Annotated in this window: 46 protein-coding genes, 1 tRNA gene and 1 pseudogene (1 of these 48 running past the window's edge); 21 read left to right on the forward strand and 27 right to left on the reverse strand. The window is 59.3% G+C overall.

Features of this window, described 5'->3' with window-relative positions:
- The first annotated feature begins 133 nt into the window (after positions 1 to 133).
- Positions 134 to 1195 (forward strand): tetratricopeptide repeat protein, encoded by a 1062-nt coding sequence (locus ACVWY9_RS01475; protein ID WP_457387303.1) that lies wholly within the window; start codon positions 134 to 136, stop codon positions 1193 to 1195.
- Here ACVWY9_RS01475 and ACVWY9_RS01480 read toward each other — a convergent pair.
- The gene (locus ACVWY9_RS01480; protein WP_457387304.1) at positions 1192 to 2001 is read right to left on the reverse strand and encodes a response regulator transcription factor; all 810 of its coding nucleotides are present in this window, start codon (positions 1999 to 2001) and stop codon (positions 1192 to 1194) included. The two genes, ACVWY9_RS01475 and ACVWY9_RS01480, sit on opposite strands and share 4 nt — an antisense overlap.
- Positions 2002 to 2303: 302 nt before the next feature.
- On the opposite strand from ACVWY9_RS01480, the gene fni reads away from it, so the two are divergent.
- Positions 2304 to 3362, forward strand: a complete 1059-nt coding sequence (gene fni, locus ACVWY9_RS01485; RefSeq protein ID WP_457387305.1) for a type 2 isopentenyl-diphosphate Delta-isomerase — start codon at positions 2304 to 2306, stop codon at positions 3360 to 3362.
- A 275-nt stretch (positions 3363 to 3637) separates the two neighbouring features.
- Here the strand turns inward: fni and ACVWY9_RS01490 are convergent, their stop codons facing one another.
- The 4 genes from ACVWY9_RS01490 to ACVWY9_RS01505 form a co-directional block, all read right to left on the reverse strand.
- A complete protein-coding gene (locus ACVWY9_RS01490) occupies positions 3638 to 5236 on the reverse strand; it encodes a DUF6930 domain-containing protein (RefSeq protein WP_457387306.1) in 1599 nt (532 codons plus the stop codon).
- Positions 5237 to 5425: 189 nt separating this feature from the next.
- Positions 5426 to 5498, reverse strand: a tRNA-Thr gene (locus ACVWY9_RS01495).
- An 83-nt stretch (positions 5499 to 5581) separates the two neighbouring features.
- A complete protein-coding gene (locus ACVWY9_RS01500) occupies positions 5582 to 6394 on the reverse strand; it encodes a TPM domain-containing protein (protein WP_457387307.1) in 813 nt (270 codons plus the stop codon).
- A gap of 143 nt (positions 6395 to 6537) precedes the next feature.
- Entirely contained in the window at positions 6538 to 7641 is a 1104-nt protein-coding gene (locus ACVWY9_RS01505) for an FAD-binding oxidoreductase (protein ID WP_457387308.1), read from the reverse strand.
- A gap of 536 nt (positions 7642 to 8177) precedes the next feature.
- Here ACVWY9_RS01505 and ACVWY9_RS01510 point away from each other — a divergent pair.
- The 3 genes from ACVWY9_RS01510 (at position 8178) to ACVWY9_RS01520 (ending at position 11708) form a co-directional block, all read left to right on the forward strand.
- Entirely contained in the window at positions 8178 to 9194 is a 1017-nt protein-coding gene (locus ACVWY9_RS01510; protein WP_457387309.1) for a cytochrome c oxidase subunit II, read from the forward strand.
- A 77-nt stretch (positions 9195 to 9271) separates the two neighbouring features.
- Complete coding sequence (gene ctaD / locus ACVWY9_RS01515) at positions 9272 to 10978, forward strand: cytochrome c oxidase subunit I (protein WP_457387310.1); 1707 nt, start codon at positions 9272 to 9274, stop codon at positions 10976 to 10978.
- Positions 10979 to 11096: 118 nt separating this feature from the next.
- Positions 11097 to 11708, forward strand: a complete 612-nt coding sequence (locus ACVWY9_RS01520; protein WP_414328868.1) for a cytochrome c oxidase subunit 3 — start codon at positions 11097 to 11099, stop codon at positions 11706 to 11708.
- 64 nt (positions 11709 to 11772) lie between these two features.
- Here the strand turns inward: ACVWY9_RS01520 and holA are convergent, their stop codons facing one another.
- Positions 11773 to 12840, reverse strand: a complete 1068-nt coding sequence (gene holA, locus ACVWY9_RS01525; RefSeq protein ID WP_457387311.1) for a DNA polymerase III subunit delta — start codon at positions 12838 to 12840, stop codon at positions 11773 to 11775.
- Positions 12841 to 13783: 943 nt separating this feature from the next.
- Here holA and ACVWY9_RS01530 point away from each other — a divergent pair.
- From ACVWY9_RS01530 to ispD, 4 genes are all read left to right on the forward strand, one after another.
- Complete coding sequence (locus tag ACVWY9_RS01530) at positions 13784 to 15199, forward strand: IctB family putative bicarbonate transporter (RefSeq protein WP_457387312.1); 1416 nt, start codon at positions 13784 to 13786, stop codon at positions 15197 to 15199.
- A 150-nt stretch (positions 15200 to 15349) separates the two neighbouring features.
- The gene (locus ACVWY9_RS01535; RefSeq protein WP_011430352.1) at positions 15350 to 15688 is read left to right on the forward strand and encodes a P-II family nitrogen regulator; all 339 of its coding nucleotides are present in this window, start codon (positions 15350 to 15352) and stop codon (positions 15686 to 15688) included.
- 154 nt (positions 15689 to 15842) lie between these two features.
- A complete protein-coding gene (locus ACVWY9_RS01540) occupies positions 15843 to 17249 on the forward strand; it encodes an ammonium transporter (RefSeq protein WP_457387313.1) in 1407 nt (468 codons plus the stop codon).
- Positions 17250 to 17398: 149 nt separating this feature from the next.
- On the forward strand, positions 17399 to 18106 hold the full coding sequence (gene ispD, locus ACVWY9_RS01545; RefSeq protein ID WP_457387407.1) for a 2-C-methyl-D-erythritol 4-phosphate cytidylyltransferase: 708 nt from the start codon (positions 17399 to 17401) through the stop codon (positions 18104 to 18106).
- Between the two features lie 40 nt (positions 18107 to 18146).
- Here ispD and ACVWY9_RS01550 read toward each other — a convergent pair whose 3' ends face one another.
- A complete protein-coding gene (locus ACVWY9_RS01550) occupies positions 18147 to 18506 on the reverse strand; it encodes a DUF559 domain-containing protein (protein ID WP_457387314.1) in 360 nt (119 codons plus the stop codon).
- 91 nt (positions 18507 to 18597) lie between these two features.
- On the opposite strand from ACVWY9_RS01550, the gene ACVWY9_RS01555 reads away from it, so the two are divergent.
- From ACVWY9_RS01555 to ACVWY9_RS01585, 7 genes are all read left to right on the forward strand, one after another.
- Positions 18598 to 19791 carry an RNA-guided endonuclease InsQ/TnpB family protein gene (locus ACVWY9_RS01555; protein WP_457387408.1) on the forward strand — a complete coding sequence of 398 codons (1194 nt, stop codon included), beginning with the start codon at positions 18598 to 18600 and terminating at the stop codon, positions 19789 to 19791.
- 307 nt (positions 19792 to 20098) lie between these two features.
- Entirely contained in the window at positions 20099 to 20899 is an 801-nt protein-coding gene (cobM, locus tag ACVWY9_RS01560; protein WP_457387315.1) for a precorrin-4 C(11)-methyltransferase, read from the forward strand.
- A 188-nt stretch (positions 20900 to 21087) separates the two neighbouring features.
- The gene (locus tag ACVWY9_RS01565; RefSeq protein ID WP_457387316.1) at positions 21088 to 23184 is read left to right on the forward strand and encodes a tetratricopeptide repeat protein; all 2097 of its coding nucleotides are present in this window, start codon (positions 21088 to 21090) and stop codon (positions 23182 to 23184) included.
- 38 nt (positions 23185 to 23222) lie between these two features.
- A complete protein-coding gene (locus ACVWY9_RS01570) occupies positions 23223 to 24050 on the forward strand; it encodes a sulfurtransferase (protein WP_457387317.1) in 828 nt (275 codons plus the stop codon).
- Positions 24047 to 25225, forward strand: a complete 1179-nt coding sequence (locus tag ACVWY9_RS01575; RefSeq protein ID WP_457387318.1) for an NAD(P)/FAD-dependent oxidoreductase — start codon at positions 24047 to 24049, stop codon at positions 25223 to 25225. The genes ACVWY9_RS01570 and ACVWY9_RS01575 overlap by 4 nt, the downstream gene beginning before the upstream one ends.
- 167 nt (positions 25226 to 25392) lie before the next feature.
- The gene (sufU, locus tag ACVWY9_RS01580; RefSeq protein ID WP_011434254.1) at positions 25393 to 25875 is read left to right on the forward strand and encodes a Fe-S cluster assembly sulfur transfer protein SufU; all 483 of its coding nucleotides are present in this window, start codon (positions 25393 to 25395) and stop codon (positions 25873 to 25875) included.
- A gap of 135 nt (positions 25876 to 26010) precedes the next feature.
- Positions 26011 to 27348 (forward strand): RNA-guided endonuclease InsQ/TnpB family protein, encoded by a 1338-nt coding sequence (locus ACVWY9_RS01585; protein ID WP_457387319.1) that lies wholly within the window; start codon positions 26011 to 26013, stop codon positions 27346 to 27348.
- A 132-nt stretch (positions 27349 to 27480) separates the two neighbouring features.
- Here ACVWY9_RS01585 and ACVWY9_RS01590 read toward each other — a convergent pair whose 3' ends face one another.
- The 3 genes from ACVWY9_RS01590 to ACVWY9_RS01600 are packed head-to-tail and all read right to left on the reverse strand — an operon-like array spanning position 27481 to position 30800.
- Positions 27481 to 27813 (reverse strand): BolA family protein, encoded by a 333-nt coding sequence (locus ACVWY9_RS01590; RefSeq protein ID WP_414344795.1) that lies wholly within the window; start codon positions 27811 to 27813, stop codon positions 27481 to 27483.
- A gap of 43 nt (positions 27814 to 27856) precedes the next feature.
- A complete protein-coding gene (locus ACVWY9_RS01595) occupies positions 27857 to 28837 on the reverse strand; it encodes a DNA adenine methylase (RefSeq protein WP_457387320.1) in 981 nt (326 codons plus the stop codon).
- Between the two features lie 7 nt (positions 28838 to 28844).
- Positions 28845 to 30800: a peptidase M3 gene (locus ACVWY9_RS01600; protein WP_457387321.1), complete on the reverse strand. Its 1956-nt coding sequence runs from the start codon at positions 30798 to 30800 to the stop codon at positions 28845 to 28847.
- Between the two features lie 469 nt (positions 30801 to 31269).
- On the opposite strand from ACVWY9_RS01600, the gene ACVWY9_RS01605 reads away from it, so the two are divergent.
- On the forward strand, positions 31270 to 32820 hold the full coding sequence (locus ACVWY9_RS01605) for a YifB family Mg chelatase-like AAA ATPase (protein WP_011434260.1): 1551 nt from the start codon (positions 31270 to 31272) through the stop codon (positions 32818 to 32820).
- Positions 32821 to 32907: 87 nt separating this feature from the next.
- Here the strand turns inward: ACVWY9_RS01605 and recF are convergent, their stop codons facing one another.
- The 4 genes from recF to rppA all read right to left on the reverse strand — a co-directional run bounded on the left by recF (position 32908) and on the right by rppA (position 37139).
- Positions 32908 to 34050 (reverse strand): DNA replication/repair protein RecF, encoded by a 1143-nt coding sequence (gene recF / locus ACVWY9_RS01610; RefSeq protein WP_457387409.1) that lies wholly within the window; start codon positions 34048 to 34050, stop codon positions 32908 to 32910.
- 168 nt (positions 34051 to 34218) lie between these two features.
- Entirely contained in the window at positions 34219 to 34911 is a 693-nt protein-coding gene (locus ACVWY9_RS01615) for a DNA-binding protein (RefSeq protein ID WP_457387322.1), read from the reverse strand.
- Between the two features lie 49 nt (positions 34912 to 34960).
- The gene (locus ACVWY9_RS01620) at positions 34961 to 36421 is read right to left on the reverse strand and encodes a sensor histidine kinase (protein ID WP_414343060.1); all 1461 of its coding nucleotides are present in this window, start codon (positions 36419 to 36421) and stop codon (positions 34961 to 34963) included.
- 28 nt (positions 36422 to 36449) lie between these two features.
- Positions 36450 to 37139 carry a two-component system response regulator RppA gene (gene rppA, locus ACVWY9_RS01625; protein WP_414355523.1) on the reverse strand — a complete coding sequence of 230 codons (690 nt, stop codon included), beginning with the start codon at positions 37137 to 37139 and terminating at the stop codon, positions 36450 to 36452.
- Between the two features lie 92 nt (positions 37140 to 37231).
- Here rppA and ACVWY9_RS01630 point away from each other — a divergent pair, with 92 nt between their 5' ends.
- Entirely contained in the window at positions 37232 to 37615 is a 384-nt protein-coding gene (locus ACVWY9_RS01630; RefSeq protein ID WP_011434266.1) for a hypothetical protein, read from the forward strand.
- Positions 37616 to 37634: 19 nt separating this feature from the next.
- Here the strand turns inward: ACVWY9_RS01630 and ACVWY9_RS01635 are convergent, their stop codons facing one another.
- The 6 genes and pseudogenes from ACVWY9_RS01635 to ACVWY9_RS01660 form a co-directional block, all read right to left on the reverse strand.
- Entirely contained in the window at positions 37635 to 38522 is an 888-nt protein-coding gene (locus ACVWY9_RS01635; RefSeq protein WP_011434267.1) for an ABC transporter substrate-binding protein, read from the reverse strand.
- Between the two features lie 49 nt (positions 38523 to 38571).
- Positions 38572 to 38755: pseudogene (locus ACVWY9_RS01640) on the reverse strand (hypothetical protein); the annotation flags it as partial.
- Positions 38756 to 38833: 78 nt separating this feature from the next.
- Positions 38834 to 40153: an energy transducer TonB gene (locus ACVWY9_RS01645; RefSeq protein ID WP_414408478.1), complete on the reverse strand. Its 1320-nt coding sequence runs from the start codon at positions 40151 to 40153 to the stop codon at positions 38834 to 38836.
- Positions 40154 to 40199: 46 nt separating this feature from the next.
- Complete coding sequence (locus ACVWY9_RS01650; protein ID WP_457387323.1) at positions 40200 to 42629, reverse strand: TonB-dependent hemoglobin/transferrin/lactoferrin family receptor; 2430 nt, start codon at positions 42627 to 42629, stop codon at positions 40200 to 40202.
- Between the two features lie 65 nt (positions 42630 to 42694).
- Complete coding sequence (locus ACVWY9_RS01655; protein WP_011434270.1) at positions 42695 to 43528, reverse strand: ABC transporter ATP-binding protein; 834 nt, start codon at positions 43526 to 43528, stop codon at positions 42695 to 42697.
- On the reverse strand, positions 43525 to 44568 hold the full coding sequence (locus ACVWY9_RS01660; protein ID WP_011434271.1) for a FecCD family ABC transporter permease: 1044 nt from the start codon (positions 44566 to 44568) through the stop codon (positions 43525 to 43527). Before ACVWY9_RS01660 ends, ACVWY9_RS01655 begins: the two co-directional genes overlap by 4 nt.
- A gap of 466 nt (positions 44569 to 45034) precedes the next feature.
- Here ACVWY9_RS01660 and mutS point away from each other — a divergent pair, with 466 nt between their 5' ends.
- Positions 45035 to 47710, forward strand: coding sequence for a DNA mismatch repair protein MutS (mutS, locus tag ACVWY9_RS01665; RefSeq protein ID WP_457387324.1), 2676 nt, complete (start codon positions 45035 to 45037; stop codon positions 47708 to 47710).
- A 12-nt stretch (positions 47711 to 47722) separates the two neighbouring features.
- Here the strand turns inward: mutS and ACVWY9_RS01670 are convergent, their stop codons facing one another.
- Positions 47723 to 48262, reverse strand: coding sequence for a cofactor assembly of complex C subunit B (locus ACVWY9_RS01670; protein WP_457387325.1), 540 nt, complete (start codon positions 48260 to 48262; stop codon positions 47723 to 47725).
- 614 nt (positions 48263 to 48876) lie between these two features.
- Here ACVWY9_RS01670 and sigC point away from each other — a divergent pair.
- Positions 48877 to 49977 carry an RNA polymerase sigma factor SigC gene (gene sigC, locus ACVWY9_RS01675; protein ID WP_414332157.1) on the forward strand — a complete coding sequence of 367 codons (1101 nt, stop codon included), beginning with the start codon at positions 48877 to 48879 and terminating at the stop codon, positions 49975 to 49977.
- Here sigC and murJ read toward each other — a convergent pair.
- From murJ to ACVWY9_RS01705, 6 genes are all read right to left on the reverse strand, one after another.
- Positions 49974 to 51620, reverse strand: coding sequence for a murein biosynthesis integral membrane protein MurJ (gene murJ, locus ACVWY9_RS01680; RefSeq protein ID WP_457387326.1), 1647 nt, complete (start codon positions 51618 to 51620; stop codon positions 49974 to 49976). The genes sigC and murJ overlap by 4 nt on opposite strands.
- Positions 51621 to 51683: 63 nt before the next feature.
- Entirely contained in the window at positions 51684 to 52901 is a 1218-nt protein-coding gene (locus ACVWY9_RS01685) for an RNA-guided endonuclease InsQ/TnpB family protein (RefSeq protein WP_457387410.1), read from the reverse strand.
- Between the two features lie 586 nt (positions 52902 to 53487).
- A complete protein-coding gene (locus ACVWY9_RS01690) occupies positions 53488 to 54318 on the reverse strand; it encodes a HEAT repeat domain-containing protein (RefSeq protein ID WP_457387327.1) in 831 nt (276 codons plus the stop codon).
- A gap of 33 nt (positions 54319 to 54351) precedes the next feature.
- Positions 54352 to 55209 carry a phycobilisome rod-core linker polypeptide gene (locus ACVWY9_RS01695; RefSeq protein WP_011434279.1) on the reverse strand — a complete coding sequence of 286 codons (858 nt, stop codon included), beginning with the start codon at positions 55207 to 55209 and terminating at the stop codon, positions 54352 to 54354.
- Positions 55210 to 55678: 469 nt separating this feature from the next.
- The gene (locus ACVWY9_RS01700) at positions 55679 to 56161 is read right to left on the reverse strand and encodes a globin family protein (protein ID WP_011434281.1); all 483 of its coding nucleotides are present in this window, start codon (positions 56159 to 56161) and stop codon (positions 55679 to 55681) included.
- Between the two features lie 193 nt (positions 56162 to 56354).
- The gene (locus ACVWY9_RS01705) at positions 56355 to 56873 is read right to left on the reverse strand and encodes a globin family protein (RefSeq protein WP_011434282.1); all 519 of its coding nucleotides are present in this window, start codon (positions 56871 to 56873) and stop codon (positions 56355 to 56357) included.
- A 692-nt stretch (positions 56874 to 57565) separates the two neighbouring features.
- On the opposite strand from ACVWY9_RS01705, the gene ACVWY9_RS01710 reads away from it, so the two are divergent.
- Positions 57566 to 57671 carry the 5' portion of a CpcT/CpeT family chromophore lyase gene (locus ACVWY9_RS01710; protein ID WP_457387328.1) on the forward strand. The gene runs 506 nt beyond the window's last position, so 106 of the gene's 612 nt are visible here — the first part of the coding sequence; its start codon is at positions 57566 to 57568; its stop codon lies off the right edge, out of view.

The following is a 57671-nucleotide window of genomic DNA, read 5'->3' on the forward strand; positions in this document are numbered from 1 at the left end:
AGAGAATCGACAAGTGCGGGGAGTCCATGTATCCCGACGCTGATGCTTTGCATACAGCGCGGGACTTATAGCTCCCCGCGCCCCTCCTTTGTTAAAAAAACAGGATACGCTCGTAACAGCGGTGCAGAGCAGTATGTTCAGAGCCCACGACTCTGCCGGTTTGCGCCTTTTGATTGCGGTTGCCCTGTTGCTGGGGAGCATGGCCAGCTGGCGGCAGGATCGTCTTTTGGCAGTGATGGGCCTGGTGGGTGCAGCCGCCATCTCTGCCTTTACCCGTCCGGCCATCTTGGCCTACAACCGTGGTCGAGAACGGTGGCTGAACCGGGATTTGCTGGGGGCTATTGAACAGCTCAGCTTGGCTCTGCAACGGGATCCCTGCCTGGCCAACGCCTACATTTTGCGGGGAGAAGCCTACTTTGCCCTCGGCCAAGTTCCCCAGGCCCTGGAGGATTTCGGCCAGGCGATCCGGTTGGCCCCGCGGCGACCAGAACCCTATTTTTACCGCGGGCTGATTCGTCAATCTCAGGGGGATCTCCAGGGAGCAACGGCGGAGTTTGCTGAGCTGGCGCGCCTACACCCCAATGTCCCCCACCACCTCAGCTTGGCCAACCTGCTCATGCAACAGGGATCCCTGCCTTTGGCCCTAGCTCATCTGGATGAAGCCATTCGCTTGGATCCCACCTCAGCACTTGCCTATTCCCAGCGAGCCCGTTTGCACAGCTACCTGGGCGAATGGGAGGCGGCTTTGGCCGATTGGTCACAGGCTATTGACTGGGATCCCAGCCCGGCCCATTACTACCAGCGGGGTGTGGCTTATGCCTGTGGTGATCACTTTGACGAGGCCATTGCCGACCTCAGCCGCAGCTTAGAAAGAGAACCCCAGCAGCCCAACGTTCTCTACATCAGGGGCAACCTTCTCTATGCGCTGGGGGAGATCAAAGCTGCTTTGGACGACTACGAGCGGGCCTTTCGCCTGGAAGCGGATATGAACCGGATTGACCTCTCCGACGAGTATGGCTTGTACGGACGAGGGCTGGCCTACTGGAATATGGGGGATAAAGCGACAGCTTTTTCGGATTTGCAAGCAGCTCTGCAGGTCAGCCGCCAACATCACAACCTGGCTCTGGAGCAGCGGGTGCGCCGGTCTCTGCTGCAACTGAGCGATCCCGACTGGGATCCTGCGCAATCTGCCTAGCGGGATTTGATTGATTGATTTGCAGGTGCCTCCCCTGACGCTGCAACTCCACGACGCTGCCGCTGAGGCCCAGATCCCGAAACGCCTGCAGCGGCTGACAGAGTTTTCTGTTCCTGAGGCAGCGGGGGGTTGAGACCGAAGCAGTAGCCGACATTGCGCACTGTGTGGATCAAGCTGGGCTGGCGCGGATCCCGTTCCAGCTTTTTGCGCAACGAGAGGATATGGGTATCGACGGTGCGAGGGTTATCGGTGGAATCCGGCCATGCTCGCTCTAGTAGCTCTAGACGAGAGACGGGATCCCCGTCCGCCTGCACCAGCACCATCAGCAGGCTAAACTCCTGAGGCGTGAGGTCGATCCCTTCCCCAGCCAAGGCGACGCGCCGTTGCACCAGGTCAATTTTGAGATCCCCATACTGCAGAAAGGTGGGAGGAATATGACGCTGTCGCCGCCGAGCCAAGGCTAGAAGGTGGGCATCCAGCAGTTGCATACTAAAGGGCTTGGTGAGGTAATCGTCCGCTCCTGCTTCTAGGCCGGCGATAATGTCCGCTTCGGATCCCCGGTGGGAGAGTAGCAAAATCAGCAGATCGTACTGGCGATGGGCCCACCGGCACAATTGCAGCCCGCCGCGGTTGGACAGCTCCGCATCCAAAATCAGCAGGTGAATGGGCTGGTGTTGCAGCAGAGTCTTTGCTTGGCGAAGGGTCTCTGCTTCCCAAACTTGGTGTCCGGCCTGTTGCAAATGCCAACACAGCAAGCTGCGCAGATGAGGGTTGCCTTCTGCCAGCAAGATGTGCAAGGGTTGCATGGCTGTTCGGTTGGGATCCCGCCCACATCATAGTGCTCCGCACCGCTGACGCGACAGTGCTCCGCACCGCTACCGCGACAGTGCTATGCCTACGGCACCCTAACGGGAACCGCACCGCTACCGCGACAGTGCTATGCCTACGGCACCCTAACGGGAACCGCACTGCTGTCCCAGTAGATAGCGAGTCACCTTGGACTCCGTCCCGCTAGCGCGAACGGGCAATGCTGTTCGCTTCTGGCAGCGCGCGGCGTTATAGACTGACAATCTCTACCAAGACCAAGGTGCTCCGCACTGCTGACGCGATGGCCAATTCTCTCCCCCCCATTTCCGAGCGCAAACAGGATCACCTGGACATTGTTCTGCAGCAGGATGTGGCTGCCAAAGGGATCCGCACCGGGTTTGAGCGGTTTTTCTTTGAGCATGTGGCGCTGCCGGAGCTGCTGTTGCCGGAGATCGACCTAAGCTGCGAATTCTTGGGAAAACGCCTACAGGCACCCCTGCTCATCAGCAGCATGACGGGGGGAACAGAGGCTGCCCATGAGCTAAACCGACAACTGGCCGCCGCTGCCCAACAGTTGGGTATTGCCATGGGGGTGGGATCCCAGCGGGCAGCCTTGGAACATCCAGAGCTAGCCCGGACTTACCAGGTGCGCCAAGTGGCCCCGAATATTCTGCTGCTGGCCAACCTGGGTGCCGTTCAGCTCAACTACGGCTATGGGTTGGAGCAGGCGCGACGGGCGGTGGAGATGATCGAGGCGGATGCGCTGATTCTGCACCTCAATCCTCTCCAGGAGGCGGTTCAGCCCCAAGGGGATCCCGACTGGCGTGGATTGTATGGCCGCATCGAACGGTTGGTGGCGCAGTTACCGGTGCCGGTGGTGGTGAAGGAAGTGGGCAATGGCCTCAGTGCCAAAGTAGCCCAGCAGCTGGCCGAATGCGGCGTGGCAGCCCTGGATGTGGCGGGAGCGGGCGGCACCAGTTGGAGTGAGGTGGAGGCCCATCGCCAAACAGATGCTCTCAAAAAACGCATTGCCCACAGCTTCAGGGACTGGGGGATCCCAACGGCTTTGTCCCTGCTGGAAATTCGTCGCCTGCTGCCGGACTTACCCCTGGTGGCCAGCGGCGGCATCCGCAATGGCATCGACGCGGCCAAAGCTATCCGTCTGGGAGCCGATGTGATAGGTATGGCCGCCCCCGCTTTACACGCCGTCTCCCAAGGACAGATGCAGGCAGTGGTGGACACCTTTCGCGCCGTGATCGAGGAGCTGCGCATTGTTGCCTTTTGCACTGGATCGGCCAACTTGGCTCGGCTGCGACAAGCTACCCTGCGGCGGCAGGATACTTGGGATCCCTTGCCCTAAACTCCAAGCACTTGCCACAAACTGAGGGTCAATACCAGAGCCCCCAGATGATAGGGCCACTGTATGCTTTGTCGAGATGCTTTGTCGAGCTATTTTGCCGGTCAGCACCCAGGAGAGAACCAGAGCCAAGATAGCGTGGATCCCTGGAAAAACCGAATCACCGCCCGGTAAACCTGCCAGAGATAGAAAGAAGGGATCCCGGCTGGGAGAAAGTTGCTCAGGTTACCAGCAGCACCTAACCTGCCTCCATACCTGCCTCGCCTCCATCTGGACGGTCAAGGCAAGTGCAATTGTCGGCTAATCCGCACCATCGGCCCCAGTCCCAGTCCCGTTGGGTTCAAAGCCTGCATCTCAAACAAGGCCAGAATGTGGCGCACTTGCAGCTCTGGGCGCGTAGAATTCACCCCCATCGCCACCACCAAGCCGCAATAGCCACCCGTATCCCGGCAACGCCGCTCCCAGCGCTTGCGAGCCATAGAGTGGACGGGATCATCTTCGGGAAACTCTCCAAACAGGTGCAGATCGCGATTGCCCGTTTGCACAATTTCCAAGTCGTAGCGATCGCCATCGAAGGGATCCACCCCTGTGTTGAAACAAACGCCCTGGGGCCCGCCTTCCCCACGCAAATTCTCGATGAGCTGCTTTGCTTTTGATCGAGAGGTGCGCACAATCACCACCGGCAGCCCTTCTCCATTTTTCACCAGCTTGCTTTGGGGGAGGGGATGCCATTGCCCCGTGCGCCGCAGCATTTCCACCGTTGTCCACGGCAAGACCCCCAGACCTATCTGCGCCCCTTCCGGCACCAAATCATCCCGCAGCAGGGTTTGGGCAGGTTCTTCCTCCTCCCCTTCCAGCTGCAGCAGCTCTTCAGCCACGTCCGGCAGAGTGCGCACCTGCACCGAAAGGGTTGCTCCCTTCTCTTGGGGGTTGGGAATGCGGTACCGGCCTTGATAGGGTCGAAAGTCATCTTCCAGCTTGCGGTGGTACTGCTTGAAGAAGCGATGCAAGGCTTCCAAGGCCACCGATAAGGCCGCCGCCTCATCCTCCTGCAAAGTCACGCGCAAGCCTTCCAGGGGGTGAATGGTGCCGAAGTTCGGCTCAATTTCCTCGGGATCCAAATCTGCCAAGTCCAGATCCGGCAGTTCGTTAAGTTCAGGATTGCGAGCTTGGAATGTGAGATAGAGACAATCTTGTCTGAGGAAGGCTTCCTCCATCTCTTCGGGAGTATCCGGCTGGCCCGCATCCTGGCGAAACTGTTTAAGAGAGGGCAGCGAGCGATAAAAAAGCACCCCATACTCCATGCCCAACCGCCCCATCACCGAGACGTAAAGGGTTTGGATGTCCCAGTGATCTAGGTCGATGGCCAAGATTTGGTGATCCTCTAGGTAATCCCAGGGGGCATCTCGCCAGAGGGTAAGGGCTTTGCCGGCCAGCAACTCAACATAGTGTTCCGGCAGAGGGGGAGGGATCCGTTCGTTGGCCTCTTCAAAGCTCTGCAGGATCTCATCGATTAGAGGCAATTCCGGCTGGCATTCCACCTTGATGTCCAGCTCGTGCAGGATGCCGCGCAAGAAAAATTGCACCTCTCGATCCCGCACGATGATCTTCTGGGGACGAGCAGGTGAGGCAGCATGGGGCCGCTCCATAGCCATGATCAAGGTTCGCACCATCGGCTCAAAGCCAGAATCGGCGGGCACCACTTCCATGGCCCGTACCACGCCCTGAACGCCATCTACCCAAAGAATGCACTCCCCTTCCGTTTGGGATCCCATGGGTGGCGATCCTGAGAGCTTGTGGCGATCCCCTTCCCACACGGAGGGCACCTGGGGCAGCTTTTGCAATCGACGAACCGTAGCGGCTGGGAGACCGGACATAGACATCCAAGAAGAATCAGGAGAACAACCCAATCGGCTGAGTAGGTATGCCAAACTGAGCAGGGATCGGCCTTGGCCTCCTGTCAACAAGACCTAGGGATCCCGCTAATGCCAATCTAACCACCAGTGTAGAAGCTGAGTTCGGCTTCAGCGAGAGGAGACAGCAGAGCCAAGTTCCATGGCACCAGAAGCTGATGGTCAGATTCGAACTGACGACCGCTCGATTACAAGTCGAGTGCTCTACCAACTGAGCTACATCAGCAATTTCTGCTCACCGATTCTAGCATTTGTCCCCTGCGAACTGGGGCTCGCAGGGAAGGACGCCCAGCCGACTTCACGAGTCAGCTACTGCCGATCCACTGCTGGGCGAGCAATGGGAGCCAGGTAGATCACCAAAGCCCCTGCCAGAAACCCCAAGACGTTGCGCAAGACCGGGATCCAATCCTGCGTGCGTGTGACCACCGGGCCGATACCGAAAGCCCCGAACAAAATGAACCACAGGGGAGAAATGAGCAAGGCCCAACGCCAGTTAAACAGCTCCTCCGCATGGCGGGGCTTGCCGGCAAACCCAAGGACAATCCCCCCCAAAATCGAGGTCACCAGCGTTAGGATCCACTGCTCTTGAGGCAGGCCGGGCACCACACGGCAGCCCCCCTGATGAAAGCAGCGATCCAAGACATCAACGGTCTCTAAGATGGCGCGGTGGGTGCCGTGCTCCCGCACATAGAATTGGTTGCCAAAGCGAGATTGCAGCTCAATCCAAAAGGTACGTGGCAAGATCTCGCGCACAGCATCCCCCACATTAAACGCCAGTAAGTTGCCCCCCCTGGGATCCGCCACCATCAGAACGCTGCGCTCATTCAAGCCCCAGTATTCCTTCACCTGACGACCCGGTGTTTGGTCGAACTGAGTCAGCACCCGCAGCTTCCAGCCGGTGTCTTGCTCTAACTTGTTCAGATGCTGGGCCAGTTGAGCTTCCTGATTGCTGGTCAACTGATCCGCTAAGTCCAAGACCGGCACAGGCGGCTGGGGCAACTCCATCGGCACCACCGGCAGGGCAGGTTGCGCCCAGGTCAGGGATCCCCCACCCACCGCAATCAACAGCCCAAGGCAAAAGCCCACCCCAATGTGGAGTATCCGTTGCCACTCGATGCTCATGCTGATCCCTCTCTTAGCTTTGACGCTGAGATACTGAGAAATGATGTTAAGAAATGTTTCAATTTCTTATAGATCTATCATGCACCGGAACAAGACGTTTGGCCAGAGGGATCCCGAGGAAGCAGCGGTGGCGAGGGCGATGTTTATATCAAGCTGGGGCTAAAGGTGCCGGCGGGGTCGAAGTGCTGCTTCAGCTTGCGCATCAGACTTGCAGCCGGGCCAAAGTCATGGGCAAGAGCCTTCTTCAGAGCCGGCGGCGCCTCCAGAAGCAGGAGAAATCCGCCCGCAGACTTGAGGTAGCGCTGCAGTTGCATCAGGGATCCCACTTCTGGCTGAACCAGCCAAGCCCGTCCTAGCCCACAGCCTCGGTGCAGTTGCACCTGAGCCCCAGGGAATAGGGTTTGAAACTGCTCCAATGTTGCCAGGCTCTGACTGGGCAGGCACCCGAACTTGGCCAGCACCGCCCCTGAGCCGGGTTGAGGCAGGGGCAGAGAGTCGGGATTCACTTCCTGCAAAGTCAGCCCTGCAGGGGCCAGCCGCCGCGTTTGGGCCATCTGCTGGGCAATCGCCCGCTCCGATCCATGAAAGCTGAGCCAAACCTGGGATCCCTCTGCCCTCAGCCAGAGATCCACCCCCACAGGGTTAACGGGGCCGGTCAGCACCTGCTGACACAGGACCTCCAGCTCCGGCAAAGATCCTATGGCCAGCAAAGTAGACTGAGCTGCCGGCAACGGGTAAAGCCGTAGGCTCACCTGGGTCAAAATTCCTAGGCTGCCCAAGGATCCGGTGAACAGCTTCATCAGGTCATAGCCAGCAACATTCTTGACAACCCGCCCGCCCGCTTTGGCCACTTCCCCATCCGCCCGCACCCAGGCTATGCCCAGCAGCAAGTCGCGGATCCCACCGTAACGCCAGCGCAGAGAACCCGTATCGGCAGTGGCGATAATGCCCCCCAGGGTAGCCCGCTCCGGATAGAGGGGATCCACCGGCCACCATTGCCCTCGCTCCGCCAAAATGGGTTGCAGTTCCGCCAAAGTCATACCGGCTTCCACCGTAACGGTGAGATCGGCGGCTGCATGGTCGATGAGCCGGCGTAAGCCGCGCGTGCTGAGAACCAAATCCACCGGCTCCACAGAGTGGGCCCAGCCCCACTTGCTCCCCTGCCCCAGCGGCAGCACTTTCCGCCCTTGGCACTCCTTTAAGGTTCCGGCCAATTCCGAGACCGTTGATGGAGTCTGGATCGGCAAGGGATCCCCTGGATCAGATAGCAAGGTCGCCAGTGAATGGGGAGAAGACATTGGGGAAAGCGAAGCAGAGATTAAACAGAAGCAGAGATTAAAGAGAGAAAACCTGTCCAAACCAGCCCAATTGCAGGGTTATCCCACCCTACCTCAGTCTACAGCCAGCAAAAATCTCAGCTTGGAGAGATGACCCTCAACCAGAGCCAGCCTTCAATGTGGTACCGCCCTTACACAGGTCTGCCGAAAATTTCGGAACCAAAGCTCCGCCTCGTCACTGCTCACCCTGAAAGATCCTGAAGAGATCCATAAGCCTGCAGGGTTTCTCTCTCCCGCAGACTACTATCTGATACTAGTGGAGAAGCCGTGCGCAGCGAAGCAGACTCTACAATCGGAAAACTTTGTAAACTCCGTAAACAATGCAAACAAAAATAAAAAACGGCAACAGTAAAAAACGACGGATTAAGTTGAGCAAGGTAGTTTGCAGACGCTGTGAGCAGATTATCTGCTAGGATGGACGCTCTTTGTATTGGGGAAAAGCAGTCGTGAGTGCGCTGAGCAACATCATCTTGGTGGCTATGGGGATCCTCCTGACCCTTGCCAGCCTTTGGTACGGGCAAAACCACCATCTGCTTCCCGAATCTGCTGCCGAATCAGCCCCCTTGTTCGACAGCCTCTTTAACAGCACCATAACCATTGCCACAGGGATCTTTTTGGTGGTACAGGGTGTACTTCTCTACTGTATTGTCCGCTACCGCAAGCGGCGAGGCGACAAAGGCGACGGGGATCCCAGCCACGGCAATGTGCTGCTGGAGATCGTGTGGACGGCGGTGCCGGCGGTGATCATTCTTTGGTTGGGCTTGGCCAGCCTAGATGTCTATCAAGCTGTTTACGGGGGTGCTCACGTCGGCGGCCATATCCACGCGACCATGGCCGCGACCATGGCGATGGAGTCTTCCCACGAAGCTGAGGCGGGGGATCCCGGCTACGCCTACACGCCTGCGGTGCTACCCGGGAAGGAGATGGGCCAGCCGGATCTGGTCGTTCAAGTTCAGGGCATGCAGTATGCTTGGATGTTCACCTACCCGGATTCCGGCCTGGTGGCCAGCGAGCTGCACCTTCCTCTGAACAAGCGGGTGCGCTTGGATATGACGGCTCTGGATGTGAACCATGCCTTCTGGGTACCGCAATTTCGCCTCAAGCAGGATGTGATCCCTGGCCGAGAGACCCACCTGGAGTTTGTGCCTACCCAACTGGGGCAGTACCCCATCATCTGCGCAGAGCTGTGCGGCCCCTATCATGGGGTGATGGCAGGGCAATTGTTTGTGGATACGCCGGAAGACTTCGAGCGCTGGCAGCAGGAGCAAGTTTTGGCCGCCCGTGGCGAGGGCAGCACCTTGGCCCTCGTTTCAGATTTCTCGCCAGTCCATCCCTCTCCTCAGCCAGGCTCCCCTGAGGCCGAGTCTGCCTTTGCCCATGTCCACCACCAGCGTTTGGGCGTCTCCCCCTCAGATTTGAAGTCTCTCCAGTTCCATTCTGGATCCCTTCCTTCCGCAGGCTAGCTGGGATCCCCAACATCCCTTTGGCCTGCGCTTGTGGGAACAACATTCTGCCAACGCGATATAGGAGCTTTTGTGCAATGACCCAGCTGCAAGACAGCCCAAGACTTGTTGCTGCACCGAAGGTTGAACTGGAACTTCCTGCTGAGCCTTGGTGGCGCTTCTTTACTTTTTCCACCGATCACAAGGTCATCGGGATCCAGTACTTGGTGACCACCTTTTTCTTCTACTTGGTGGGAGGGGCGCTGGCGACGGCAGTACGGGCAGAGCTGGCTACTCCAGAGGCCGACTTTCTCGGCTTTGAGCGGTACAACGGTGCCTTTACCCTGCACGCCACGATCATGATCTTTTTGTGGATCGTGCCTGCTTTGGTGGGGGGCTTTGGCAACTACCTGGTACCGCTGATGATCGGGGCGCGGGATATGGCCTTCCCCAAGCTGAATGCAGTGGCCTTTTGGCTGGTTCCGCCCACAGGGATCCTGCTTTTGGCCAGCCTGTTCATAGAGGCTCCGGCTGCCGGCTGGACTTCCTACCCCCCCCTCAGCTTGATCAGCGGCAAGGTGGGGGAAGAACTCTGGATCCTGAGCATTTTGTTGGCAGGAACCTCTTCCATCCTGGCGGCGGTTAACTTCATCACCACCATTCTGAAGATGCGCATGCCCGGCATGAAGATGGAAGACATGCCGCTGTTTTGCTGGGCCATGCTGGCAGCATCTATTCTTACCCTCATTGCAACACCGGTTCTGGCTGGTGCGTTGATTTTGCTTAGCTTTGACCTGTTGGCGGGTACGGCCTTTTTCAACCCCAGCGGCGGCGGGGATCCGGTGGTCTACCAGCACATGTTCTGGTTCTACTCCCACCCGGCGGTGTACATCATGATCTTGCCGGTCTTTGGCATGATCTCGGAGATTTTGCCGGTGCATGCCCGCAAGCCCATCTTTGCCTACAAGGCCATCGCCTACTCCAGCTTGGCCATCTGCTTTTTGGGGTTGATCGTCTGGGCTCACCACATGTTCACCAGTGGCACCCCTGACTGGATGCGGGTGTTCTTCATGATCGCCACCATGGCCATTGCCGTTCCCACTGGGATCAAGGTGTTTAGCTGGCTGGCCACTTTGTGGGGCGGCAAAATCCACTTCCGCTCGGCCATGCTGTTTGGCATGGGTTTTGTCTCGATGTTCGTGATCGGCGGCTTGAGCGGGATTATCCTCGCCTCGGTGCCTCTGGATATCCACGTTCACGACACCTACTTTGTGGTGGCCCACCTACACTACGTGTTGTTTGGCGGCAGCGTCTTTGGGATCTATGCCGGCATCTACCACTGGTTCCCCAAGATGACGGGGCGGCTGCTGAACGAGTTTTGGGGGCGGGTGCACTTTGTGTTGACCTTTGTCGGCTTTAACATGTGCTTCTTGCCGATGCACAAGCTGGGCCTGATGGGGATGCCCCGCCGGGTGGCCCAGTACGATCCCCAATTTGCCGACCTCAACTGGATCAGCTCGGTGGGGGCCTTTGTTCTGGCCATTTCCACCCTGCCCTTTTTGGTTAACGCCATCTACTCCTGGGTGGCCGGGCCCAAGGCGGGAGACAACCCCTGGCAGGCTCTCACCCTGGAGTGGACGACTGCTTCGCCGCCGCCTGCCCACAACTTCTATGGGGATCCCATTCTGCTAACTGGCCCCTATGACTACGGCTTGCACAGCAAGGAGACGCTGGACTACTTTGCTGCTCAGTTGCAAACCTTGCGGGAGCTGGCGCTGGCAGAAGCGGAGCCTACTTCTTCTTAGCAGGCCGGATGCCCGGTGGGCGGCTGATCCCCTGCTCACTGGGTATTCCAGTCTTGGCTGGGCTGCTTGTACAGCCTCAAGAAGTCTCAGGAATTCAGGAATTTAGGTGGAAAGGAATATGCAAGGATCCCTTGCCTCTGAAACGCTGATGGTTGGCCACTCAAGGGCCCACACTGCCCATGCTGAGCACCCAGATCATCGCGTCTTTGGCATCTTGATGTTTTTGGTGGCAGAAGGCTGTCTTTTCCTAGGGCTGTTCATGGCCTACCTGGCCTATAGCCTCACCGCCCCGGTGTGGCCGCCGGAGGGAACCCCAGAGCGGGAATTGCTTTTGCCTGGGATCAACACGGTGATTTTGCTCTCCAGCAGCTTCGTCATTCACAAAGCTGGGTCGGCCATCAAGGCCGATGATGTCAGGGGTCTGCGGCTGTGGTTTGCCCTCACAGCGCTGATGGGGGCGGTTTTCCTGGCAGGGCAACTCTATGAGTACAGCAACCTGGAGTTTGGCCTCACCACCAATTTGTTTGCCAGCACCTTCTATGTTTTAACGGGGTTTCATGGTCTCCACGTGCTGGCGGGGTTGCTGTTCATTTTGGCGGTGCTCTGGCGCTCCTTTAAGCCCGGCCACTACAGCGCTCAACATCATTTTGGCGTCGAAGCTGCTGAGATCTACTGGCACTTTGTGGATGGGGTTTGGATCGTGTTGTTTATCTTGCTCTATTTGCTCTGAGGTTGTCTCGAAGCCATTTTGGCAGCAACCCGTAGAGCCATTTCAGCTCTGCCCCATGGTTACCTCAAGTGGCAGTGGAGCGGCTCGCTGGGCCAATGGTTCCCCTCTCCCCAAGAAGAGCGGCGGCTGAGGTCTGAGAGCGGCTGCGGGAAGATGAGCCTTTCTGGAGAAAGGCCACAATCTGGATCAGCGCCTCTTGAAACACCTCTCGCTCTGGCTGACCTTGCTTGAGCTGGTATTCCAGTTGCAAAAGTTGCTGCATCACCCTTAGCAGAGCTGAGCTTTCCAGGGATCCCACCTCTTTTTGCAGAAAGTAAACCCGGTTGGGATTCCCGATTTCTGCTTTCTGGGCGATGACTTTGGGATCCCGTTCTCCCTGATCCAGCAGCAGCCGCACCCATAGCCAGGTGCGAAATTGGCCTACCAACACCGCCAGAATCCTCAGGGCCGGCTCGTTGTGATCCAGCAGATGGGTCAAGATGCGTAGGGCTTGTTCCAGATTCCCTTTGCGCAGGGATCCCGCCAATTGAAAGCTGTTGTAGGCGCTGGCGGGAACTAACGCCTCGACTTGTTCAGGAGAAATGGGATCCTGTTGACCTGCCGTAAACAGGGCCAGCTTTTCCAATTCCATCGCCAAGCGACGGGAGTCATTGCCCACCGCCTCGGCCAATTTCTGGGCGGCTGCCGGGCTGAGGGCCAGATCCCGTTGTTCAGCTTCCCGCTGCACCTGCTGGAGAATGCCCTCCTCATCCCAAGGGGCCAGTTGCGAAAACTCGCGGACAATGGCCGTTTTTTTGAGGATTTTGGTGGATTTCAGGCGCCCATCCGGTTTGCTGCTGGTGGTCAAGAGCAGATGGGTGGTAGGGGGTAACTGGGCCAGTGTGCGCTCCACTTCTTCCCACAGATCTTCCGGGCAATGGTGGGTGAGCGTCGTCTCTTCCAGCCAAACCAAGCGGGCGGTGGATCCCAGCGGCGGGGTCATGGCTTGGTTGAGCCCGGCAACCGTGGATTCCGGCGGCAGGCGATCGTAGTTAAAAGCAGCCCAGTGGGGATCCAGCACTTGGTCGCGCAACTGCTGCACCGCCTGCATCAGGCGATAGGTGTCATCTCCCCAGTACAGGTAAACGGGCACGCTTCGACCGAGTGATTTACGAGATGCTTTTTCCCTACTTCCTCCATTTTGCGTAGGTCAGTTCCCCTTGTCTAAGCGGTTTGGCTGGGATCCCTGCTCAACTTGGTGGAGGGAGTCAGTCCAAGTGAAGATACCGAGCCCAGCTTGACTCAAGTTGTTTAAGAATAGGTCAAGTACTCGCCCTGTCTGGCGAAAACAAAGGCATCTTTACATAACTTTCATAATCCAGAAGTCTCCGCAGCTCAAAAAGTTCTGTATTCCCACTGAAGAGGTTTCGTAGACCTTCTCCTACAGTTGAATTAAGAGCAGAGACTGCAGGGTTAAAGATTATGGATGGCATTGGCGAGTTTGAGTTTAAGGTGCAAATCTTAGCCCGTTGCATGGGATCCGCCCTGGGTCTGGGCCGTCCTACTCGTATTCAGATTCACTATTCCAACTCCAATTCCCAGAACGCAGTTAGAGCCAAGGAAGGTTGGTCTGGATCCCGCTTAGGCGATCAAATCCCTTCTCCTAATGCCGAAGGTGAAAGAGGATCTCAAGGTCAAGTGTTAGCCTGTGTTGCCTGAAGAATCTTTTGAGAATCGGTCTGTGGTAGGTCAGGAGATCTTCGATTGCGGCAATCCAACATTTGATTGAAGATTGAGATAGAGCTTTTTGTAGTTTTTCCTGCTGTTCTTCTTTGCTTTTTACAGAGACTTGTTCTTAAGATTGAAAACCCAACTTTGATAACTCTTCGATGCCTTTTGTCTTGTAGAGTCTTGTGAGTCAGCCGGTTCTTTGTTTTTGTTGAGGGGTACTTTGTCCGGCTGGCGCGATAAGAAGTTGCGCTCTTCTTCGTTGTCTCTTTGCCTCTGGGGGTATAGACTAAAGCTTTGTCCCGCTGGTGAAACCAGTAGGATGACTTGAGGTGTGGGGATTTGGGCCCAACACGCCCCAGAGGATTATGGAACGAGCAACGCAACTGTGGCAGGGTTTTCTGCTGCGCGACTTTCCCATCAAGGCTTGGTGGCAGGGAAGCCTTTTGGGTCGTCTATTGGGATCCCTGCAGAGTTGGGGGAAAAGCAGCGTATTGGTGCAGACTTCCGACCGGATTGGCCTGGGGCTAGTGCTGCTCTACTGGATTTTCTCTGCACAAAGCTCCACCGGCATCCTGGGCCTGATTTTGCTGGCTATGGCCGCTCTGGTGGGCCTGTGCGCTTTGGTGGAAATGCCGATTGGGCTGCCGCTGCATCTGCCCCTGGGCCTTTTCTGGGGAATTGCCACCTTGGCAACGATTCTCTCTCCGGTTGCCTACGCAGCACGGGATGGCTGGCTGAAGTTGACTCTCTACCTGGCTGGTTATCTGTTGTTGCATCGTCTGCTGCGCAAACCCCAATTCCGAGATGGGATCGTTGGATCCCTGCTTTTGGTCAGCTTGGTGATGGGGATCCATGGCCTGCGGCAATACTTATATGGGGCAGCGGAACTGGCCACCTGGGTGGATCCGGAGTCGGGTTTGGCGGGTCTGACGCGGGTGTACAGCTATCTGCGCAATCCAAATCTGTATGGGGGCTACTTGATCCCGGTCATTCCTCTGGGGCTGGCCGCCACTTGGATTTGGCCCAGTTGGGGGGCGAAACTCCTGGCCGGGTTTACGACGGCGGTGAACCTGATTTGCCTGTTGCTCACCTACAGTCGTGGCGCCTGGATTGGGGGGCTGGCCATGCTCACCCTGATGGCCGTGCTGTTGGCACAGTGGCATTCTGTCGATTTGCCAGCCCGCTGGCGGCGTTGGGCCTTGCCGGCCCTGTTGGGCGGAGGGGGGGCTGCTCTGTTGCTCGGGATCCTGACGGTACGCTCCCTGCGGCTGCGGGTGCAGAGCCTTTTTTGGGGGCGGTTGGATACCAGCAACAACTTTCGCCTCAATGTCTGGGCGGCGGTGCTGGAGATGATCCGCGACTTTCCCATCTTGGGGATCGGCCCCGGTAATGTTGCCTTTAACCGCGTCTATCCCCTCTACCAACGAGGCAACTTCAGCGCCCTTGGAGCCTATTCGGTGCCGCTGCAGCTCACCGTAGAGACTGGCTTCATCGGATCTTTAACTTTCGCCTGGTTCCTCTTGGTGCTCTGGGATCACGGCTGGAGATGCTGGAAAACTTTGCTCAACTTGCGGGATCCCCAGGGTCTGTGGGTGGCAGCGGGCTTGGCCGCTTGCACCGGCATGATGGTCCACGGCTTGGTGGATACCATCTGGTATCGTCCCCAGGTACAAATGCTGTGGTGGCTTGCGGTAGCGCTCATTACAGCCAGCTTGGCCTCTCTTAGCCCTCAGCCGCCCGTGGATGTTGGTGAGACCCCATCGGAGACTTCCTCCCGTTAAGGTAGCTTAAGCTTGGCCTTCCGGTCTTGACGGGAGCAAATCCAGAGTGGTAAGCATCTTCAGTAGGAGATAAAAATGTATCTGTTTTTACAATTTGCAGGTGTCAGTAGTGTTAGAAATTAGCGGAATTGTCCGGGGTGCAGGAGGCAAATGAAAAAAATCGAGGCCGTAATCCGGCCATTCAAGTTGGATGAGGTCAAAATTGCTTTGGTCAATGCCGGAATTGTCGGCATGACTGTAAGTGAAGTGCGGGGCTTTGGTCGCCAAAAGGGACAAACCGAGCGTTATCGGGGATCCGAGTACACGGTAGAGTTCCTACAAAAGCTGAAAGTGGAGATCGTGGTTGAAGATGACCTGGTGGATACGGTGGTGGAGAAGCTGATTGCAGCGGCTCGCACCGGCGAAATCGGGGATGGCAAGATTTTCATCAGCCCCGTCGAAAAAACCATCCGCATCCGCACTGGCGAACTCAACCAAGATGCCCTATGAGAAGGGATCACGTTCAGGGTTTGGGTTGCCCGGCCTGAGCCTCGTGTGAGTTTGCTTCATGTCTCTTTTGCTGTATATCTGATGAGGTGTTCTTGCCCTACTTTTCGGGTAATGTGTTGCGAGAAGTACTGTCACTTTAGGTGAGTCGAAAAGCATGAGTACGACAATGATCCAAAAGCTCAAGAGCCAGGTGCCCCAGTGGCTTTGGCGACCGGCCAAGTGGAGTCTGACTGCCGCTCTAATGGCTGCGCTGGTTTTTCTATTCGGCCAGGGAACTGCCTTTGCTCAAGAGGCCGAGGAAGTTCAGAAACACGCTGACGTTGTTTGGACGATCGTGGCAGCAGCCTTGGTGTTCTTCATGCAGGCGGGGTTCGCCATGGTAGAGACGGGCTTTACCCGCGCCAAGAACGCCGCCAACATCATGATGAAGAACTTGATGGACTTCTGCATGGGCTGTTGCGCCTTCTGGTTCATCGGGTTTGGCCTCATGTTCGGCAAAAGTGCTGGCTTCTTCGGCACCGACTGGTTTGCTTTTGGCTGGCAGCAGGCTTACGAGGCAGATGGCTGGCCCTTTACTTTCTTTGTCTTCCAGATGGTGTTTGCCGCTACCGCCGCCACCATTGTTTCCGGAGCGATGGCAGAGCGCACTAAGTTCTTGGCCTACTTGATCTACTCGCTCTTTATCTCCGCCATCATCTACCCCATATCCGGGGGGTGGGCTTGGAACGGCCTGTTTGGGGACTACAACGGCGGCACAGTTGGCTGGCTGGAAAATCTGGGCTACATTGATTTCGCTGGATCGGGGGTGGTGCATTTGGTAGGCGGCGCTGCGGCCTTGGCAGGCGCCATTGTGCTCGGCCCTCGCATTGGCAAGTACGGCCCTAATGGAGAACCGCGGGCGATCCCTGGCCACAACCTGCCGCTGGGGATGTTGGGGGTGTTTATCCTCGCCTTGGGCTGGATTGGGTTCAACGCTGGCTCGACCACTGCTGCGAATGCAGACATTGGCTGGGTTGCCATGAATACGTTGCTAGCCGCGTCAGCGGGGGCCATTGGGGCGACAATCACCTGCTGGGTGCATTTTGGCAAGCCAGACATGACCTTTGGCGCCAACGGGGTGCTGGCGGGCTTGGTGGGCATCACTGCCCCTTGCAATACAGTTCATCCGCTGGGGGCCTTGATCATTGGCTCGGTGGCCGGAATCCTCGTGGTGCTCTCCGCGGTGATTTTGGATACGACGCTGAAAATTGATGACCCAGTGGGCGCGGTTTCCGTGCATGGCACCTGTGGTATCTGGGGGGTGTTGGCAGCAGGGATCCCTTGGTTTGCTCACGCCAATTCAGAGGTTACCTGGGCACAGTTCGGCGTGCAGGTGGTAGGCGCTCTCGCTCTCTTCTTCTGGCCCTTCATCACCTGTCTAATCCTGTTTTTAATCCTCAAGGTAACTGTTGGCTTGCGCGTCAGCGCCGAGGAAGAGATTGCCGGTTTGGATGTGGGCGAGCACGGCAACATAGCCTACCCTGACTTCGTTACTGCTGCCACCGAGGTGGAGGGAGCTTGAGCTGTTGCGCTCGGTTCGACGGGAGGCTGTCGGATCTGAGCGACACGGGACTGAAAATCAAGAGAGGGGGTCAGGTCTGGCCCTCTCTTTTGTGGCTTGTTGACCTCAAGCAGTACACTGGGATCCGGTTGAATGCGCTTTTGGATCCCATGCACCTCCTGATCCCGGCGGCTGGCAGCGGCAAGCGAATGGGGGCTGCGGTCAACAAGCTGTTGCTGCCGCTCTTGGGTCAGCCAATTTTGGCTTGGACGTTGCAGGCTGCGGATCAGGCCAGCTCCATCGAGTGGATTGGCATTCTCTCCCAACCCGGCGATTGGCCAGCCATCGAGCAGATCCTGGCGGCAATGGATCTGTCCACGCCGGTGCAGCTTTTACAAGGGGGGGCGACGCGGCAGGAGTCGGTTTACAGGGGGGTTGAGTATCTCTATGGGTGGGGGACGGTGGAATGGGTGCTGATTCACGATGGGGCCCGCTGCCTGGCTACCCCTAAGTTGTTCGATCGCTGTAGTGCTGCTTTGCAGCAGGTGGATGGTCTCATCGCGGGGATCCCTGTCAAGGACACGATTAAAGTCGCTGAGGCAGGCCCAAAAGGGATCCGAATTCAGTCAACCCCAGAACGCAGCCGGCTGTGGGCAGCGCAAACGCCGCAGGGGTTTCGCCTGTCAATGCTATGGCAAGCCCATCGGGAGGCTCTGGCCCAGGGTTGGCAGGTAACCGATGATGCAGCCCTATTCGAGAAGCTGGGTTGGCCAGTCTACATCGTCGAAGGGGAGGAATCCAATCTGAAGCTAACCACCCCCCTGGATGTGTTGCTGGCCGAACAAATCCTGCAGCAGCGTCTCGGACCAGCGCGTTAGCTCAATTCAATCCCGGTAGGGCCAGTCTCAACCTTGGGAATTAAAAGTAGGAAGGAGGAAATCTAGGTTCACTAAGAGCACTTTGATCACCCCATCTCTTGTGGTCCGTTGGAAATGAAAATGATAATTCTGGCTGTTTAGAATCTAATGCACCCAAGACACCTGAAACCAAGCAAAAGATGAGATTAATGCACTTTTCACTTTCTTCATAAACTTGCCGTTCTGAGAACCGAACTACAACCCAGCCTCTATCCGCTAGATAAGCATCACGCTTACTTTGCTTAGGATCATTCACAGTATGGGCTGGCCTACACAGATTACCTTCAAGAAACCATGGCTCATCAATTTCAATGTCAATGAGTAAAACGAGTGATCTTTTTCCATCTCTAGATACCTGCATTGCGATATCAGCTAGAAATCGCAGGAGCCCCGCACTGTACCCGTAGGGTCACTGCCGGGAGGAATGCGCTTTGATGAAGTACAATGAACTTATGAGCCAAGTCCTGACCATATCCTGCAAGCTCAAGGTGTCCCCGTCGCAAGCCGCCAAATTGGACGCGACGATGGAGGCTTTTGGCCAAGCCTTGAATTGGGTCAACCAGAACACGCCGGAGAAGATCGTCAACGCGGTCAAACTGCAATCCCTTTGCTACTACGAGATTCGAGCCCGGTTTGGCTTGTCCAGTAACTTGGCTCAACAGGTGTGCAGACGGGTAGCGGGTTCCCGCAAAGTGGCTAAGCAGAAAAAGCGTCCCGTCAAGGAGTTTAAGAGCGGCTTTGTTACCTACGACGCTCGCATCTTTTCGTTCCGTCAAAAAGACTGGACGGTGTCGCTGACCACGGTGGAAGGGAGAGAACGCTTTGAACTGGCCATTGGCAACTACCAGCGTGGGATGCTGGCTGGTTCCAACCCAAAAGCTGCCACGCTGATCAAGCGCAAAGATGGCTCCTACTACATCCAGATTTGCGTAGAGAAAAAGCCACCCAAGCAACAAGATACCGACAAGGTGATCGGGGTGGACTTGGGGAGGACAGATATTGCCCATACGTCAGAGGGGGACAACTGGAATGGACAGCAGTTGAGCAGAGTCCGCGACCACTACTCCCGATTGAGAGCGGCGCTCCAACGTAAAGCCAGTAAGGGCACACGCAGTTCGCGGCGCAGATGCAGAGAACTGTTGCAACGGCTGTCTGGCAAGGAGAGACGCTTTCAGGCGTGGGTCAATCATCGCATCTCCAAAGCTATTGTCTCTAGGGCAAAAGCTACCAACAGCGCTATTGCTCTGGAAGACCTGACAGGGATCCGGGAAAGGGTCAATCAACAGCCACGCAGCAAAGCTGAACGGCGCAGGGCCAACAGTTGGGCGTTCTACCAGCTGAGGCAGTTTCTGGAATACAAGGCTCTGCGTGCAGGGGTTACCTTGATTCTGGTGCCGCCTGCCTACACGTCGCAGACCTGCCACCGGTGTTTGCACGTCCATCCCGATCCTACGCAATCCTATCGCAGTGGGAAGCAGTTCAAGTGTGGGCACTGTGGATGGGAAGGGGATGCGGACTGGAATGGGGCCAACATGATTGCCAAGCTTGGGGCTGTCGTAAACCAGCCTAGAGGCCCGTGGTTGGCTTGCCAACTGCAGGGCTACCGAAAGCCCGCCCTGTACTGCGAAGCAGTCAGGGCCGGGTAGTTTACGTTCCGTTGGGCGCTCCGGCATCTGTGGCGGCTCCGGCTCCAGCGGACGGGCAGGCATCTGTGGCGGCTCCGGCTCCAGCGGGCAAGGTGGGAGATCTGGCCCCCTCAGGAGGAGAGCAATCGGCTGGGGTAAAACAACGTAGGGATAATAGTCTTTCCGAACGTACCTTAAGATGGGATGCGAGTGCCTGTCGTGATCTTGCATGCTTGAGCCTCCAGATAAGTTCCCTTGGAATCCAGTTTGAAAAGACTTTGGAAAAGGGATCTTCAAAGAGGCCCTTGAAGGGGTAGGAAGCAAGCAAATGCGCGAACCGACGTCGTGGCCTGTCTACATTGTCGGGGCTGGCCCCGGGGATCCGGAGCTGATTACCCTGCGGGGGCAAAGGTTGCTGGCGGAAGCCGATGTAGTGTTCTACACAGGTTCTTTGGTGCCAGAGGGAGTGCTGGCTCATTGTCGCCCTGGGGTTGAGGCCATTGACACCCGCTCCTTCACGCTGGAAACGCTGCTGCCGCAAATTGTGGAACGGGTCAAGGCGGGGCTGCGGGTGGTGCGGCTGCAGGATGGGGATCCCTGCCTTTACGGCGCTCTGCACGAGCTGCTGATCCGGCTGGCGGAGGCAGGGATCCCTTTTGAGATCGTGCCGGGAGTAAGCGCCTTTCAATTGGCAGCCGCCCGTTTGCAGGTGGAGTTGACCATACCCAAGTTGGTACAGACGATTATCCTCACCCGCGCCAGCGGTCGCACCCAGGTACCGGAAGCAGAAGCCCTGGCCAGTCTGGCAGCCCACCGCGCCTCTTTGTGTCTATATCTGAGCGCCCGCCACGTAGAACAAGCGCAGGCAGATCTGCTGGCTCACTACCCCGCCGATACCCCGGTTGCCGTTTGTTATCGCTTGGGTTGGCCGGACGAACAGATCTGGCTGGGATCCCTGGCCGAGATGGCCGCCCTCACCCGGCAAGCCGGCTTAGAACGCACAGTGCTCTATCTCGTCAGCCCTGCCTTGAAAGGCTTGTCAAGCTCCAGATCTGCCCGCTCGCGGCTCTACAGCCCTGACCACACCCACCTCTTCCGTCCCAGAATGGGCCGGCAGCCCCGTTTGTAACAGGCTCTTTCAGTATATTGACGGACTCCGGCAGATTGAGCACAATGAGGCAGCAAGATGAGGTCAGAGGCCTTGACTTCTGGCGAGGGGGTACTCGTTTTTGCCGAGAGAAGTGGATCCCTCTTGGATTGGAGTTGTTACAAGACCATTTTTTCACTCTCTAACTTAACTTTGCGAACTCTAACTTTATGGCTGGCTCATCTGCTGCTCGCAGCGTGGAAACCCTGATCAAGGCTCTGCAGAAGGCCCTGGCCCCCCTGCCAACCCGTTCGGCCCTGAAGCAAGATGTCCTTTACCTCATGGTGGATCTCCCACGGCAGGGGATGTTTAGCCGCTCTATGGTGTTGCATCGAGTTGCCAGCCAATTGGGGGGCTTGCCTGTGCAGGGAGTTAGCCAACTGGTGGTGTACGGTCGGCTTCAGGGGGAAACACAGCCGCAGTGGAAAAAAGTCTTCTACTTGTCCTCTGGGGAAAGCAGTGCCGATGCCACGCAGATTGTATTACCGGGCACCAAGATTTCCGAGATCAGGGTGCTGGAGGCCCAAAAACCTGTTGTGGATCCCGACCACAACTCCGATTTTCGCAAAGTTAAAACTCTGGGGGCACCGGTTCCCAAAATTCAGAAAGAGCGCTGGCCAGAAGCGGCTCCAAGCCAGGCCTCGGTTGGCCATGCCCCTTCCCAAGACGGGATCCCGACCCCTCTGCCTACAACTGCTCGCCCCAGTTCTCCTATCGACGTTCTGGCCAACTTTCCGACACTTGATCAATGGTTGCACAATCAATGGTTGCACAGGCCTGCTCTAAGGCCCTTCTTGGGGGGAGCTCTGGCTTTGTCTCTCCTGCTGGGGGCTGGGTTGGTGGTGCGCTCTTTTGGGCAAGCCGATGTTCCTGCCCGAGCCAGATCGCTGGGGCTGGGGATCCCGCTGTTGATCTTGGCTGCAGGGGGGGGCTGGCTGGGTTGGCAAGGCCGGCGTGCCATCAACACCTTTGAGCGGGAGGGATCCCAGGATCCCTTTACAGAAGGGCTGTCCTTTTTACAGGCCAATCCAATTCCTGAGGCAGTGGAGCGGTTTCAGGAGGCTGTGCGGCGACAGCCAGATCACGTAGAGGCCCACATTGAACTGGCCCATCTGTTGGCGAAAACCAACCGACTGCAGGAGGCATTGAGCCACTACCAACAGGCCAAACACCTGAACCCGAACTGGAGCGGCATCAACACCCACCTGGTGGAAACCCTGAAGGCTCTAGCACGGCAGTGGCTGGCCCAGCATCAGCCGGATGAAGTTCTGGCCCACTTACCCGAAGCATTCCCCCTCACCCAGGGATCCGCCCAAGCTGAGATCTATAGCCTGCTCGGCCAAGCCTGGGCAGAGAAGGGCAACTGGGCAGAAGCGTTGGCCCAGCAACAAAAGGCCCTGGGGCTGGATCCCCACTTCAGCGAGGCCCATCTTTGCGTTGCTCAAATTCGCCTCAAGCTGGGGCAATGGGACGAGGCCATCGATTCCTGTTGGGCTGCTTTGGAGTTGAATGATCGCCTGGGCCTGGGCCACGCCGTGATGGGACAAGCGCTGATGCGCAAAGGACAGCTAAAAGCGGCAATCGCAGCCTTCCGAACTGCTCTCAACCTGGATCTCGCTCCTGAGTTGGCAGCCGCTGTGCGGGTGGATCTGGGTTTGGCAATGGTACATGCAGGCCATCTGGCTCAAGCCAGCCAGGAGTTCAGCCAGGTGATCTTCAATGGCCAGTTCAAAAGACAGCAGGCTCGCGCCTACTACGGCTTGGGCCTGGTGTTGGCAAGCCAAGAGCAATACAGCGAAGCTGTGAAGAACTACCGGCGGGCTTTGGAGCTGGCCCCCGATCTGCACGAAGCGATGGCCGCCATTGGCCTAGCCTACCTGGGCCCCAAACAACGGGATGCCTCTGGGCGCAAGTTCATCCAGCCTCAACAGTTGCAGCAGGCTATACAGCAGTTTGAACAGGCTTTGAAAGGAGACCCAGATCTGCCCGAAGCTCACTTTGGCATGGGAGAGGCGTCGCGCATTAAGGGGGATTTGACCTCAGCGGAGATCAGCTATCGACGGGCCATTCGCAGCAATGGCAGCTATGGAGCAGCTCACTATCGTCTGGGATCCATCCTTGCCCGCCAAGGCAAGCTGGAGCAGGCCATTGAACACTTTCGCTCGGCTTTGGAAATCGCTCCCAACTTCTCCGAAGCCAGAGTGAGCCTGCAACGGCTTCTCTCCAAACAGATGGAAGAGGCCCATACCGGCCTACTCGTCCCGTAAGGTGGGATAGGATCTTCCAGTTAAGGTTCTCTCAACCCATGACACCAACGCCAGGTTGGGTGGTCAGCCCTGCAACCGCCATCCAGCTCATCCAACAAGGGGCAACGCTTCTGGATGCACGCAGTGCGGAATTGCAAGCCGACGGGATCCTGAAGGGTTCAATTCCGGTGAACTGGACGGAGTTTACTCAACCAGAGGCTGCCAACAGCGGCAAGCTGTTGGCAGATGATGCCCTTCTCACCGAAAAGCTGCAGGGCCTTGGCGTGTTTCAGGGGCGTCCGGTGGTGGTGGTGGCCGATCCGCTGCGGGGTTGGGGAGAAGATGGCTGGATCGTTTGGATGTTGCGCAGCTTGGGTCATCCCCAGGCAGTCATGGTGGACGGGGGCTATCCGGCCCTGGTGAAGGAGGGAGTGCTGACCACAACCCGACAAAGCGCCGACGAACCGCAACGGGGCGACTTTGTAGTGCGGCGAACCGACCGGTGGGAGATCGACCGGGACACTCTGCGGGCCAGCCTTGGCTCCGACCGTGTGGCCATCCTCGACAGTCGCGAAGCCCAAGAATACAAGGGAGCCACCCCCTATGGTGAGGCGCGCGGTGGACACATCCCCGGCGCTGTGCATCTCTACTACAAGGAGCTGATGGATGCGGCGGGATCCCTATTGCCGCCCGCTGCAATTCACGCCCGCCTGCAAAAAGCCGGGATCCCTCCAGAAGCCGAGATCATTGCCTACTGCACAGCTGGGGTTCGCTCCGCTTGGGTCACGGTGGTTTTAACCCACGTGGGCCGGCAGGCCAAAAGCTATTCCGGTTCCATCCTGGAATGGGCGGCCGGGGATCTCCAGAAGTTCCCGCTCCAGCCATGAGGGGATCCCTGCCCACTGTGATCTTGGCCGGATGTGGCTATGGAGCCATCGACGCCTTGCGGGCGCTCAAAGGGCAGGCACGGGTGATCGCCATCAACCCCTATCCCTACAGTGTTAATTCAGGCATGTCCACGCGGCTGCTGAGTGGTCGGTTTTCTCTGGAGCTGGTGCGGATCCCTTTGCTGGAGCATATTCAAGCCAACGGCGCCCAGTTTTTGCCGGGGCGAGTCACCCACATCCAACCCGAAGCCCGAACCCTGACCCTGGAGAGCGAAGCCGGGATCCAAACTCTGGCCTACGACTATCTGTTGGTGAATGTGGGCCGGGAGTTGCGCCCCATCGATGGGATCCAACATGCCTTTACCATTCGACCGGCAGAACAATTGGTGGCCGCCCAAACCTGGATCCGGCAGTGCTGGCAACGGGCTGCCCAGGGGGATCCGACGCCGGGTCTGTTGACCTTTGTGGTGGCAGGGGGAGGCTGTACCGGCACAGAGCTGATGGGGGAACTCTACGATCTTTGCCGGGAAATGAGCGCAGAAACAGGGATCCCCTTGGCTCAAGCCCGGCTGATCTTGATCCATCGCCAGGCCCATCTGGTCGAGGGCTTCTCGGAACCCTTCCGCCGGGCGGTGGAAAGGGAAATCCGCCATCTGGGGGTGGAAATCTGGGCCGGATGTCAGGTGAAAGCCTTTGGGCCGGAGCACGTGTGGCTCTCGGATGGCACCGAGTTGATAGCTCAGACCCGCCTGTGGGCAGGTGGCTTCCAGGTGCCGAGCTGGTTGAGCACCTGCGGCTTGCCAACAGGGCCGACGGGAGCCCTGCTCGTGGACAAATACCTGCGGGTGCAAGGCTCAGAGCACATCTTGGCGGTGGGGGACTGCGCTGACTTTGTTTGGGGATCCCGCCTCTTGCCCAAGATCGGCGTGTACGCGGTGCGCCAGGGGCCAATTGCAGCCCAAAACCTGCTGCGGCTCATCCGCGGCCAACCTCTGATCCCCTACCGACCGCAGGCCACGGTTTTTGTTTGTGTAACGGTGGGGAACCGCGTTGCCGTTGCCGAGAAAGGCAGGCTGGTCTGGCGCGGCTATGCAGCCACGGTGCTGAAGAACTTTTTTGATTGGCTGTACATGCGCAAACTTAAGCCCCTGCGCTGGCAGGAGTTTTTCTACTGACTCAAGCTCTACCAAGAACGGGGTTAAGATCAAAACCAGATGGGCCAGGTCGGGCTCGCTTCCCAAATCCTGAATATCTGAGAACTATGGCTATTCCCGGCGGCAATGGGCTATGAGCGGATCGACTTTTGCCGACCGGCCAGAGCAGCGACCAACCAGGAGCAACAATGCCTCTAGATAACCTGCGCGGACTCTATCAGCAAGTCATTCTGGAGCGGTACAAAAAGCCCCACAACTTCGGCAGAGTGGATCCCGTCCACCGCCACCAACGTGGCCACAACCCCTCCTGTGGCGACACCATCGACCTCACCTTACAACTGGATCCCAGCCAGGAGCGGATTGTCGATATCAAATTCGAGGGGGCAGGCTGTGCCATTGCCCTGGCTTCTGCCGATCTCATGGCGGATGCGGTGCGGGGGCGCACCATCCCCGAAGCTCTGCAGTTGGTGGAGCGCTTCCAAGCCATGATGCGCGGTGGCGAAGAGTTCCCGCGGGAGCAACGGGCTTTGAACGCCATGAAAGGGGTAGCCCAATTTCCAGTGCGCATCAAATGCGCCAACCTGGCCTGGCATGCGCTCAAATACGCGCTGGAATCGCCCGAACCCCAGGCCAATGGGTCGGCCTTTGTGAGCAACGAAAACACCGACTGACCAAAAGGCGCGGCAAGCCCCGTCCTTCAGGGCAGGGAAGGATAGCGCCGACCGTAGCCGACGCCCTTTAAAAACGCAGTGTCGGCCATGTGAATATCGTTGTCATCACGCATAGGCCAAGAATACGATTGAGCGGTGCAACAACTTCAAGCCTTCAAGTACGAATTGCTGCCCAACGGCCAGCAGGAACGGCAGATGCGCCGCTTTGCTGGCTCCTGCCGGTTCGTCTACAACAAAGCACTGGCGTTGCAGAAGGAGCGTCACGAGCAAGGTCAGAAAAAGCTAGGCTATGCGGGCTTGTGCCAGCTGCTCACCGAGTGGCGCCACAGCGCAGATACGGCGTGGCTGGCGGATGCGCCGGTGCATCCGCTGCAACAGGTGCTCCAGGATTTGGAGCGAGCCTACAGCCACTTCTTCGCCCAACGCGCCGGCTTCCCGAAGTTCAAGAAAAAAGGCCGGTCGGACAGTTTCCGTTATCCCGACCCCAAGCAAATCCAGCTGGACCAGGCCAACAGCCGCATCTGCCTGCCTAAGCTTGGTTGGGTGCGCTACCGCAATAGCCGCGACGTGGTGGGCAAGGTCAAGAGCGTCACCGTATCCAAGCACGCTGGCAAGTGGTTCGTGTCGATCCAGACCGAGCGCGAGGTGGAGCAACCCAAGCCGAAGGGCGGCGTAGTCGGCATCGACGTCGGTATTGCCCGCTTGGCTACCCTCTCGGACGGCACGTTCTACGCGCCCCTCAACAGCTTCAAGCGGCACGAGGCGCGCTTGCGCAAGGCACAGCAAGCGCTCTCCCGCAAAGTCAAGTTCAGCAACAACTGGAAGAAGGCAAAAGCCCGCCTCCAGCGTATTCATTCTCAGATGGCCAACGCCCGCCGCGACTTCCTGCACAAGGTCTCGACCGCGATTTGCAAAAACCACGCGATGGTGTGCATCGAGGACTTGCAGGTGCGGAATATGTCCAAGTTGGCGGCAGGGACAGCAGATGCTCCTGGGAAGAACGTCCGCGCCAAGTCAGCGTTAAACAAAGCCATTCTCGACCAGGGGTGGTATGAGTTCCGCTGCATGCTGGAGTACAAGCTGGCCTGGAAAGGTGGCAGGCTCATTGTCGTGCCGCCGCAGAACAGGAGCCGCACCTGTCCATGTTGCGGCCATGTTTCATCAGACAACCGCCAGACCCAAGCCTGGTTCGAGTGCGTGGCGTGCGGCTATGAGAATAACGCCGATCGCGGCAGCGGGCCGGAGGCCTTTCGCGGCAGCGGGCCGGAGGCCTTTCTGGTCGGTGCCATCAACATCCTTGCTCGCGGGATACAGCTGTTGCGAGACGAAGGGCAGGACACGGCCGACGCTGCGGTCGGGATGCGGGTGGATCAACCACCCGTGTCAGCCCGGATGGCCTGTGGATCGAACTGCACGGGCGGTCGGAAGCAGGAACCCGCCGAGACGACTGCGCAAGGAGCCATCCATGCGTAGCGTGGTAGGAATCTCCAGCCTTCAGGCCGGGGAGGATGTCAAGATTCCCGTTTGCGACAGCTTCAGCCCCTTTCTCAAAGGGAGAGAGGAGTTGAGGCGATGCACAGCCCGACTGGGAATGCTCCTCTTGGCTCAATTGGCTGATGAACCAGAATCCAGCCCCTGGAGTTGCTCCCACTGGGCGGGGGTAAAGGTGCGCAGGGCTAAAGCATGTAGGCGGCCATCCTGCAGGTAAGCTTTCAGGGCCTCATTCACCAGCCGGTGCTGTTTGATCAGGGGCAAGCCCTGGAATTGTTCCGCCACCACGATGGCCTGGAAATGATGGCCATCGCCGACAGTGTCTTCCACCTGCACCCTTGCGCCGGGTAGGGCAGCCCGTACCAATGCCTCAATTTCTCGTGGATCCATGCGCTGTTGTTCCCGTTGTCTCGTCGCGTCAGCGTTGCGGAGCAATAGTGTGTCCAAGCTCGAGATCCCGCCTTGGATCTCGACCTGCTCATCCATTACCCTAGACGGTTCCGGGGCAAAACGGGATCTCTTCCGGCCCACTGCAGGCGGTGGCCAGGCTGGGATGGCTCAGCACCAAGACCTCGGTGATGGGACCGCGTTTGTGGCCCTGGGCGTTGATGGCACGGCTGGCAGAGATGGTCTGGATGGGGTAATCCCGGTACAGTTCCCGCACAAAGGGGCAATCGGAATTGGAGAGCAGCACCTGCACGCCTCGGTCGGCCAATGTTCCAAACACTTCTCGCAGGCGGATCTGTTCCGCTTCGCCGAAGGCAAACCGGCTGTAGGCGGTGAAGCTGCTGCTGGCAGAAAGGGGATGGTAAGGGGGATCCAAATAGACGAAATCTCCGGGTTTGGCTCGTTCGAGCACCTGCCAAAACGGCTGCACCGCGATCTCCACGCCTTGCAAAACTCGTGCCACGGCCCGTAGGTTCTCCGCGTCGCAAATGCGGGGATTACGGTAACGGCCCAAAGGAACATTGAACTCTCCCCGCGAGTTCTCCCGGTAGAGGCCGTTGAAACAGGTCTTGTTCAGATACAGCAGGCGGGCAGCCCGTTGCGCCGGATCTTCAAATCGAGCCGCGCGGATGGTGTAGTAATAATCCCGGCTGTGGTGGGCTTGGTGGTGGCTGAGCAGGGCGATAAGCTCCTCCACGTGATCCCGCACGCAGCAATACACGTTTACCAGCTCAGGGTTGATATCCGACAAAACAAAGTGTCGAGAACCCGATGGGATCCCTTGGGCCAGATGAAAAAAGACCGCTCCACCCCCCAAAAAGGGCTCGTGATAGGTGTTCCAGGTGCGAGGGAAAAAGGGTTCGTATTGGCTGAGCAGTTGCCCTTTTCCCCCTGCCCATTTTAGGAAGGGACGCGCTTTAACGGCTGGCTCCGCTGGGGTGGGTTCGCAGGAGTCGGGTACAGGGTTCCAGAGTTCTTCCCGCCGCAGAGCACGCCTATGTCCAAGAGAACAAGGGTGGGTCATCGTTGGTTCAGTGATCTGGATTCTCTTCCAGCAGCTTTTCTAGCGTCTCGATCCAATGCTCCAGCTCCTCCAGCGCCTGCAACACTCCCCCTGGGTCGCTCAGATCTGCCTGCAGCAGCTGGGTGGTTTCTTCCAAAGTCAGGGATCCGAGCGGGCTGGCCAACCAACGAAGGTAGTGGGGCAGAAAGTTGCGCGGAGAATCATGATAGCGGCGGTGACAGGCCAAGGCCACCAGGCTGGCAAGGCTGGCCTGATAGGCACTGAAGGGGTGGAGAAACAGCTCCGGCATCCCCACCCAGTAGAACTGGTGTTCCGGCAACAGTTCCACCGCATCTCCGCACAGCTCCTGACACAGCTTCAACCACTCTTCGCTCACCCAGGAGGAGTAGGTTACACCGTTTTCCCATTCGGGGATCCCCGACCGATAGAGGAGCAGCTCCAGCCGACCGATCAAACCCTGGTAAAACACCGCCTGCAACTGGGCTTCCAGATGATGTATCAACAGGGCCTGGGCCAACTGGAGGCTGCCGGAGCGTTCCCGCCAGCGCTGCGGAGCAGTTTGCCCCTCTGGGTCGTAAAGAGCAGGCCTGCCCATGCGAGGGGATCCCACTGCCAATGCAACCAGGTGATCCAGGAGTATTTGCTGCAAAAAGACGGTGTGAGCCTGCACCCCCCACGCTCGCGGCAGCAGTGCGGAACTCCCCTGCATCTCCTCTAGATCCAGCCAAACTTGGGGATCCTCAGGCCGGAGCCGCCGGCTGAGGGTGGCAAGGGTCTTCAACAAGAGCTCGCTCCCGCCGGATCCCGTTTCTCCTGGTCTAGACGAGGACTCTGTTTCGCTGACGCGAGTGGGCTTGTCTGCCTCGGTTGCGATAGCGCCGACTTCCAGCAGCCAGGGTTTGGCCTGGGCCGCACACTCGGGGCAGAAGTCCTGCAGGGCTGCCCAGATTAGAGAGGTGGCCTCAGCAGGGGTCAGGGGCGGCACGGGATCCCCCCAGGGCGCATGCAGATCGCAGATGCGAATGGAACGTCCCATTGTTCTGCTTTTGAGGCGGTAATAGTGCTGGAACAGGTCAAACCGATCGCGGATCCCTTCCAATAGGTTCTCCAAAAAGGTCTGAGTCAGGCCCTGGCGGGCCAGATACAGCTCGGCAGCAGAGTCATAGCCCCGCCATTGGGCCTCCCACAGGTGGTCGCGGATCAGGGTGCTGAGGATAAACCCACCCAGATCGGCATGGGCTTCTAGGTGTTGGACTAGCCGCTGGTAGGCCACCCAGCGGATCTCCGCGCTGGCGTGAGTTTGTAAGCTCTGCAGCTGGACAAGAGTGTGCTCTGGGAGCGCAGCAGGCGAGTTCAGGGTCACTTGCCACAACTGCCGCCAAGCTAACCTTCCTGTTGGGTACTGTTGGTGGAGCAGGCACTCCAGAGGCTCCGGTTGTTGGTGACCCCGCTGCTGCAGGAGGCGACACAAAAACTGGCGAAAGGGGCGCAGCTCCGGCTCGGCACAAGCAGCGGCCAAGGGATCCGAGGGCCGATCCTCTCGCTCCTGCGGCGTCTCAGCTGCGGGTTCGCCGAGGGGAACGGCGGTCAGGGATTGCAGTTCCAGGGGGAAAAACAACAGCTGGCTCTGCAGGGAGATGGCCCGCTCCAGATCCCTCCAGCTGGGGTCTGCCTTCGTCCAGGCCATCTCTGGTTCGGCCTCAGCCGGGATCGCTGTTGGAAGGCTGCTGCTCTCGCAACCCTCGGCAAGATGGGCTGCCAGGGCGAGCGCCTGCGTCAGCTCCGACAACTCCTGCAGCGCCACCGCCAGCTCTGGCGGGCTGAGCTGGACCACCTGCCCCCGGTAGCGCTGGGCAAACTGCTGCACCTGCTCCTCCAGTTCATTCCAGGTTAGGGCGCGCTTTTTCCCAGAGCCAGAGAAACGCTCGAAAGGGGGTTCAGCAGCAGGAAAGACCACCGGCATCAGCCTCCTAGAGATGGGGTCGTCCCTCTGTTGGCTTGTCGGCAGAGGGGTGTGCCCGCCTTTTGACCTCTGCCAAAGGGCAAATGGCTGGGGAAATCTGGGTTGGAGGTGCAGGCTGCGATCAGAGGGATCCGGATCCCTGCTATCCCCCCCTGGGGGTTCCCATCCTGGTCAGAACATAGCCTCACCGCTGCTGTGCTGCGCAAAGGCGGCAGCAACAGCCAACCCAAGCCTGAGCCATTCGGCAAGCTCGGATCCGGGATCCCGCATTCATTAAAGACTGCGACTGCGAAAACCGACGTGCCTCCTTGGGGGCAGGAAAAACCTGAGATGATTGTGACATTCTCCTTGGGCAAATGCAGCCGGCAGCGTGGGGATCCCAATTTCGGCCAGGATACGTGTTGGGACAGAATAGGCCTGCGGCCACTTGTGCAAAGGGTAAAAGAACTATCCGAGGGAGGTGACAGCATTGTTTGCCCAAGTCACTGCTGCCGCTCTGCTGGGACTCCGGGCCGTGCAGGTTACGGTGGAGGTGGATGTGGGCGGTGGCTTGCCCCAGATCACCTTGGTGGGACTGCCCGATACTGCCGTTCAGGAGGCCAAAGAGCGAGTGCGGGCGGCGATCAAGAACTCCGGCTTTGCTTTACCCCAGCGGCGGATCATCGTCAACTTGGCCCCTGCCGATCTGCGCAAAGAGGGCCCCAGCTTCGATCTGCCCATTGCCATCGGGATCTTGGCGGCCTCCGGGGTGATCGAGGGGGAAGCGCTGGCCAACACCCTGATGGTGGGGGAATTGGCCCTAGACGGCACCCTACGCCCGGTGGCCGGGGTTCTGCCTATTGCCGCCAGCGCTGCCGAGATGGGGATCCGCCGCCTGGTGGTACCCCAGGAAAATGGGCCGGAAGGAGCGGTGGTGCAAGGGATCCAAGTGTATGGGCTGCCCTCCTTGGCGGCGGTGGTGGGCTGGCTGCAAAACCCAGAGGGAGTTGAGCCGGTGCGGATCCAGCCAGAACAGATGTTGCCAACCGAAACGGAACCCCTGCTGGATTTGGCCGATGTGAAGGGGCAAGAACATGCCCGGCGGGCTCTGGAGATCGCGGCAGCCGGCGGGCACAACCTGTTGCTGGTGGGCAGCCCGGGAGCGGGCAAGACCATGCTGGCGCGGCGACTGCCCGGCATTCTGCCCCAGCTGCAGTGGGAAGAGATGTTGGAGATCACCCGCATCTACTCGGCAGCCGGCCTGTTGCGGCAAAACCTGCACCTGGGACGCCAGACCCCCCTGATCGCCCAGCGGCCCTTTCGCGCTCCCCACCATTCGGCTTCGGCAGTGGCGCTGGTGGGTGGCGGCCCCTACCCCAAGCCCGGGGAAATCTCGCTGGCCCACCATGGCATCCTGTACCTGGATGAGCTGACGGAATTCCGGCGGGAGGTGTTAGAGGTGCTGCGCCAACCCCTGGAAGATGGCAAAGTCACCATCTCCCGCGCCCGCGTTTCCCTAGAGTTTCCCGCCCAAACCACCCTGGTGGCCTCCACCAACCCCTGTCCCTGCGGCTTCTACGGGGATCCCGTTCACCCCTGCACCTGTACGCCGCAACAGCGGGAGCGCTACTGGTCCAAGCTCTCCGGCCCGCTGCTGGATCGCATCGACCTGCAGGTGCGGGTCAACCGCCTTAAGCCGGAAGAAATTGTCCGCGCCCAGGGCGGCGAATCTTCCCAAGCGGTGCAGCGGCGGGTGGAGCGGGCACGACAACGGCAGCGGCAGCGCTTTCAAAACGAGCCTGGGATCCACTGCAACGCCCAGATGCAATCCCGCCACCTGCGGCAGTGGTGCTCCCTTTCGGATCCCTGTCGCAAGCTCTTGGAAAGCGCCATCCAAAAGTTGGCCCTGTCTGCGCGGGGGAGCGACCGCATCCTCAAGGTGGCCCGCACCATCGCCGATCTCGAGGGCGCGGAGGCCATTGCCCCCACCCACATTGCCGAAGCGATTCAATACCGCAGCCTGGATCGCGCTCGGCTGTAAAGCCCAAGCGCTCGGCGCCGCTGACGCGACCACCCCCAGCCCCCCTCCCAGATAGGGTTTCCCTCACTGCCAGAGCTCCGGCCTGCCCTACGGGATCCCATCCCCTGTTTTGCTGGGAAAAAGCTGCCCCCCTTGCACCTGAAGGATTTGGGCGGCCTTGAGCCAGCTGGCGTCGAAGGATCCCAGATGGGTGGTGGTAACCAAGGTTTGCACGCGCTCCTGAATGGCTTCCAAGAGCTGGTTTTGCCGCTGCAGATCCAGCTCGGCCAGCACATCGTCCAAGAGCAGCAAGGGCGGATCCCTGACCACCTGCTCGATCAGCTCCAGCTCCGCCAATTTCAGAGCCAAAACCAGAGTGCGCTGCTGGCCTTGGGATCCATAGGCGCGGGCGGCGGCTCCGTTGATGCACAGCTCCACCTCGTCCCGGTGGGGGCCGACCAGGGAAGTGCCCAGGGCCTGTTCGGCGGCGGCCTTGGCGCGGAGCTCCGTCAAAAATTGGGCCTGAGCCACCTCGGGATCGGCCTGGGGATCCGGCAGGGGCACCTGGGGTCGATAGGTGAGGGTGAGGGTCTCCCGTCCGCCGCTGATGGTTTGGTGCCAGCGGGCGGCCAGGGGTTCCAGCCGTTGCAGCAGCCGGGCGCGGCGGCGCATAATTCGGCTACCGGTGGTGGCCAGTTGGGCATCCCAGAAGGCCATCTGCGAGAACTTGTCGCCGGCAGCCGCGGGATCCTGCTTCAGTAGGGCGTTGCGCTGCTTGAGGATCTGGCGATACTGCTCCACCAGGCCGAGGTAAGCTGGCTCCAGCTGCAGCAACACCCCATCCAACCAATTGCGCCGCGCCTCTGGCCCCCCTCGCACCAGCTCCAGATCCAGGCTGGAGAACACCACGGCATTCACCTGTCCCAAAAAGTCCACCTGGCGGCGCAGCACCTGCCCGTCCACCTTCAGGGATCGCCTGCCGCTGCTGCGCAGCTCCATCACCAGCTCATGGGCCACACCCAGCCGTTCAACCGTGGCGGCAATCTGGGCTTGTCGCTCCTCTTGGTATACCAGCTCCCGATCCCGGCTGGCCCGCCGCGAGCGCAAGGTGGCCAACAGCTCCACCGCTTCCAGCAGGTTGGTCTTGCCCTGGGCGTTCTCCCCCACCAGGATGGTTTTGGGCGCGTCAAAGGTGATCTCTTGCTCCCGGTAGTTGCGAAAGTGGCGCAGGTGCAGGAAACGCAGGTACACCAAGGGAGATGTAAAGACGCGATCAGTCAGTATTCGAGAAGAACAGCCCCCGCTCTGGGGGCTTTCACTTTAACCCAACTCCAGCAGGGGCCAGAGAAGATAGAGGGGTTAACCCCGGAAACTCAGCCAGCAGGGATCCCTTCTATCCCCAGTTCCGGGTAGGCCAGATCAGCGCCTAGTCAGGGTAGTCATCCCCCCGAGGCGCTCAGCCGCCAACAGGTGTAGGGCAGCGCGGGCGGAGTAGCGGGCAGCTTTGCTACGGCTGTAGTCGGCGAAGGTGTAGCTGCTGGGATCCGTACTTACGTCGCTCAACAGCTCCTGCGCTTGATTCTGCAGGTCAGAGACGCTGCCGGAGTTGATGTTGGCGAAGGCCATCTCCGCTTGCAGCCGGCTGAGGTACTCCTGAGCCCGGAAAGGGGCCTCGAAGAAGGAACGGCCAGGGCGGCCCATAAAACCCAGCTCCGCCTCATAGAGAACTTTGGCTGCTTTGGCTAAGTTTTCCGCTGCTTTGGCCTGCTCGCGGGCGGCGAAGAAATTCCCTGCCTCAATTGAGGCTTGGGCGTTGGTGAAACTCTCCTGGCCGTGTTCCAAAAGGCGGGCAGCCTCTGGGGAAGACCCCCGCTGAGAGAGGAAGCTGGCTTCGGCCAGGTGTCGCTGCGCCTTAGCCAGATCGCGGCTGGCTCGCTCAAGATCCCACGGGCGCTGCCAAGTTGGCTGTACCTGAAGGGGAGCTGTGGCTTTAGGAGCAGAGCGTCTGCCCCGCTGGGCTTGCGCCGGGGATCCCAGCACCAGGGGGGTGAGCAGAACCAAAATCGGCAGAGAACAACCCAGAGCGCGAGCAAAAGAGGAACGAATCGTCATTGGTCATAGACTCCAATCGACAGGACAAGCCGGTTTGGGTTATCGCGGCTCATCTTGAGAATGGCGGAGAAAAATGACGTGAAGATGACAAGGGCAGCTCTACCGTAAATATCGATCCCTCTCCCACTTGGCTGGCCACTCGCAGGGATCCCCGATGGGCGGTGACGATCTGCTGGGCCAAGGCCAGGCCCAGACCGAACCCACCCGTATGGCGAGCACGGGTTTCATCCACCCGGTAAAACCGCTCAAACAGATGGGGCAGATGCTCGGGGGGAATGCCAATGCCTGTATCCTTGACGTGGAGGTAAGCGCGCTGGCGCTGGCTTTCCAGGCTCACCTGCACTGTGCCGCCTGCAGGGGTGTACTGCAGGGCATTGCGCAGTAGGTTCTCGATGGCCTGCCGCAGCAGGGCAGCGTTCCCCCGCACAAGCCAACCCCCAGAAAGATCCGTCTCAGGCAGGTGGCATTGCCAGTGAAGGCCAAGGGCCTCAGCTTGGGGGCGGTATTGCTCGCTCAGCTCCTGCAACAGCGCTCGCAAATTCAGAAGCGGCAGATCCTCCAGGGGCAGGGATCCCTGCTGGCGGGCCAACTGCAGCAAGGTATCGATCAGCACGCTGAGGCGGCGGGCACCGCTCACCACCTTTTCCAGGCGAGGTTGAGCTTGTTCCGGGGCCAGCAGAGCCATTTGAGCATTGCTCATCAGGGCGGCCAGGGGGGCGCGCAACTCGTGGGAAGCATCGGCAGTGAAGCGTTGCAACTGCTCGTAGGAGCGACGAATCGGCTGCATCGCCAGCCCCCCCAAGATCCAGCCGGCCCCGCCGATCAACGCCAGCGTCAGCGGGATCCCGATCCCCAACCCCCAGCGCAAGCGACCCAGGGTAAGTTGCAGCGGTTCCAGGGGCACCGCCAGTTGCAAGTAGCCCAGTAGCTTTTCCTCCTGCTGCACCGGCAGCGTGAGCTGGCGCAACAGTAAGCCGCTCTCTCCTTCCACCGTTTGGAAACCCAGTTGGAGATGGTGAGGCGGGCCATCCAAGTCAAACAGCTCCAGAGGAGGCCGGGATCCCGTGTACTGGCGCAGGGATCCCAAGCTTTCCCTTCCGGTGCCGGGAGCAGGATCGAACCAGCGCACATAGGCCAAGTGATGGTCGAGGGGTTGGGTTTTCCCCCCCAAAAAGGGCACCTCGTTCAACACCAACCGCCACTGCCCCTGGCGCAGCTCGTACTTAATGGCTGCCGCCATGATCCCGGCCTGAACCTGCAGCTCCTCGTCAAAAGCCTGCAACTGGTTCTCCACTTCCAAGCGGTAGAAGACGGCGGCAAACACCAGCAGGATCCCCCCCATGACCCCGGCAAAGCTGCGGGCCAAGCGACGGCGGCTGTGGTGAAACACCAGGGATCCCGTCCCTCTTGTCGCAGCCTTCTGCCCCAGGTGCGGCTGAAGGGGGTGTGCCAGGGAAACCCAGTTCCAGCCCAGCCATGGGAGAGAATGCTTGTGTTCAGCTCTTTTCACCTCCATCGCCACCCCCTAGAAACTGCTTTCATGGGTTCTCTTCTGGAGAGGCTATGCGCAGCCGGTACCCCTGGCCATACACCGATTCCAGCCAATCTTGGGCCTCCACCTCTTTTAACCGTAGCCGCAACCGCCGCACCAACGCAGCCACGGCATTGCTCTCCGGCTCACAGCCCCATTCCCACACCGCCTGCTCGATCTGGCCCCGACTGAGCACCTGGTTGGGATGGCGCATCAGGTATTCCATCAATTGAAACTCCTTGCCCGAAAGCTGTACCTGCCTCCCCTGCCGCTCTAGGGTCAGGCTGGCCAAGTGCAAGTGCAGGGATCCCAGGCTGAGGCTGTCTCCTTGCCATTGGGGGGAACGGCGTCCCAAAGCCCGCACCCGTGCCAGCAGCTCCACCAGATCCACCGGCTTGACCAAATAGTCGTCCGCCCCCGCATCCAACCCCTGCACCACATCCGATGTTGCGTCTTTGGCAGTTAACATCAGCACCGGCGCACATCCCCCCGATTGGCGGTATTGCCGACAGAGCTGGATCCCGCTTGGCCCCGGCAGCATCCAATCCAAAATCAGGAGATCATAGGCTTTCTCCTCCATCAGCCAGGCAGCCATCTCCCCTTCCTTGGCACAGTCAACCACGTGGCCGCACTTGGACAGGGCAGCCTGTAAAGGCTCCAACTGTTCCGGGTCGTCCTCCACCAGCAAAATTCGCATCGTCCTGTGCGCCGTTGACCAAGACGGCCAGTTCCCACTGCCCAGGCTAGGATGGATCACGGAAATAGCCCTCTGCAAGGGAGAGAACAACGGTGGGGTGGCCCAAAATCCATCGGTGGCAAGATCTAGGGTTTGATTTTTGGCTGGTGCTGCCCTTGGCAGGGCTTCTTTTTGTGGCGGGGGGAGAGTGGGTGACGGGCCAAGCGCTGAGCCGTCCTCGCCGGCTAGAGCAACCTTTGGCGATTCGCAGCCAGCAACAAGCCACCTTGGCCCTGGATATTCTTTCCATTCAGGCGGAGATCCGCCGCTCCCGTGGCTACACCAAGGTGGAGGTGACTACCACCAATCCCCACCTGCGCAAGCTGGAATTTGAATTTCCACAACTGGATCCAGACCAGGTGTCGGCTCAGATTGCCCAAGAGCTTGGCCTTGCTCCCGAGCAAGTGCAGCGCCTGACCCGCTATAGCTTGGACTAGAGAGACACTCCAAGTCCGTTCAAAAAATGCGGGCTAACTGCTCGCAGGCAACTCTAATTTTCTCCAAGCTACCGGGATTGACCAAGCCGTAGTAGTCAAATCCATAAACTTTCCCAGTTTGGACGGCTTGCAACCGATTCCAAAAGGGGCGGGAACGGAAAAACGCCAAGGGATCCGCCGCCTCCGGGTTGACCACCAGCAGAACTTCTGGGTTGGCTTCCAGGATGCGCTCTGCCGAAAGGGTGACGTAGCCCCGAAAAGGCCCTTGGCTTTGCAAGGTAGCGGTGAGATTGTCCGCGCCAAAGCGTTCCAGCAGATCCCCGGCCCAGCTTTGCCGGTTGGGAGAAAGAATCGGCTGGGTGCCCACCAAGAGCAAGGTTTTGGGTCGAACGCGGGGCAGTTCCTGGGGCAAAAGGGATCCATACTGCCGCAGCAAGGGATCGGGATCCGCCCCCAAAGCAGCAGCCAGGGTGGCAATCGTCTCTTCCAAAGCAGCCCAACTGTCCACGCGGGTGAGGTAGGTGGGGATCCCCAGCTCCTGCAGCCGTTCTGCCAGAGCCTCGTGAAAGCCACTGGCCCCCACCACCCAGTCCGGTTGTAGGGCCACAAGCTGCTCCAGGTTGGGTTGGTTGCCCAGCCCCAGGCGGGTCAAGCCTTGGAAGCGGGGATCCTCCTCCAACAAACGACCGGCAGGGATCCCCACCAACCTATCGGGGGCCAAGCGATAGAGGATATCGGCAGTCAAGGTGGTGAGGCTGGCTACCCGACGAAAAGGACTCTGTCTCGCTGACAGGAGTGGCTCCTGAGGGATCCGACCTTGGGCTTGGGCCAAACGCCCCATTCCCCAGGCCCCCACGCTGGCCAGACCAAAGGCGAACAGTTGACGGCGAGAAAGACGAGACAGCATAGACAATCTGATACATTTACGCTGAACACTGCTGAACATCACTGTTCAACTATGCAGCGATAGCATTCTGTTTGTTTCCAACCAGAATGGCGGTATCCCGCAAAGCTTTGAGTAGAATACCCAAAGCGCAGTTTCCGTGTCGTCTTACTACCAATTTTCTGCTTTGCTTTGGCTACCATGTTGGCAGACTCGAAAGTAAACAGAAAGATCAACTGGTAGTAATCCGTACTGAACATATTATACATTATTTTCAGTATAGTTGAGCTTATTATTGACTAGAGTCATGCTCCAAAACAATTCCCAAACAGCAATCAATTGAGGGTGAACTGGATGGGCACCACCACCCAAGACTCGATGGGGGCGTTGTTTCTCAAGGCCGGGCTGAATTCCCACCGCTGCACCGCCTCCTGCGCTGCCCTATCCAGGGCGGGAAACCCACTGGAAGAGGCGATCTCCACCTGCTGCACCTGCCCCTGGGCATTGACCTTGGCCCGCAGCAGCACCTGCCCCTGTTGGCCGAGACGGCGAGCTTGAGGAGGGTAGGGGGGCGGAGGATTGCGACCGGGGATCGGGCGGGCCAGGATGTCCGGCTGGGGGTTGGCAGCCACTGTCGGTGGGGAGGAACTGGGGGTGGCAGGTGTTGGGGCAGAGGAATGGGGTTGGGCTGCACCTATACCGCCAGGTGTCCCAGTTTCAGGATCCCTTGGCCCCAATCTGCTCTCGCTGCCGGGGGAAGGCGGAGCGGCGGCAGTCTTTACGCTGGAACGGATCCCTTGGATCAAGGGGGTAAAGCGGGGCAGAGGGGTGCTTGAGGTAACCGGGGCGGAGGTGAGTGGAGTCGCTGTAGAGGTGGGGGTAACCGCCGGAGTTGGGGTGGGCTGTTGTGGCGGAGGAGTGGGTTGCGGGGTAGCTGTCGGTAATGGGGTCAGTGGAGGAGTAGGGGTGGGTTCTGGCTTTGCCGTGGGAATGGGTGTAGGGGTCGGTGGAGGCGTAGGGGTCGGAGTTTGCAGGGCCAGCAAAGATTCAGCCTCCGGGATGGCTGGCATCTCGATCTCTTGGGGCACAGGCTCCGGTGGGGATAGATCGTCTGCAGGGGGCGATTCCGGGGCCGGGCCGGGCGGCTCTGCTGTTGGCTCTGGTGGGAGAGATTCTATGGATTCTGAATCCGGTTCGAGCAACTGTGGCTCGGGATCCTCCAGCAAAAGCGTGACTGGGATCCGGAGTTCTGCGTCTGATAAAGGCCGGGATCCCCACCAAGCCAGCCCCAGCAGCGCCATCAGGTGCAAGAGGAGGGAAATCAACCCCTCCCGGCGCAGCGGTCGGGGATCCCTGGCTCGCAGGTGGAGGACGGTCCCCGGCGGATCTTCCCCCTCCTGGCAAGCTGTCCAGAGGGCAGCCCAGCTATAGCCGGCCACCCAAGCCTCTTGCAGCAGCTCCTCGGCACACTCCAGCCAGCCGCTCTCTCTTGCGCCAGCCCAAAGCCACAACGCCAACCAAGCCAGCCCCGCCTCCCAGGCCATGCCCGCCTGCTGCCAATACCACCCCTGCAGTCGCCACAAAAGCTGGGGACAGGACTTCCGAAGAAGAGAGAGGGATCCCTTGGGGGTGCGGGCAGGTGGCTCGGCAAGCATCGGTTAGAGCAGGATCCAGAGTAAACACGGCCTCAGGTCTTGGCCCCTAAAACCGGGTGGAAAAACTGAGCGCAGCATGCCGTCCCGGCTGGGCCCGCCGTTCCACTTCAGGGCCGACAAAGAGAGAGCGGGTTTCGGAGTAGAGAAAATACTTTTCATCAAAGAGATTGAACACCCCGAAATTCAATTGCCAGTTGTCGTCCAGGTTGTAGTAGCCCAGCAGATCCACCACGGTGTAGCCCTTGGGCACAAACGGAATTTGAGGTGGAGCGTTGGGGTTCGGTTGCACTACCTCCCGTTGCGGGTCGCGGGGATCCGCCACCAGCGTGGCCACCAACCTGGCTCCCCAGATCTGGCTGGGATCGTCGTAGTGCAGTCCCAGTACTGCCGTCAGTGGCTCAATGGAAAGGAGGGGTTTGTTTTCGGTGAGGTTGTCCCCCACCGCCCAGGCAAAGCTGCCATTGAGGCTCCAGCCGGTCAAATCGGGGCTGAAGAAGTACTGCCCGGTGGCTTCTACACCATAGATGCGGGCCCGACTGACGTTCTGGCTCTGAAAGAGAGTCACCGGTGGAGGTGGCGGGCTCCCTGGCGGGCTGGGGGGTGAAGGCTCGGATCCCACCTCCCGGAAAGCCTCGATAAAGTCGTTGTAGGTGTTGTAGTAGGCGGCCAAGCTAAAGCTGGCCTGGGGGTAGATCCCCCGCAACCCCACTTCAAAGCCTTGGCTGGTTTCCGGTCGCAAGTTGGGATTGGAAAGGGTGCGGTAGCGGAAGAAGGGGCTGACCAGGTTGGTGAAGCCGCTGTTGATTTCGTTGTACTGAGGGGCCCGAAAACCGGTGTTGTACTGGGCCGTAAAGGTGAGGTTGGGATTAATCCTCCACACCAGGCCCACCTTGGGAGAAATGGCATCGGCAAACAGGCTGGCGGCTTCTGCCCCACTTTTCAAGAAGGCTTCGTCAGGGCTGGGGGTGAGGCGGTAGGTGTCGTAGCGGATGCCGGGGATGAGGGTAAAGTTGCCGCCCCCAAAGTCGATCTCATCTTGCAAATACAGCCCAAAGCGCACGGTATCGGAGTCGGGAAAATCTTTGGTGGGAAAAGTGTCCGGGGGGATGTTTTGGGTGACTGCCCCGGTCAGCAGGTTGGTTTGGAAGCGGTTGCGGGGACGTTCGTTGCGGGTGGTGGAGATCTCCATTCCATACACCAAGCGGTGGGAGAGATCCCCGGTTTGGAAGCGGCTCTGGGCCTGTACGCTGGCTCCCAGAATGTTGCTGACCAGCTCGTTGAAGGTATCCCGACGCACAGGCACGGGCCGACCTTGTACCGTGAGGGTGCGTTCTTCCACGCTGGGCTCCTGGGTGCGGGCCGGCTGGTAGTAGATCTGGACGGTGGCCAGCTCAAAAGCGGGGGTATCGGGGTTGGCGTAGCGATATTCCAAACTGAGGCGGCTGCGCTCGGTCTCAATGGTCTCCCTGAAAAAGCGGATGCCGGGATCCAGGTTGCGGGGCGAAAAGGTGGTGGTGGTGCGGTTGTGGAAGTATTCCGCCGTCAGGGTGAGGCTGTCAAAGGGACTGAAGCGATAGACCAGCTTGGCCAGAACATTGTCTCCCTCCACCGTCTGCCGATCCTTGAAACTGGGATCCGCCTGGATATCCGGCTCTCTGGCGTCGCGGCGAGTGTAGATGAGCAGGGCCTCTAAGTTATCCTGCCGACCCGCCAAGCTGAGGGTGTTGACGTACCCTTGGTTTTTGCTGTCGTACTGGCTGGACAGGCCCACATGGCTGTCCCGTTCCCCCAGCAGATCGGCTGGATCCAGGGTGGTATAGGTCACCACACCCCCCAGCGCGTCGCTGCCGTAGAGGGTGGAGGCGGGGCCGCGGATAATTTCTACAGTTTTCAGGGTCTCCAGCTCAAAGGTATCCCGGCCAATGGTGAAGGGGCCGAAGGAAAATCGCTCCGGCTGGCGGATCCCATCCACCTGGATCAACACCCGGTTGGCGTCGAGGCCGCGGATGTTGAAGTCCTGCAGGCCGTAGCGAACGCTGCGCCGCACGCTCACCCCCGGCTCGTAGCGCACCAGATCCTGAATGTTTTGAAGCAGCTCCCGCCGCAACCGCTCCCGGTCGATGACGGTAATGCTGGCGGGCGAGTCGGCCAAGGTGCGCTCGGTGCGAGTACCGGTTACGGTGACCTGTTGCAGGTTAAAGATCGGCGTGCCTTCCTGCTGGAGAGCCCGAAGCTCGGCCTGTAGCCGCTCCACCTCTGCCTGATCCCCCCGCTGGCGGGCAGCTTCGATTTGCGCCTTCAGCTCCCTAATCTGCTCTGGCAGGGTGGTCGGTGCAGGGGTGGCCTGGGCCAACAGCGGCGGAGTTGTCGAATCAGGGATCCGGGCATTGGGCTGAGCCTGGGACAGGGATCCCCAGCCCACTCCCAAACTCAACCCCAAACTCACCACCCGCCACCAACGACCGTTCACGCGCATAACCTCTCATGCTCCTCGAAATCCACAACAGGGAAAATTCACTGCAAAACCGGACAAACCCTCCCTCAGCACCCTGACACCGGCAGGGAGAGGAGCCTTGCTGCCGCTGGAGCTGTGCTGCGCAGGGGGCAAAGCTGTGGCCCTACCGGAGTCGAGATCCACTCCACCTCCAGGCCAAACACCTGTCGCACCCGGCTGGGGGTCAACACCGCCAAGGGAGACCCCAGGGCCTGCATCTGGCCGGATCCCAGCAAGGCAATCTGCTCGCTGTAGCGAATGGCCAAATTCAGGTCGTGCAGCACCGTAACTACCGTCAGGCCCTGCTCCTGCTTCAGCCGTTGCAACAGCTCCAGCAGCTCCAGTTGGTGGCGCAGATCCAAAAAGGTGGTGGGCTCATCCAACAGCAACACCTGCGGCTCCTGCACCAAAGCCAACGCCAGAAAAGCCCGTTGCCGCTCGCCCCCCGAAAGGGTTTCCACCCGCCGCAGCGCCAGGGATCCCAGTCCTGCTTGCTCCAGAGCCCACTCCACCCGCTGCCGATCCGCCGGCGTCAACTGCCACGCCCACCAGGGCTGGTGGGGAGAACGCCCCAGACTCACCAATTGCCGCACCGTTAGCCCTGCCGGGAGCCGCTGCTGCTGGGGCAAAAGAGCCAACTGCCGGGCCACCTGCTTTGGAGTGAGTTGAGCGTGCAGATCCCGACCGCCCAAGTACACGCGCCCAGCTTGGGGAATCAGAACCCGACTCAACAGTCGCAGCACCGTCGATTTGCCGGAACCATTGGGGCCGACAATGCTCAGCCATTCCCCCTGTTGCACGCTGAAGCTCACCTGTCGCACCACCGTCCGGGATCCGTAGCCCCCGCTCAAGTCCTCGACCTGCAGGATGGGCTCTCTCATCGCCCCGCCCCCTGCTGCCGCAGCAGCCAGCCGAAAAAGGGAGCCCCCATCACAGCGGTGACAATCCCCACCGGCAGCTCTATCGGGCCCAAACGGCTCAGGATGTCGGCACCGCTCAGCAGGGTCGCCCCTGCCAAGGCAGAAAGGGGCAACAGCCAGCGGTAATCGGATCCCACCCCCTGCCGCACCATGTGGGGCACCACCAAACCGACAAAGCCGATCAACCCCCCCACACTGACGGCGGTTGCCGCCAGCCAAGCCGCCACCAGACCAATCACCACCCGCGTCCGCGCCAGAGGGATCCCCAAGCTCACCGCCATCTCTTCCCCCAAGCTCAGCAGGTTTAAAGCCCGCGCCTGCCCCCATCCCAATCCCAAGCCGACCAGGATATACGCCCCGGCCACCTGCACCTCTGGCCAGCCCCGCCCGCTCAAGCTGCCGATCAACCAGGTGAGAGCCACCTGCACCCGGTCATCTGCCATCAACAACAAGGTGGAGCTAATGGCCCCAAACAGGGCGCTGACGGCCACCCCCGCCAAGATCAGCCGCTCCACCGCCAGTCCCGAGGGAGTACGCGCCAACCCGTACACCAACACGGTAGTCAGCACCCCGCCCACCCAAGCGGCCAGGGGCACCCAAGCCGTCCACTCTCCCAAGGTGAGCAACCCCACCGCCGCCAGGCCCGCCCCCGCCGAAATGCCCAGCAGGTAGGGATCCGCCAGCCCATTGCCCAGCATCCCCTGCAACAGGGCCCCTGCCATCCCCAGAGCCGCCCCCAGCAACTGGGCCAAGAGCGCCCGCGGCAGCCGCAACTGCCAAACAATCGTCTGCCGAATGGGATCCCCCTGCCCCCACAGGGCTTGCCAGAGTTCTGGGAAAGTCATGGGAACGGATCCCAAAGCAATCGAGACCAAAAGTACTAGGAAAATGAAACTCAATAGCAAACAGGTCAAACCGATTGGCGAGAGCAGCCGCTTTCTTTGCCCCCAGCCTCTGCCCCCCTCAACCTCTGTATACGGACACTCGCGATCGACCAGCACCGGGAAAACCTCTCGAGCTTTGCCCAGGAAGAGAGCCTTCTGAGGCCAAGAAACCCCCTCCGCCCGCAAGGGCGGGATGGAAAACTCAGCCAAGTTGGCCAGGCCTCCCTCCCGAGCTTTATTGAAAGTCAAACTCAACAAAACGTAGTCGCTAGAATAGCAAGGCTTCTTGGATGTTGCAAGTCAGTTTCAATAGCTTGTGCCTAAATTTCTCCCTCTTGCGCTTCAGGGCTTTTGGACAAGACCGGGCAGCGCCTCTGCCCAGCCACTCGGCCTTACCTCAGGGGGGATCCAACTACCCTGAGCGAGGTCATGGCAACCAACCGCGAAATGGGAATCAGGGGAGAAGGGCTGGGGAAACGTCTCAAACTTCATCTAGACCTGGATCTAGAATGGCCCAAGCTGGTCGGCCCGAGTTGGCTAGACTCCGAACCTTCAGCCCATTGCTTGCCCACGTTTTGATGCCATGAGTTCTTCCGCCGAGCCTACTTGGGATGCCTTAGAGGTGGATCCCGCCCTGCTCACCCCCATGATGCAGCACTATGTGGAGCTGAAGCGGCAGTATCCCCATGCCATCTTGCTCTACCGCCTGGGGGATTTCTACGAGATGTTCTTCCAGGACGCCCAGCGGGTGTCGCGGGAGCTGGAGCTGGTGCTCACCGGGCGGGAAGCAGGGGCCATAGGGCGGGTGCCCATGTGCGGGATCCCTTACCATGCTTTCGACCGCTACGCTGCCCAGTTGGTGGCCAAAGGCTATGCCCTGGCCGTCTGCGACCAGATGGAGCCGGCAGATCAGGCCAAGGGCTTGGTGCGGCGGGAAGTGACGCGGGTGATCACCCCTGGCACCGTCCTCGAAGAGGAGCTGCTGCAGGCGCGGCAAAACAACTACCTGGCAGCCGTCGTGCGGCTCAAAGGATCGAAGCAGGCTCCCTGCCGCTGGGGCCTAGCCTATGCGGATATCTCCACCGGCGAGTTCTGGGTGTGTCAGAGCGAGGGGCAAGAGCAACTGGAGCAGGAACTGGCCCGGCTGCAGCCGGCAGAGGTTTTGCTGCCCACCGAGGAGGGGCTGGGACTAGGCCTCATCCGTCCAGGGGATCCCCAAGGGCCTTTGGGGCTACCCGGCCAGTACGCCTATACGCTGCGCCCAGCGGAGCCTTTCGAGTTGGCGGTGGCGCGGGAGAACCTCATGCAAACCTACGGCCTGCGCTCTCTGGAGGGATTGGGCTGCGAGGGGCTGCCCCTAGCTATTCGAGCGGCGGGGGGGCTGTTGCACTATTTGGAGGAGACGCAAAAGAACCTAGTGCAGCCCTCTCCTCAGGGGGGCCATCCGCTCCTGCGTCCCCCTCGCACCTATCAGTTGACGGATTACCTCATCTTGGATCCCCAAACCCGCCGCAACTTGGAGCTGACCCAGACCATCCGAGAGGGGGCTTTTGTGGGATCCCTGCTCTGGGTGCTGGATCGCAGCCGCACAGCCATGGGGGGGCGCACTTTGCGGCGCTGGCTAATGCAGCCTTTGCGGGATTCGGAGCAAATCCGCCTTCGCCAAGACACCATCCAAGAGCTTTTGGAAAACCCTTCTCTGCGGGCCCGCCTGGGATCCCTCCTGGACTCTCTGTACGACCTGGAGCGGCTGGCCAACCGCGTCGCCTCCGGCACCGCCAACCCACGCGAGCTGGTGGCCCTGGGATCCTCCTTGGGCAAACTGCCCCAACTGGCCGAGCTAGTGGCTGAGGCCAAAACCCCCCTCCTGCAGAGCCTACAGCAAGTGGATCCCGCCCTGGTGGATCTGGGCCGCCGCATCGAGCACACCCTCCTGCCCTCGCCCCCGCCCATCCTTACCGAAGGGGGTCTGATCCGGCCCGGGGTGGATCCCGAGCTGGACAGGCTGCGGCAGCAGGTGGAGCAAGACCGCCAGTGGGTTGCCCAGTTGGAAAAAAGCGAGCGCGACCGCACTGGGATCCCCACTCTCAAGGTGGGCTTCAACAAAGCCTTCGGCTACTACCTCAGCATCAGCCGCGCCAAGGCCCACCAAGTCCCCAAAGAGTACATCCGCAAGCAAACCCTGACCAACGAAGAGCGGTTCATTACCCCCGAGCTCAAAGAAAAAGAGGCCCGCATCCTCACAGCCCAAACCGACATCAACCAGCGGGAATACGAGCTGTTTGTGCAGTTGCGCCAAGAGGCAGGATCCCGGGCCGAAGCCATCCGCCAAGTGGCCCAGACCCTGGCTGCCGTCGATGCTCTGTTTGGCCTGGCGGAAGTGGCAGTGCAGCAGGGATACACCCGTCCCCTCCTCACAACAGACCGCCGGCTGATCATCGAGGAGGGTCGCCACCCGGTGGTGGAAAAATCCCTGCCTCAGGGCCTATTTGTCCCCAACTCGGTGCAGCTGGGATCCCCCCACGGCCCCGATTTGATCGTCCTCACCGGGCCCAACATGTCCGGCAAGTCCACTTACCTGCGGCAAATTGGGCTCATCCAAATCCTGGCCCAGATGGGCAGCTTTGTCCCCGCGCGGCGGGCAGAGTTGGGCCTCTGCGACCGCGTATTTACCCGCATTGGCGCTGTGGACGATCTGGCTACCGGCCAGTCCACCTTCATGGTGGAGATGAACGAGACCGCCAACATCCTCAACCACGCCGGCGAGCGATCCCTGGTGCTTTTGGACGAGATTGGCCGCGGCACTGCTACCTTTGATGGCCTCTCCATTGCCTGGGCGGTGGCAGAGTACCTGGCTACCCAAGTGCGGGCCCGTACTGTCTTTGCCACCCACTACCACGAGCTCAACCAACTGGAGACCCTGCTGCCCAACGTGGCCAACTTCCAGGTGGTGGTCAAAGAGCTGCCGGATCGCATTGTCTTCCTGCACCAGGTGCAGCCGGGGGGGGCAGATCGCTCCTATGGCATCGAGGTGGGACGCATGGCCGGCCTGCCCCAGCCGGTAATCCAGCGGGCCGAACAGGTGCTGGCCTTGGTGGAAAAACACAGCCGCATCGGCCTGGGCCTGCGCAACCAAGGAAAAAGCCAACCTGCCCAGAAGAACTGCAAAAAAGAGCCCGCTCCCAATCGCAGCCCCGATTCCGCCGTTGGGGATCAACTGTCTTTGATCCCAGCACCTCTCTCTCCCGATTGGCCTTAGACTCCCCTACCCCTAATCCAGATCCCGTTCTTGCAACCCCAGGGCTGCAGCCAGCCCATCCAGCTCATCCCGATGCCCCTCCACCCATAGGTGGGATCCAGAAGCCGTTGGCGTTCGTTCCCAGGACGAGAGCGGGACAGAGTCCTCGTCGGCTTCCTGCAGTTTCAGGCGGATTTGCTCCGGGCGTTGGTTGCGCCGCCAGTAGTACCAACCCGCCCAGGGGGAGGCCAGCACCAACATCCAAGGCCAAGCGCCCCACCCCGGCTCAAGGGTCTGCAGCACCAAGACCAAACAGGCCAGCCCCGCCCCCGCCAGCCCCGTCAAAAAAAGGGCCAGCCCCACGCTAGCCTGACCCTGCCCTGCAAAGGTGGCGATCCCCTCGGCATCGGCGGACTGGAGACGATAGCCGCGCCCTTCCAAGTGCTCCCGTAGAGCGGATCCCATTTCTTCCAGGCTGCGACTGCTGAGATAGACGCGAGTCTCAACGCGATCTTTGCCCGAAGCTCGCAGGAAAAAGAATAGACCGATGGCCAACAGAGTCGTCAACGCCAAGGTTGAAACCTTTTCCCCCGTCAGCGGGGCTATGGCCAACCCAAGTGCCTGAGCAGAGCCCAGTCCGCCCAGAGGAAGTGGGTTGACCTGTTCGGGGAGTCTGGCTCCCCCACAGCTGGGTGGGATAGGTGAATGGGAACAGTTCATCGAATAGAATCGAATAGATTGGAATAGGCAAAGCAATTTACACGCTACCTTTGAAGTTTAGACCCTCTAGGATGGATGGGTTACTTCCCCCAAGGACGAGCTGCTGGGTTCACCCTGAGGGCAATACGCTTTTTCGCAGTGGCGGTGACGGTTGAACTGGGGGGATCCTACGCTGGCTCTCATGTCTCTGGGCTGAGAAATGCAACTATAATTAAGTTATGATAAGGGGCTCACGCTCTCCGTGTGACCCCTCCACTGCTACTTCAGCCTTTCCCTATGGGGCATGGGCAGGAGGTCCGGTTGAGGAAGAGGTCAATGTATGATTTCCTCTGACTGCTGTAAGGCGTTGAGCAGGCGCGAAGTTACCGTTGGGGAACACTTAAGCTTAACTTGCTCCACATCACTGACCATTCCTCTCTCAGCCCACTGAACTGCCTACCCCTGTCGCTACATCAGCAACACCCTACATGTCTAACTACGAACCTGAACTCAACGACATTTTGTTGGATGGCCCCGCCGATCTCCTCGATGCTGCCGAAGAAGCAGAGGTGGATCTGGCCGATGGCGAGTTTCTGGAAGAGGAGCCAACCCGCCGCTCCACTGATCTGGTGCGCCTCTATTTACAGGAGATTGGTCGTGTTCCTCTTTTGGGGCGCGATGAAGAGGTGGCCCTGGCCCAAAAAGTCCAAGACTACATGAAGCTCTTGGATTTGCGTCTGCGTTTGCAGAAAGAGTTGGGACGGGATCCCACTCTTGCGGAATGGGTGGCTAAGGCTAACCAGTACCCCGAGTGGGCGCAACTGACCCCTGAAAAGCTGCAGCAGATTCAGCGGATTGGCAAGCGTGCCAAAGAACACATGATCAAGGCCAACCTGCGCCTGGTGGTGTCGGTGGCGAAAAAGTACCAAAACCGCGGCTTGGAGCTGTTGGATCTGATCCAAGAGGGTACGCTGGGCCTAGAGCGGGCGGTGGAAAAGTTCGACCCAAAAAAGGGCTACCGCTTCAGCACCTACGCCTACTGGTGGATCCGGCAGGGCATTACCCGCGCCATTGCCACCCAAAGCCGCACCATCCGCCTGCCCGTTCACATCACCGAGAAGCTGAACAAGATCAAAAAAGCGCAGCGCAAGCTCTCCCAGGAAAAGGGCCGCACCCCCACCATCGAAGACATCGCCTCCGAGTTGGAGATGACGCCGCCTCAAGTACGCGAGCTGTTGGTACGGGTGCCCCGCTCGGTTTCTCTGGAAACCAAGGTGGGCAAAGACAAGGACACCGAACTGGGGGATTTGCTGGAAACTGACGACATTTCTCCAGAAGAGACCATGATGCGGGAAGCTCTGCATCGCGATCTACAGCAGTTGCTCTCGGATCTCACCAGCCGCGAGCGGGATGTGATCCGCATGCGTTTCGGCTTGGGGGATGGGCGCACCTATTCGCTGGCGGAAATCGGTCGCGCCTTGGATCTGTCGCGGGAACGGGTGCGGCAAATTGAGGCCAAAGCCCTGCAGAAGCTGCGTCAGCCGAAGCGGCGCAACCGCGTGCGAGATTACCTGGAAGCTATCAGCTAGTTCCGGCTTGCCCACTGGCTCCCCCGGCGTCCTACCCGTTTCCGCAGTCGGGCTGCTGCCCACTCCACTTCTGGGATCCGCAGGTAGAGAGCTCCGGCGGCGAACAAGCTTAGACCTAAACCCGCGGCCAGCCCGGCCCAAATGATGGCGGTGAGCAGGGGAGACCCCACAATCTCGTAGGAGCGCAGTTGGGTCCACAGCCAATGGCTGAGCCCCCCGGCCAAGACGGTGATCCCCAGCAACGGCAGCAGGGCTTGTCCCATCTCCTGCCAAGGGATCCCTGGCAGGTGCCGGTGCAGCTGGATTCCCAAACCGATCAGCGCCACCAGATTAACCCCCGCCGTGGCCAAGGCAATGCCCGGCGCTCCAAAAGCCTGCAAAAATAGGAAGTCCAGAAGGGCATTCAGGCCAATGGCCATGCTGCTGATGCGCAGAGGCGTAGCCCCATCCTCCAGGGCATAGAAGATCCGCACCAGCACATCCCGCAGCAGGTAACCGGTCATCCCCAGACCATAGGCCATGAGCAGGGCTGCCACCTCTTGTGTCACCTCCGGCGTAAAGCGCCCCCGCTGGTAGGCCACTTGGACAATGGGCTCGGCCAAAGCCACCAACAGCATCGACAGGGGCAGGGTCACAATTGCCGTAAGCATCAGCCCTTGGCGGATACGCTGGCGCAGCTCCGGCCAACGGGATCCATCCCCTGCCAACTGGGCATAGAGAGGCATCAAGGGCACCAGCACCATGTTGGAGAGGATCCCCAGCGGCGTTTGTACCAGAAGCTGGGCATATCCCAAGTTGCCGATGGTGCGATCCCCAGGTACGAAAGAGGCAAAAAACAGATCCACATAAACATTGATGTGGATCATCCCGGAGGAGATCACCGCCGGCAACATCAGCAAGCCCACCGCCCGTACCTGCGGGGATCCCCACTCAAAGCGCAGGCGCGGTCGCCCCAGCCCTAACCGCATCTGGAGCGGAACTTGGGCCAACCATTGGGCAATGGCCCCGATGAGCACGCCCCAGGCCAGCAAAGTTGGGATCCCCGTCCATCCCAGCGTGACCAGGATCCCGATCACCGCCAAGCTGGAGATCAGCGGGCTAAGGGCAGGCAAGGCGTAGTGTTCGGCAGCATTCAGCGCTCCAAAGCCGATGCCAATCCACCCCGAGAGCAAGGCCAAAGGGGCCATGATCCGCAGTTGCGCAGCGGCCAGAGCATGGACTTCGGGGCTGGCTCCCGGCGCATTCAGGCGCACCACCCAGTCCGCTCCCCACCAAAGGCCCAAGCTGACCAGCAGGAGCAGGCAGCCTACCAAGGTGGAAATGGATTCCAGCCAGGCAGCCGCATCCTCCCTGTCCCGATCCCGCTGCTTTTTGAGGACACTGACGATGGCGCTGTGAAAAGGGCCGTTGATCCCTCCCAGCAGAATCAACAGAAAACCGGGCAGGATGTAGGCTACCCCGAAGGCGCTGTACTCCGGCCCCGAGCCATACACTGCTGCAATCAAAGCTTGGCGAATAAAGCCTATGCCCTTACTGAGCAAGGTCGCCCCGGCCACCAAGCCCGCCACCGACATCAACGAACGGGATGGCCCTGCTGAAGGAGATCCCCCAGGGATCTCTTCCTGAGTGGCAGACTCCTCCATTACCTTGTGTCCTGCACCCCAACCACTGCCTCAACAACAAAGTAAACTACCCGGCTCCGACCGCTAAGCGGTACGGAGCGGGCTTTCAGTAGCCCTGGGCCTGCTCTGCTCTACCAGAGAACAAAACAGGCCCGAACCTCTAGGCTGGTTTACGGCAGCCCCCAAAAGCGCAATCACATTCGCACCATTCAAATCCGCATCCCCTTCCCATCCACAGTGCCCACACTTGAACGACTTACCACTGCGATAGGATTGCGCAGGGTCGGGATGGATGTGCAAACACCGGTGGCAGGTCTGCGACGTGTAGGCAGGCGGAACAAGAATCAGAGAAACCCCTGCAACCCTCGCCTTGTATTCCAGAAACTGACGTAGTTGGTAGAACGCCCAACTGTTGGCCCTGCGCCTTTCGGTTTTGCTGCGTGGCTGTTGATTGACCCTTTCCCGGATCCCTGTCAGGTCTTCCAGAGCGATAGCGCTGTTGGTAGCTTTTGCCCTAGAGACAATAGCTTTGGAGATGCGATGATTGACCCACGTTTGAAAGCGTCTCTCCTTGCCAGACAGCCGTTGCAACAGTTCTCTGCATCTGCGCCGCGAACTGCGTGTGCCCTTACTGGCTTTGCGTTGGAGTGCCGCCCTCAATCGAGAGTAGTGGTCTCGGACTCGGTTCAACTGCTGTCCATTCCAATTGTCCCCGTCTGATGTATGGGCAATATCCGTCCTCCCCAAGTCCACCCCCAGCACTCTGCCCGTGCGTTGCGGTGGGGATGGCTCCGCTTCCACACAGATCTGAATAGAGTAGGAGCCGTCTTTACGCTTGACCAGGGTGGCCGATTTGGGATTGGAGCCCGCCAGCCGTTCTCTCTGGTAGCGGCCAATCGCCAGCTCAAAGCGCTCCCGACCCTCCACCGTGGTCAGCGACACCGTCCAGTCTTTCTCGCGGAACGAAAAGATACGAGCGTCGTAGGTAGCGAAGCCCCCTTTGAACGCTTTGACGGGGCGGTTTTTCTGTTGGGCAACTTTACGGGCGCCGGCCAGCCGTCTGCAGACCTGCTGGTCGCGTAAGCGGGACGTAGTCCTTGCCAAGTTACTGGACAAGTCGAACCGGGCGCGGATTTCGCGGTAGCACAGAGACTGGAGCTTAACGGCGTTGGCGACTTTCTCCGGCGTGTTCTGGTTGACCCAATTCAAGGCTTGGCCAGAAGCCTCCAAAGTCGCGTCCAATTTGGCGGCCTGCGACTGGGACACCTTGAGCTTGCAGGAGACGGTCAGGACTTGGCTCATAAGTTCATTGTACTTCATCAAAGCGCATTCCTCCCGGCACTGACCCTACGGGTACAGTGCGGGGCTCCTGCGATTTCTAGCTGATCCCGGATCCCTCTTTGAATCCCAGGAGCCGCTTCCCATTATCGGGAATATCGAACCCTTCTGGGCAATTGTCGGGCATTAGCTGGATCCCTTGGGCAGGCAGCGAGCTTGTCAGGCCAACAGTTGCCGTTCCTGTTCCAGTTGCTGCAACAGATGCTCATCCCCCCGGTCGCGTCAGCGGGACGGCGTCCTTTGGGTTTCCTCGACCAAGGTCATGAAGTGCTTCCGAGAGGAGACAGCCGCTGCCGGGCTCCCTTGCACCTCAGGGATCCTTGCTGTTGCCCTTGCTCCAAAACTGAGGGCGGCACCTCGATACGGGAAGGCAAAAGACTGAGGCAGTGCTACAGCCACGGAGCCCAACCCTGGTGCCGAGCGGACAGATTCTGACGGCTTTGAATCGCTGCAGAGGGATGCACAAACTCATGGGCAATGCCTTGATAGGTCAGTTGCAAAGGACTCCGTCCCGCTAATGTGAACAGCAAGAGCCCAGAAGCACCACCGCTCACAGCAGCTCGTCGATCAGCCGGAGCACCTGCTGCAGCTCAGCACCGGGGATCCTTTGATGTTGTTCCAGGTTGATCTCCACCAACTGTTTGAGGGCGAGGAGCTTCAGGTTGACCTCCACCGCCGCCACCGCAATGGCTTGTGCTGCCGGCAAATAGCCACTGGCCCCCAAATCCAAAAGGGCAGCCCGCCGCAGATGGATGTTGTGGTGATTCAACACCGACAGCAGGCGCTGAGCAAAAGTCGGATCCCCAGTGAGACGATAGCAGGCCCGTGCCGCCGCACATTGCAAACGGATGGAAGTGTGCTCTAGGTAGGGACAGATTGGCTCCAGAGCAGCAGCCACCTGCAGTTGTCCAAGAGCCTCGATAATGGCCTCTAGGGCGGCTTGGGCTTCCGTCTGCAGTCCTTGCTCCACAAAGCGCAGCCCTTCTAGCAAAGCGGATCCCAGCTTTTCCACTTCGTCGGGATCCCTGTTGAGGTTGTTGGCAAGGGCAATCTCAACCAGTGCCTGGGCAGCCGCTGCCACCACTTGGCCATCGGAGCAAGACAAAGCCGCCTTCAGGGGAGGGATCCCGGCGAGGGATCCCAGTTTACCCAAAGCACGAGCAGCGTTGCGCCGCAGCGGATATCCCCCTTGAGCGGTGCGATCCGTTTCATCGGCCAGGGCCTCGATCAGGGCCGGGATCCCTTCGACGATGCGCATGCGTCCCAGCCACCAAGCGGCATAGTAGCGTTCCCCCGGATCCCCGTGGCGCAGCTTGGCGATTTGTCCAGCCGGGGTGAGATCCACCGATGGATCGGGATCCAGAGGAACAGCAGTGGTCATGGAATCGACAACGGAGAAGACACCGAGAAGGGATCAAGCGCTGCGGACACTGACGATCTTGGCGCCCGATTTGAGCAACCGCTGCATTGTAGCCGACAGTTGATCGGCAGAGACGAAGATCTGCTGGTTGGATTTGCGCACTCGGCTGGAAGTGGCCAGGGCCGAAGGCGGATTCAGCAGCCGGGTCACTTCCACACAGAACATGCGATCCGACTGGCCCGTTGGCGGCCCCAGGTGTTTGGAAATGGGGCTGGGCGGCAGCAGCCCCCGCACCCCAATGCGGCGAATGGCCGGGGTAAACCCGGTGGCCAAAGGCATCATCAAACGGGGTCTGGGCCCTTGGGAGCGATCGTTGTTGGCGTAGCCCCCGTAGAGAGCGAAGAGATTGGTAAAGTCGCGGGTGGAATGAGCCTTGCGGTATTCAAACCCACGCGGGTAGGGGACGATGTTGTCTCCAAAAGCTTCTAGGTATTCTGGGCTGTCGATGTAGGAATCGATCTCCGCGCTGTGGCCGCCAGATTGGTAGATGTCCAAATGGCGGGCGATGTCTTTGGGGCTGGTGGGAGCGCGTCCCAGCAGATGCTTGAAATTGAGCTCGATGGCCCGGGTTTGCGAGTTGGGGTAGAAAAACCGCTTTTTGTAGGCTTCGGACTTGGCGATCAATCGCACAAACTCCCGCACCGTCAGGCTGCCCTGGCGCAGCAGCGATTCCGCACTGGCTAGCTCCTTCCTATCGGCCCCAAACAAATGATCGTTGCCCAGCACCTGACGGTAGATGGCCCGCAGCACCGCATTGAGCTGATCCTGGCTGGCGTTGGGGCGCAACTCCAGTGGGGTGGTCTCCGTAATGCCCCGGATCCCCATCCGGCTTGCCGCTGTAATTGCACTCATGCTAATTCCCCCGATTGAACTGAATGGACACAGATTGAGAACAAGCTTGCGTTTAGGGTCATTTCGATTCAAGCTAGGACATTGCACCCACACCTAAAGTGTTGGTTGCGTCGTCGCGTCGGCGTTGCGGAGCAATAATGCAGGGGGCCAAAAGGCTTTTCAAGGACTCCGTCCCGCTGGCGCGATCAATAGCCCAGGCGTCTCACCCTAGCCTGAAACGACTGTAGAAATCGAAAACTAAAATTAGAAATCAAAAATCGGCAGCCCCAAGCTGCAGAAGAGCAACAGTGGCGCCTTCCTATTGGGGAGACTGATCCGCAAACCCACGTGGTCAAACGTATCTCTCCGCAACGTAGCAGGCTCACCACCGTTGCCCTCAACAACCTTTCCTCGCCATCCCCCCTGGTTTATGGGATGAGCCAACTGGCTAGCCGGCGTCGCCCTTTTAGAGGGATCCCAAGCCAAGGGTTTAGCTGAGCGCGTTGATGGCGTAGTCGATGTAGGTGTTGGCCTCGGTGGCCGCTTGCCCGGTCAGGCCGTGGTTGGCTTTGATGTAGCGCAGGGCTTCGATGAACCAACTGGGGGAGAGTTCAAAAGCGGCGTTGATCTCGCGGATCCCGGCCAACTGATACTCGTCCAGAGGACCGGTGCCACCGGCTACCAAGCAGTAGGTGATGTAGCGCAGGTAGTGGCGCACGTCGCGGGCGCACTTGTCCTTGCCAGCTTGGGTGTGGCACTGCCCACCGGGTTGGGTGGTGTAGGGGAACTTGGCGTAAACGGCTTCGGTGGCACCGCGCACCAGCTCGTCGGCACGGCTGCTCAGAACTCGAGCGGCTTCCATGCTGGCGGCAGCCCGCTGAAAACGGCCATTGATGGCCTGCAATTCGCTGTTGCTCAGGTAGCGCCCTTGGCTGTCGGCAGTGGCGATGGCGTCAACAATTGGGGTTTGCATGATTCAAAACGCTCCTTTACTTAACTCAAGCTCAATGCAAAAAACAAAGCAAAAGATTCAAAGTCTCAACTGCAAAATCGCTGCAAAACAGGTTACTTTTCCAGGGATCCCCTGCCAACCCGAGTTGTCTTAGATCCCAGAGAGGTCTTCACAACTGGATCCGGACACAACAGAAACTTCAGTCCACAAGGGATCAAACCACAGCAGCAGCAGCGCGATCGAAGTAGGATTCGATTTCGGCAATCAGAGCGCTGCAGTCCCCCCGGGTGATGCCGTTGGGGTCGTTTACCACAGCCACTGCAGCCTTTTTCATCTTTTGGATACCGTTGGCCACTGAGCTGCCGGGGGTGCCCAAGGCTTGATAGGTTTCCCGCAGGCCGTTCAGGCAGCGCTCGTTCAGCACACTGGCATCTCCGGCTGCCACTGCGTAGGTGATGTAGCGGAGAATAATGTCCATGTCCCGCATACAGGCGGCTACGTTACGGCTGGGGTAGGCAGGCCCACCGGGAGCGTTCAAATTGGGCTCCTCGGCAAACAACTGACGGATGGCATCGGTCACGATCTTGGAGGCATTGCTGGTGAGGCGGTTCACAGCATCCAAACGCTTGTTCCCCTCAGCAATTACCTGCTGGAGAGCGGCAAACTCGTTCTCTCCCAAAAAAGCGCCTTTGGAGTCAGCTTGGGCAACAACTTTGCCAAATACATCGTTCATGGTTTTGAATCTCCCTAGCGAAAGTAAAAGAGGTTATGAATCCACATTCCCTGCAGCGGACAAGAGAGCACCTGCCGGCCAGGAATGCAACACCGCTTGGATCCCCAGTGCCGAGAGGTGCTGTTTAACTCACAGAACCGCCGACGGGATCAAAGCCGATAGAACCAAGATGAGCAAGCGAAGCTCGCCCCCAGAGCCAGGCCTTCATCCAAGGGATCGGACTTGGGCTAAGGAGCCTCAGCCGCTGCTGGCAACCTCAACTGGGCAGACGAGGAGAAGCTGGCTCGCCTTGTTTCCAGTCTTTTTCTACCGCGAAGGCAAGAAGCGATGAAATCAAAAAATGTAAATCGGCTTTACCTCGCGCAAAAGGTCTTAGATCGGTTTCCAACCTGCTTCCCATCTCGGATCCCAGGCTGTTCTCCCTGTCCTTCGCGGGAGTAGTTTTTTACAAAAGAGAATGTTTCTTTGCCTAGCTTTACAACATGAACAAAGATGTCAGCCCCGATCGCGGCTTTGCAGCTTGCAAGGGATCCATTTTCAGTATCGGAGCGAACATTCTCATAAAGGATACATAATTTAACACTTGCTGCAATCCTCGGTCGGGCCTGAGGTTGGGGCAAAATCTGAGAAGGTTCCCCTGGCTCTCCGGAGATTTTCGGTACATACCTCTACAGAATTCTCGATGCCCGCTTATGTCTATTGAGTCGGATCGCACTCCTTCCCCAGAGCTGCTGCAGATGGCGCGTTGGCTGGCAGGAGACTTCAGCAACCAAGAGCAAGCCTGGGAAAATCCACCGT

The sequence above is a fragment of the Thermostichus sp. OS-CIW-31 genome (assembly GCF_054060305.1).

Coding starts and splice junctions, on each gene's coding strand:
- ACVWY9_RS01475 (WP_457387303.1), top strand. CDS start 134: ATGTTCAGAGCCCACGACTCTGCCGGTTTGCGCCTTTTGATTGCGGTT.
- ACVWY9_RS01480 (WP_457387304.1), bottom strand. CDS start 2,001: ATGCAACCCTTGCACATCTTGCTGGCAGAAGGCAACCCTCATCTGCGC.
- fni (WP_457387305.1), top strand. CDS start 2,304: ATGGCCAATTCTCTCCCCCCCATTTCCGAGCGCAAACAGGATCACCTG.
- ACVWY9_RS01490 (WP_457387306.1), bottom strand. CDS start 5,236: ATGTCCGGTCTCCCAGCCGCTACGGTTCGTCGATTGCAAAAGCTGCCC.
- ACVWY9_RS01500 (WP_457387307.1), bottom strand. CDS start 6,394: ATGAGCATCGAGTGGCAACGGATACTCCACATTGGGGTGGGCTTTTGC.
- ctaD (WP_457387310.1), top strand. CDS start 9,272: ATGACCCAGCTGCAAGACAGCCCAAGACTTGTTGCTGCACCGAAGGTT.
- ACVWY9_RS01520 (WP_414328868.1), top strand. CDS start 11,097: ATGCAAGGATCCCTTGCCTCTGAAACGCTGATGGTTGGCCACTCAAGG.
- ACVWY9_RS01530 (WP_457387312.1), top strand. CDS start 13,784: ATGGAACGAGCAACGCAACTGTGGCAGGGTTTTCTGCTGCGCGACTTT.
- ACVWY9_RS01535 (WP_011430352.1), top strand. CDS start 15,350: ATGAAAAAAATCGAGGCCGTAATCCGGCCATTCAAGTTGGATGAGGTC.
- ACVWY9_RS01540 (WP_457387313.1), top strand. CDS start 15,843: ATGAGTACGACAATGATCCAAAAGCTCAAGAGCCAGGTGCCCCAGTGG.
- ispD (WP_457387407.1), top strand. CDS start 17,399: ATGCACCTCCTGATCCCGGCGGCTGGCAGCGGCAAGCGAATGGGGGCT.
- ACVWY9_RS01550 (WP_457387314.1), bottom strand. CDS start 18,506: ATGCAGGTATCTAGAGATGGAAAAAGATCACTCGTTTTACTCATTGAC.
- ACVWY9_RS01555 (WP_457387408.1), top strand. CDS start 18,598: ATGAGCCAAGTCCTGACCATATCCTGCAAGCTCAAGGTGTCCCCGTCG.
- cobM (WP_457387315.1), top strand. CDS start 20,099: ATGCGCGAACCGACGTCGTGGCCTGTCTACATTGTCGGGGCTGGCCCC.
- ACVWY9_RS01565 (WP_457387316.1), top strand. CDS start 21,088: ATGGCTGGCTCATCTGCTGCTCGCAGCGTGGAAACCCTGATCAAGGCT.
- ACVWY9_RS01570 (WP_457387317.1), top strand. CDS start 23,223: ATGACACCAACGCCAGGTTGGGTGGTCAGCCCTGCAACCGCCATCCAG.
- ACVWY9_RS01575 (WP_457387318.1), top strand. CDS start 24,047: ATGAGGGGATCCCTGCCCACTGTGATCTTGGCCGGATGTGGCTATGGA.
- sufU (WP_011434254.1), top strand. CDS start 25,393: ATGCCTCTAGATAACCTGCGCGGACTCTATCAGCAAGTCATTCTGGAG.
- ACVWY9_RS01595 (WP_457387320.1), bottom strand. CDS start 28,837: ATGACCCACCCTTGTTCTCTTGGACATAGGCGTGCTCTGCGGCGGGAA.
- ACVWY9_RS01600 (WP_457387321.1), bottom strand. CDS start 30,800: ATGCCGGTGGTCTTTCCTGCTGCTGAACCCCCTTTCGAGCGTTTCTCT.
- ACVWY9_RS01615 (WP_457387322.1), bottom strand. CDS start 34,911: ATGACGATTCGTTCCTCTTTTGCTCGCGCTCTGGGTTGTTCTCTGCCG.
- rppA (WP_414355523.1), bottom strand. CDS start 37,139: ATGCGAATTTTGCTGGTGGAGGACGACCCGGAACAGTTGGAGCCTTTA.
- ACVWY9_RS01635 (WP_011434267.1), bottom strand. CDS start 38,522: ATGCTGTCTCGTCTTTCTCGCCGTCAACTGTTCGCCTTTGGTCTGGCC.
- ACVWY9_RS01645 (WP_414408478.1), bottom strand. CDS start 40,153: ATGCTTGCCGAGCCACCTGCCCGCACCCCCAAGGGATCCCTCTCTCTT.
- ACVWY9_RS01650 (WP_457387323.1), bottom strand. CDS start 42,629: ATGCGCGTGAACGGTCGTTGGTGGCGGGTGGTGAGTTTGGGGTTGAGT.
- ACVWY9_RS01655 (WP_011434270.1), bottom strand. CDS start 43,528: ATGAGAGAGCCCATCCTGCAGGTCGAGGACTTGAGCGGGGGCTACGGA.
- mutS (WP_457387324.1), top strand. CDS start 45,035: ATGAGTTCTTCCGCCGAGCCTACTTGGGATGCCTTAGAGGTGGATCCC.
- sigC (WP_414332157.1), top strand. CDS start 48,877: ATGTCTAACTACGAACCTGAACTCAACGACATTTTGTTGGATGGCCCC.
- murJ (WP_457387326.1), bottom strand. CDS start 51,620: ATGGAGGAGTCTGCCACTCAGGAAGAGATCCCTGGGGGATCTCCTTCA.
- ACVWY9_RS01685 (WP_457387410.1), bottom strand. CDS start 52,901: ATGAGCCAAGTCCTGACCGTCTCCTGCAAGCTCAAGGTGTCCCAGTCG.
- ACVWY9_RS01690 (WP_457387327.1), bottom strand. CDS start 54,318: ATGACCACTGCTGTTCCTCTGGATCCCGATCCATCGGTGGATCTCACC.
- ACVWY9_RS01695 (WP_011434279.1), bottom strand. CDS start 55,209: ATGAGTGCAATTACAGCGGCAAGCCGGATGGGGATCCGGGGCATTACG.
- ACVWY9_RS01700 (WP_011434281.1), bottom strand. CDS start 56,161: ATGCAAACCCCAATTGTTGACGCCATCGCCACTGCCGACAGCCAAGGG.
- ACVWY9_RS01705 (WP_011434282.1), bottom strand. CDS start 56,873: ATGAACGATGTATTTGGCAAAGTTGTTGCCCAAGCTGACTCCAAAGGC.